General features: G+C 67.5%; 51 protein-coding genes and 2 tRNA genes (2 of these 53 running past the window's edge). 23 read left to right on the forward strand and 30 right to left on the reverse strand.

The window, feature by feature from the left end; all coding sequences use genetic code 11:
• The 14 genes from VARPA_RS24805 to sctV form a co-directional block, all read right to left on the reverse strand.
• Positions 1 to 6,322, reverse strand: the beginning of a protein-coding gene (locus tag VARPA_RS24805) for a glutamate cyclase domain-containing protein (RefSeq protein ID WP_013543337.1). 13,223 nt of this gene lie to the left of the window's left edge; only the first 6,322 of its 19,545 coding nucleotides appear in the window; it begins with the start codon at positions 6,320 to 6,322; its stop codon lies off the left edge, out of view.
• 91 nt (positions 6,323 to 6,413) lie between these two features.
• Positions 6,414 to 7,454, reverse strand: coding sequence for an EscU/YscU/HrcU family type III secretion system export apparatus switch protein (locus VARPA_RS24810; RefSeq protein ID WP_013543338.1), 1,041 nt, complete (start codon positions 7,452 to 7,454; stop codon positions 6,414 to 6,416).
• 6 nt (positions 7,455 to 7,460) lie between these two features.
• A complete protein-coding gene (gene sctT, locus VARPA_RS24815) occupies positions 7,461 to 8,243 on the reverse strand; it encodes a type III secretion system export apparatus subunit SctT (protein WP_013543339.1) in 783 nt (260 codons plus the stop codon).
• Positions 8,244 to 8,256: 13 nt separating this feature from the next.
• Positions 8,257 to 8,751 carry an HPr kinase gene (locus VARPA_RS24820; protein ID WP_013543340.1) on the reverse strand — a complete coding sequence of 165 codons (495 nt, stop codon included), beginning with the start codon at positions 8,749 to 8,751 and terminating at the stop codon, positions 8,257 to 8,259.
• Positions 8,744 to 10,117 (reverse strand): FliI/YscN family ATPase, encoded by a 1,374-nt coding sequence (locus tag VARPA_RS24825; protein ID WP_013543341.1) that lies wholly within the window; start codon positions 10,115 to 10,117, stop codon positions 8,744 to 8,746. Before VARPA_RS24825 ends, VARPA_RS24820 begins: the two co-directional genes overlap by 8 nt.
• A complete protein-coding gene (sctL, locus tag VARPA_RS24830; RefSeq protein WP_013543342.1) occupies positions 10,114 to 10,752 on the reverse strand; it encodes a type III secretion system stator protein SctL in 639 nt (212 codons plus the stop codon). The genes VARPA_RS24825 and sctL overlap by 4 nt, the downstream gene beginning before the upstream one ends.
• The gene (locus VARPA_RS24835) at positions 10,734 to 11,432 is read right to left on the reverse strand and encodes a SctK family type III secretion system sorting platform protein (RefSeq protein ID WP_013543343.1); all 699 of its coding nucleotides are present in this window, start codon (positions 11,430 to 11,432) and stop codon (positions 10,734 to 10,736) included. Before VARPA_RS24835 ends, sctL begins: the two co-directional genes overlap by 19 nt.
• Before the next feature lie 19 nt (positions 11,433 to 11,451).
• On the reverse strand, positions 11,452 to 12,255 hold the full coding sequence (gene sctJ / locus VARPA_RS24840) for a type III secretion system inner membrane ring lipoprotein SctJ (protein WP_013543344.1): 804 nt from the start codon (positions 12,253 to 12,255) through the stop codon (positions 11,452 to 11,454).
• Between the two features lie 7 nt (positions 12,256 to 12,262).
• Complete coding sequence (locus VARPA_RS24845; RefSeq protein WP_013543345.1) at positions 12,263 to 12,673, reverse strand: hypothetical protein; 411 nt, start codon at positions 12,671 to 12,673, stop codon at positions 12,263 to 12,265.
• A gap of 58 nt (positions 12,674 to 12,731) precedes the next feature.
• A complete protein-coding gene (locus VARPA_RS31220) occupies positions 12,732 to 12,932 on the reverse strand; it encodes a hypothetical protein (RefSeq protein WP_013543346.1) in 201 nt (66 codons plus the stop codon).
• Positions 12,933 to 13,068: 136 nt separating this feature from the next.
• A complete protein-coding gene (locus tag VARPA_RS24850) occupies positions 13,069 to 14,328 on the reverse strand; it encodes an FHA domain-containing protein (RefSeq protein ID WP_144299037.1) in 1,260 nt (419 codons plus the stop codon).
• Between the two features lie 2 nt (positions 14,329 to 14,330).
• On the reverse strand, positions 14,331 to 16,172 hold the full coding sequence (gene sctC / locus VARPA_RS24855; protein ID WP_013543349.1) for a type III secretion system outer membrane ring subunit SctC: 1,842 nt from the start codon (positions 16,170 to 16,172) through the stop codon (positions 14,331 to 14,333).
• Complete coding sequence (gene sctS / locus VARPA_RS24860) at positions 16,169 to 16,435, reverse strand: type III secretion system export apparatus subunit SctS (RefSeq protein WP_013543350.1); 267 nt, start codon at positions 16,433 to 16,435, stop codon at positions 16,169 to 16,171. Before sctS ends, sctC begins: the two co-directional genes overlap by 4 nt.
• A gap of 39 nt (positions 16,436 to 16,474) precedes the next feature.
• Positions 16,475 to 18,547 (reverse strand): type III secretion system export apparatus subunit SctV, encoded by a 2,073-nt coding sequence (gene sctV / locus VARPA_RS24865; RefSeq protein WP_013543351.1) that lies wholly within the window; start codon positions 18,545 to 18,547, stop codon positions 16,475 to 16,477.
• Between the two features lie 279 nt (positions 18,548 to 18,826).
• Here sctV and sctQ point away from each other — a divergent pair, with 279 nt between their 5' ends.
• Both sctQ and sctR read left to right on the forward strand, forming a co-directional pair.
• The gene (gene sctQ, locus VARPA_RS24870) at positions 18,827 to 19,966 is read left to right on the forward strand and encodes a type III secretion system cytoplasmic ring protein SctQ (RefSeq protein WP_013543352.1); all 1,140 of its coding nucleotides are present in this window, start codon (positions 18,827 to 18,829) and stop codon (positions 19,964 to 19,966) included.
• A 17-nt stretch (positions 19,967 to 19,983) separates the two neighbouring features.
• Positions 19,984 to 20,643 carry a type III secretion system export apparatus subunit SctR gene (gene sctR / locus VARPA_RS24875; protein ID WP_013543353.1) on the forward strand — a complete coding sequence of 220 codons (660 nt, stop codon included), beginning with the start codon at positions 19,984 to 19,986 and terminating at the stop codon, positions 20,641 to 20,643.
• Between the two features lie 88 nt (positions 20,644 to 20,731).
• On the opposite strand, the gene VARPA_RS24880 is transcribed toward sctR, so the two are convergent.
• The 4 genes from VARPA_RS24880 to hrcA all read right to left on the reverse strand — a co-directional run bounded on the left by VARPA_RS24880 (position 20,732) and on the right by hrcA (position 24,435).
• A complete protein-coding gene (locus tag VARPA_RS24880) occupies positions 20,732 to 21,550 on the reverse strand; it encodes a helix-turn-helix domain-containing protein (RefSeq protein WP_013543354.1) in 819 nt (272 codons plus the stop codon).
• Positions 21,551 to 21,910: 360 nt separating this feature from the next.
• Entirely contained in the window at positions 21,911 to 22,873 is a 963-nt protein-coding gene (locus VARPA_RS24885) for a helix-turn-helix transcriptional regulator (protein WP_013543355.1), read from the reverse strand.
• A gap of 446 nt (positions 22,874 to 23,319) precedes the next feature.
• Positions 23,320 to 23,396: transfer RNA gene (locus VARPA_RS24890), tRNA-Ile, on the reverse strand.
• Between the two features lie 31 nt (positions 23,397 to 23,427).
• The gene (gene hrcA / locus VARPA_RS24895; protein WP_013543356.1) at positions 23,428 to 24,435 is read right to left on the reverse strand and encodes a heat-inducible transcriptional repressor HrcA; all 1,008 of its coding nucleotides are present in this window, start codon (positions 24,433 to 24,435) and stop codon (positions 23,428 to 23,430) included.
• Positions 24,436 to 24,466: 31 nt separating this feature from the next.
• Between hrcA and VARPA_RS24900 the strand changes: the two genes are divergently transcribed.
• Genes VARPA_RS24900 through rapZ form a run of 3 tightly spaced genes read left to right on the forward strand, consistent with a single transcriptional unit; the run spans position 24,467 to position 27,937 of the window.
• Positions 24,467 to 25,378: an NAD kinase gene (locus VARPA_RS24900; RefSeq protein WP_013543357.1), complete on the forward strand. Its 912-nt coding sequence runs from the start codon at positions 24,467 to 24,469 to the stop codon at positions 25,376 to 25,378.
• A 1-nt stretch (position 25,379) separates the two neighbouring features.
• A complete protein-coding gene (gene recN, locus VARPA_RS24905) occupies positions 25,380 to 27,062 on the forward strand; it encodes a DNA repair protein RecN (RefSeq protein WP_013543358.1) in 1,683 nt (560 codons plus the stop codon).
• Positions 27,062 to 27,937 (forward strand): RNase adapter RapZ, encoded by an 876-nt coding sequence (gene rapZ, locus VARPA_RS24910; protein ID WP_041943991.1) that lies wholly within the window; start codon positions 27,062 to 27,064, stop codon positions 27,935 to 27,937. Before recN ends, rapZ begins: the two co-directional genes overlap by 1 nt.
• A 3-nt stretch (positions 27,938 to 27,940) precedes the next feature.
• Here rapZ and mutY read toward each other — a convergent pair whose 3' ends face one another.
• The 3 genes from mutY to mutM all read right to left on the reverse strand — a co-directional run bounded on the left by mutY (position 27,941) and on the right by mutM (position 31,889).
• Positions 27,941 to 29,008 carry an A/G-specific adenine glycosylase gene (mutY, locus tag VARPA_RS24915; protein WP_013543360.1) on the reverse strand — a complete coding sequence of 356 codons (1,068 nt, stop codon included), beginning with the start codon at positions 29,006 to 29,008 and terminating at the stop codon, positions 27,941 to 27,943.
• A 13-nt stretch (positions 29,009 to 29,021) separates the two neighbouring features.
• Positions 29,022 to 30,989 (reverse strand): dynamin family protein, encoded by a 1,968-nt coding sequence (locus VARPA_RS24920; protein WP_013543361.1) that lies wholly within the window; start codon positions 30,987 to 30,989, stop codon positions 29,022 to 29,024.
• A gap of 87 nt (positions 30,990 to 31,076) precedes the next feature.
• Positions 31,077 to 31,889: a bifunctional DNA-formamidopyrimidine glycosylase/DNA-(apurinic or apyrimidinic site) lyase gene (mutM, locus tag VARPA_RS24925; protein WP_013543362.1), complete on the reverse strand. Its 813-nt coding sequence runs from the start codon at positions 31,887 to 31,889 to the stop codon at positions 31,077 to 31,079.
• Positions 31,890 to 31,959: 70 nt separating this feature from the next.
• Between mutM and VARPA_RS24930 the strand changes: the two genes are divergently transcribed.
• The 8 genes from VARPA_RS24930 (at position 31,960) to VARPA_RS24965 (ending at position 38,519) form a co-directional block, all read left to right on the forward strand.
• On the forward strand, positions 31,960 to 33,807 hold the full coding sequence (locus tag VARPA_RS24930) for a tetratricopeptide repeat protein (protein ID WP_013543363.1): 1,848 nt from the start codon (positions 31,960 to 31,962) through the stop codon (positions 33,805 to 33,807).
• 140 nt (positions 33,808 to 33,947) lie between these two features.
• Positions 33,948 to 34,325, forward strand: a complete 378-nt coding sequence (locus VARPA_RS24935) for a lipoprotein insertase outer membrane protein LolB (protein WP_234974841.1) — start codon at positions 33,948 to 33,950, stop codon at positions 34,323 to 34,325.
• Positions 34,322 to 35,203, forward strand: coding sequence for a 4-(cytidine 5'-diphospho)-2-C-methyl-D-erythritol kinase (gene ispE / locus VARPA_RS24940; protein ID WP_013543365.1), 882 nt, complete (start codon positions 34,322 to 34,324; stop codon positions 35,201 to 35,203). Before VARPA_RS24935 ends, ispE begins: the two co-directional genes overlap by 4 nt.
• Positions 35,204 to 35,272: 69 nt before the next feature.
• Positions 35,273 to 35,349 (forward strand) — tRNA-Gln (locus VARPA_RS24945).
• 176 nt (positions 35,350 to 35,525) lie between these two features.
• A complete protein-coding gene (locus tag VARPA_RS24950; RefSeq protein ID WP_013543366.1) occupies positions 35,526 to 36,500 on the forward strand; it encodes a ribose-phosphate pyrophosphokinase in 975 nt (324 codons plus the stop codon).
• A gap of 91 nt (positions 36,501 to 36,591) precedes the next feature.
• Positions 36,592 to 37,263: a 50S ribosomal protein L25/general stress protein Ctc gene (locus VARPA_RS24955; RefSeq protein ID WP_013543367.1), complete on the forward strand. Its 672-nt coding sequence runs from the start codon at positions 36,592 to 36,594 to the stop codon at positions 37,261 to 37,263.
• Between the two features lie 76 nt (positions 37,264 to 37,339).
• Positions 37,340 to 37,972: an aminoacyl-tRNA hydrolase gene (pth, locus tag VARPA_RS24960; protein ID WP_041943043.1), complete on the forward strand. Its 633-nt coding sequence runs from the start codon at positions 37,340 to 37,342 to the stop codon at positions 37,970 to 37,972.
• 202 nt (positions 37,973 to 38,174) lie between these two features.
• Positions 38,175 to 38,519: a hypothetical protein gene (locus VARPA_RS24965; protein ID WP_234974843.1), complete on the forward strand. Its 345-nt coding sequence runs from the start codon at positions 38,175 to 38,177 to the stop codon at positions 38,517 to 38,519.
• Here VARPA_RS24965 and VARPA_RS24970 read toward each other — a convergent pair.
• Positions 38,505 to 38,798 carry a YfhL family 4Fe-4S dicluster ferredoxin gene (locus VARPA_RS24970; RefSeq protein ID WP_041943044.1) on the reverse strand — a complete coding sequence of 98 codons (294 nt, stop codon included), beginning with the start codon at positions 38,796 to 38,798 and terminating at the stop codon, positions 38,505 to 38,507. The two genes, VARPA_RS24965 and VARPA_RS24970, sit on opposite strands and share 15 nt — an antisense overlap.
• A gap of 104 nt (positions 38,799 to 38,902) precedes the next feature.
• Here VARPA_RS24970 and VARPA_RS24975 point away from each other — a divergent pair, with 104 nt between their 5' ends.
• The 7 genes from VARPA_RS24975 to VARPA_RS25005 all read left to right on the forward strand — a co-directional run bounded on the left by VARPA_RS24975 (position 38,903) and on the right by VARPA_RS25005 (position 47,291).
• Positions 38,903 to 39,853: an ABC transporter permease gene (locus VARPA_RS24975; protein ID WP_013543371.1), complete on the forward strand. Its 951-nt coding sequence runs from the start codon at positions 38,903 to 38,905 to the stop codon at positions 39,851 to 39,853.
• Positions 39,850 to 40,725 (forward strand): ABC transporter permease, encoded by an 876-nt coding sequence (locus VARPA_RS24980; protein ID WP_013543372.1) that lies wholly within the window; start codon positions 39,850 to 39,852, stop codon positions 40,723 to 40,725. The genes VARPA_RS24975 and VARPA_RS24980 overlap by 4 nt, the downstream gene beginning before the upstream one ends.
• 5 nt (positions 40,726 to 40,730) lie before the next feature.
• Positions 40,731 to 41,720: an ABC transporter ATP-binding protein gene (locus tag VARPA_RS24985; protein ID WP_013543373.1), complete on the forward strand. Its 990-nt coding sequence runs from the start codon at positions 40,731 to 40,733 to the stop codon at positions 41,718 to 41,720.
• Positions 41,717 to 42,547, forward strand: coding sequence for an ATP-binding cassette domain-containing protein (locus tag VARPA_RS24990; RefSeq protein ID WP_013543374.1), 831 nt, complete (start codon positions 41,717 to 41,719; stop codon positions 42,545 to 42,547). Before VARPA_RS24985 ends, VARPA_RS24990 begins: the two co-directional genes overlap by 4 nt.
• A 109-nt stretch (positions 42,548 to 42,656) precedes the next feature.
• Positions 42,657 to 44,150: an ABC transporter substrate-binding protein gene (locus VARPA_RS24995; protein WP_013543375.1), complete on the forward strand. Its 1,494-nt coding sequence runs from the start codon at positions 42,657 to 42,659 to the stop codon at positions 44,148 to 44,150.
• Positions 44,151 to 44,383: 233 nt separating this feature from the next.
• A complete protein-coding gene (locus VARPA_RS25000; protein WP_013543376.1) occupies positions 44,384 to 45,871 on the forward strand; it encodes an ABC transporter substrate-binding protein in 1,488 nt (495 codons plus the stop codon).
• A 7-nt stretch (positions 45,872 to 45,878) separates the two neighbouring features.
• Positions 45,879 to 47,291, forward strand: a complete 1,413-nt coding sequence (locus tag VARPA_RS25005; protein WP_013543377.1) for an amidase — start codon at positions 45,879 to 45,881, stop codon at positions 47,289 to 47,291.
• A 262-nt stretch (positions 47,292 to 47,553) separates the two neighbouring features.
• Here VARPA_RS25005 and VARPA_RS25010 read toward each other — a convergent pair whose 3' ends face one another.
• Both VARPA_RS25010 and VARPA_RS25015 read right to left on the reverse strand, forming a co-directional pair.
• Positions 47,554 to 48,180, reverse strand: coding sequence for a YitT family protein (locus tag VARPA_RS25010; protein WP_013543378.1), 627 nt, complete (start codon positions 48,178 to 48,180; stop codon positions 47,554 to 47,556).
• Between the two features lie 46 nt (positions 48,181 to 48,226).
• Positions 48,227 to 49,102 (reverse strand): LysR family transcriptional regulator, encoded by an 876-nt coding sequence (locus VARPA_RS25015; RefSeq protein WP_013543379.1) that lies wholly within the window; start codon positions 49,100 to 49,102, stop codon positions 48,227 to 48,229.
• Between the two features lie 111 nt (positions 49,103 to 49,213).
• On the opposite strand from VARPA_RS25015, the gene VARPA_RS25020 reads away from it, so the two are divergent.
• Positions 49,214 to 49,612: a tautomerase family protein gene (locus tag VARPA_RS25020; protein WP_013543380.1), complete on the forward strand. Its 399-nt coding sequence runs from the start codon at positions 49,214 to 49,216 to the stop codon at positions 49,610 to 49,612.
• A 31-nt stretch (positions 49,613 to 49,643) separates the two neighbouring features.
• Positions 49,644 to 51,008 (forward strand): tetratricopeptide repeat protein, encoded by a 1,365-nt coding sequence (locus tag VARPA_RS25025; protein WP_013543381.1) that lies wholly within the window; start codon positions 49,644 to 49,646, stop codon positions 51,006 to 51,008.
• Positions 51,009 to 51,020: 12 nt separating this feature from the next.
• Here the strand turns inward: VARPA_RS25025 and VARPA_RS25030 are convergent, their stop codons facing one another.
• Positions 51,021 to 51,716, reverse strand: a complete 696-nt coding sequence (locus VARPA_RS25030; RefSeq protein ID WP_013543382.1) for a histidine phosphatase family protein — start codon at positions 51,714 to 51,716, stop codon at positions 51,021 to 51,023.
• A gap of 31 nt (positions 51,717 to 51,747) precedes the next feature.
• On the reverse strand, positions 51,748 to 52,401 hold the full coding sequence (locus tag VARPA_RS25035) for a Yip1 family protein (RefSeq protein ID WP_013543383.1): 654 nt from the start codon (positions 52,399 to 52,401) through the stop codon (positions 51,748 to 51,750).
• Between the two features lie 168 nt (positions 52,402 to 52,569).
• On the opposite strand from VARPA_RS25035, the gene VARPA_RS25040 reads away from it, so the two are divergent.
• Complete coding sequence (locus VARPA_RS25040; RefSeq protein WP_200861443.1) at positions 52,570 to 53,280, forward strand: alpha/beta fold hydrolase; 711 nt, start codon at positions 52,570 to 52,572, stop codon at positions 53,278 to 53,280.
• A 6-nt stretch (positions 53,281 to 53,286) separates the two neighbouring features.
• Here the strand turns inward: VARPA_RS25040 and pcp are convergent, their stop codons facing one another.
• From pcp to pxpB, 4 genes are all read right to left on the reverse strand, one after another.
• Entirely contained in the window at positions 53,287 to 53,967 is a 681-nt protein-coding gene (gene pcp, locus VARPA_RS25045; RefSeq protein ID WP_013543385.1) for a pyroglutamyl-peptidase I, read from the reverse strand.
• 14 nt (positions 53,968 to 53,981) lie between these two features.
• Complete coding sequence (gene pxpA / locus VARPA_RS25050; RefSeq protein WP_013543386.1) at positions 53,982 to 54,722, reverse strand: 5-oxoprolinase subunit PxpA; 741 nt, start codon at positions 54,720 to 54,722, stop codon at positions 53,982 to 53,984.
• Between the two features lie 66 nt (positions 54,723 to 54,788).
• The gene (locus VARPA_RS25055; RefSeq protein WP_013543387.1) at positions 54,789 to 55,787 is read right to left on the reverse strand and encodes a biotin-dependent carboxyltransferase family protein; all 999 of its coding nucleotides are present in this window, start codon (positions 55,785 to 55,787) and stop codon (positions 54,789 to 54,791) included.
• A protein-coding gene (gene pxpB, locus VARPA_RS25060; RefSeq protein ID WP_013543388.1) for a 5-oxoprolinase subunit PxpB crosses the window boundary here: on the reverse strand, positions 55,784 to 56,426 show its 3' portion. 20 nt of this gene lie beyond the right edge of the window; 643 of the gene's 663 nt are visible here — the last part of the coding sequence; the start codon falls outside the window, past its right edge; its stop codon occupies positions 55,784 to 55,786. The genes VARPA_RS25055 and pxpB overlap by 4 nt, the downstream gene beginning before the upstream one ends.

Genomic DNA, 56,426 nt, shown 5'->3' on the forward strand with positions numbered 1-56,426 from the left:
TGGCCAGCGCCCGGCGCAGCCAGCCGGCCAGCGCGTCGGGCGGGGTGTCACCTCGCAACGCCGCATCCCCGGCATCCGCGATGCGTCCGGACTCGGCATCGTCGAAGCCCTTGCGCTCCTGCGACCGCGCGGCCACCCGTGCGGCCGTGCCCTTCACGATCGCCGCCCAGAGGGCAGGATCCTGCGCGGTGCTCTCGAGGCACGCCTGCACCTGTTCGCCATCGCCCAGTTCGCCGCGAAGCATCGCGCTCGCGTCGCGGTCGTCCATGCGCTCGTTGCCGATGCGGCGCAGCACGTCCGTCAGGCCCTTCAGGTCGTCCAGATGCCGCGCCTCGAGGTGGGCGTTGTCGATCAGACCCTGCAGCCCGCGCAGCAGCGCACCCTGGGCATCGAGCAGGCGGCGATCCAGTTGCCGGTTGCGCGCCTGGAAGAATTCCTCGCCGTCCGGGTGGCCCCGAAAGACGGGCCGGTGATCCTTTCCGATGCGCTCCACCACCTCCGACCGCTGCTGGCGCAGTTGGACCAGCAGTCCGGCCAGCTCGGACAGGAACGCGTGCGATTCCAGCGCCGCGAGGTCCAGCCTGTGGGCATCGTCGCCAGGCGCGACGCGCCGGGTCGCCGGCAGGTCGAGCTGTTCCTTCAGGTCCAGCAGGGCCAGTTGTTCGGCGTCCAGCTGCTGGGCGAGCTGCGCGCGCCGATCGACCGGAAGCGCACGCGCCTCGCCCGCCGCGCGCGCGGCGCGGTGCACGAACGCCTCGGGATCCATCGGCTGGCCGGCATCGCCGGCGCGCGCGCCGTCGTCCTTGCCCACCAGCCCCTTGAACCATCCGTCAGGCAGGAACTTGCCCCTCGCCACGTCCTGCGCGTGGCGGCCGTAGTCGCGCAGCAGCACCGGCTGTTTCAGCAGCAACGGCTGCTCGGCCGTGAGCCGGCCGTCGCGGTGGGTGACGATCACCTCCACCCGGCCACCGGCGAGCGACTTCACGTTGCGCCCCGCCACGCCGTCGATGATCTGCAGGCGGCCGCCGCGGGTCTGGAAGTTCAGCATGTGCGCGATGTGCTCGCCATCCTCGCCCAGCATGACGATGTAGCCTTGCGCGTTCTGCTTGCCGCCCTGCAGGAAGCGCTGCGCATTCTCCGCGCTCGAGAACGCGACGTGCTCGACCGCGCCGTGCAGCGCGTGCACCTCGCCCAAGGTGGTGGCCTTGGATTCGCGGACCGTGTCCAGCGTCGAGAACGGCAGCATGCCGTGCTCGCCGGTCGTGGACTGCAGGCGCCGGCCCAGCGCGAGCGCGATCGGCACGCAGGCGTCCTTCAGGCCTTGCGGGTTGAGGCCGCGCGCCAGCGGATTGATCTTGCCGTGCACCAAGTCCCAGCTGCCGGGCGTCGCCGTCGCTTTCGGCAGCGGGCGCTGGCCGATCGAGGCGCCATGCGGGCGCCTGCGCGCGCCCCTCGGCGCGCGGCGGCGGTTCGCGGGCGCCGTATCGAAGGCAGCCGATGCGTTGCTGCTCTTGCCCGTCCCGGGCTGCGTGCCGTTGTTCTGCGCGGCCGCCTTCAGCGCGGCCAGCGCGGGATGGAACAGGTTGGGAATCGCATTGGCCGCGAGCGGCCCCGGCGCCCCGCCGGAACCCGTGGACACGTTGACCTTCACCCCGGGCGGCAGCGCCGGCATCGAGGGCTTGCCCGCGCCGGCGCCCGTACCCGTGCCGCCGCTGCTGCCGCCCCTCGCGCTCGCGCCCGTCGTGGGCGGCGTGTGTCCGCCCGCCGTTCCCGGCGTGCCCGGGGTTCCCGGTGCGCCCTTGGCCGTGCCGCCAGCCGGCGGCACCACCAAGGGCTGGACCCGCGGCAGGCCGCCCGCGCCCGCACCCGGGTTCGACAGCCCTGCCATGGCCTGCTGGTGCTGCTTGTTCGCCAGCGGGTGGGTGATGAGGTCGCCGGCCGTGCCGCCCACGCTCTCGATCAGCGCGCCGATGTATTCGCCCTTGTTGGCCCAGCGCCCTTCGGTCGCGAGCGAGCTGGCGTTGGCCTCCACGATGCCCGAGGCCCCTTCGTTGGCGAACTGCATCGCCGCGCCGACAACGGGCATGCTCTTCGGCAGCGGCAGCCCACCCGAGATCGCGCCCGAGACAGGCGCCACTGCCAGCCCGACCATGGTGCCGAGCATCGAATCCTGGATTCGCTTGGTGCCCTGCTCCGTGCCCCACTGGCCGTCGAAGGCGACCTCGACCACGTCGGCGCCGAAGTTGCCGAAGCCTTCCACCGCGGCCCCGGTCTCGCCCACCACGGCGCCGATCGCCGCGCGCCGGGTCAAGGTCGATGTGCCCCAGCGCGCGCCCAGGCTGACGGCGGTGCGCGCGCCCGCCACCACGCCGCCGACGCTCGCGCCGCTGCGCAGCCAGTTGTCGACCTCGCTCTTGGCGTAGGTGCCCAGGTCGCTCCACTGCGCCTTGCCGGTCACCAGCTTCGCGCTCCAGCCGGCGAACGAGACGTTGCCGTCGGCCGCGACGTTGCGGCCGTTCATGAAGGCCCAGCCGTCATTGACGGTGTCGATGGTGCTCATCACGCCCTTGGCGGCGGCGACCGCCAGCCAGGGGTTCTTCGTGACCACGCCGACCACGACACCCGCCAGGATGCCCGCGGTCGTCTTCACCGAGGTGTCCACCGTGTCCCAGAGCTGGTCGTCGGACTCGGTCGCGCGACGGTAGCCGAGCGCCTGGCGGCCGTAGCCGCGCGAGATCTGTTCCTGCCGGTCGTAGAAGCTGTTCAGCGTGATGTCGCCGCTCGCAAGGTCGTTCTTGAGGTCCTGGGCGTCGTTTCGCTGGCTGCCGATGAAGTCGCGCTCCTTCGTCGCATCCTCGTCGCCGAACCACGTCCACGACCAGAAGTCGCGCAGCGCGCTGTGCTTCTCGATCCCGGCGTCGGCCTTCTTCAGGTCCGCGTCGATATCGTCCACCAGCTTCTGGGCGATGTCCTTGGCCTCGACCTTGGCTTTTTCCTGCGCGTCCAGCGCCGGCTTGAGGGCCTGCAGCTCGGGCAGCTTCATCAGCTCGTCCAGGCCGCTCTGGCGCGCCTCGGCGGCGCGCACGCTGGTGTTCGGGCCGTTGTGCAGCCCGATGGCGTCCAGTTGCGCCGCGAGCGCCGGATGCTCGGCGCGCCAGCGCTCGACGAAGGCGCTCGCCTCGCGGTTGCGCCGCTCGCTGCCTGCCGTCTCAAGCTGATTGATCTGCAGGCCCCGGTCGATACCCGACTGCTCGGTTTGCTTCTGGTACTTCTCGGCGGCCTCCTTGCTGTCCTCGGTGTAGTAGCGCGCCGCGCCGGGCAGCGACATGAAATGGTCGACGTACTGGATCTGCGCCCGGGCATCGAGGGTGTCGATGTCGAGCAGGTCGTTGTCGCGCTGCAGCGCCTCGAGGTCACCCTGTCCCGGGTAGAGGCCCGGGAAGGTGTCCGGGTTCTTCGCCATCCAGGCGTCCTTGTCGGCCTGCGCCCGCGCGATGGCACCGTCGTTCACCGACTTGTCGGCCGCATTGCTTTCCGTGCGCGCGTGCGCGGCCTCTCCCTGCGCCTGCAGCAGGTCGTCACGCGCGGTATTGCGGGCGGCCCAGGCGTCGCGCGCGGACTGCGAGAGATTGGGCGGCGGCGAGCCCTCGTCGGCATCGCGCTGCCAGCGCTCGAAGTCTTCCCAGGCGATCTTGTATTCCTCCTCGACGCTCGCATAGATCGGCTTGAACGGCTCGATGCCCTGCTTGCGGTCTGCTTCGATCTGCTCGGGGCTCTTGCCGCCGTAAAGGTAGGTGGTCTCCTTCCACTGGATGAACTCCCTGTAGAGCGCGGCATCGGCCTGCGTGAGCGCCTGCTGCTTGACGAGCACGTTGCTGTCGGCCTCCATCTCGCGCACGTTCGCCCCGGAGGCGTGGACCGTGCGGCTCATGTTGTCCACGTTGGCCAGCGCCCCGGGCAAGGCCGCGTTGGCCAGGCTGTGCAGCTCGCTGCCCGGCGGCGCGTGCACCGCATATCCATAGATTTCGACGGCCTGCCGATCGGACTGGTATTGCAGCTGCGAGGCCGCGACCTGGGTGGCGCGCCCCTGGTCGCCGTTGGAAAGCCCCTGCTTGAGCGCGATGAGCTGCTTGCGCTCCTGCTGCAGTTCGGCGACCGGCTCGCCCGTCCTGCGGTTGATGTCGATGGCCTGGTTCACATCGGCCAGGCGCGCATCGTAGGCCGCGCCCGCCGTCACCCCCCGTTGATCGGCCTTCTGCTGCATGTAGCCCACGCCGCCGGAGAGCGTGACGGGCCCGTCCTGTCCCGTGAGCGGATCGTGGTTCACCTCGAAAGCCTGGTCGCCGGCCACGAATTCGCGCACGGGTTCGGGGCCCTTCGATGGATCGAAGCGCTCCACGACCAGTGCGTTGCTGGACGGGTCGTAGATCGTGCGGGTGCGCACGTTGCCATTTGCGGCGCTGGGCGCCTCGTCGAACACGTTGTCGGCGCCCAGCGCCTTCAGAACCACGTCTTCGCTCACGCCAAGGCGGGCGGCTGTCTCGGGAATGCCGAGCCTGTCGGTGAAGACCGCGCCGCGCGCGGCCTGGGTCTGCGCCTCGCCCGCCGTCAGTTCGCCCTCCAGCGTGAGTTCGCGTCCGTTGGCCGTGGTGTAGACGCTCTGCCGCGTGCCGTCTTCGGCCGTGCGGGTCTGGAGCTTGGAGCCGTCTGCCAGGTATTCGGTGCGGCTCGTGCGGGTGCTGGAGACCGTCAGTTCCTGGCCCACGTGCAACTGGTCGGGATTGCTCAGGCCGTTGACTTCCACGAACTGCTGCCAGCTCATGGTGCCTTTGCTCGCGAAGATGCCGCTCGCGTTCTCCCCGGGCTTGACCACGTGGACGACGGGCTGGCCCATCTGCGTCACCGTCTCGCTCAGCAGGCGGCCGTTGCCATCCTCGACCGTCACCTTGACCGAATTGGACTGCGGTTGCTCGATGGTCGATACGACCTGCCCCGTGGCGGGATCGCGCACGGTGTTCGCGCTGGTCTTGCCGCTGCCTTCGGCCCAGGCATGGACCTGGCGGCGGCCGCCTTCGGCGGCGGGGTCGACGAACGAGCCCGTCACGGTCACCCGGCCGTGCTGGTAGTCGTGCGTGAAGGTGGCTTCCGCATCGCGCTGCTTCACCGTGATCGATTGCACGTCGCCGTTGTCCGCGGTGGGCGCGACCTCGGGCGAGATATGCACGCCCGAGCGCTCGGCCTCCCCGACCAGTTCGTCCACGCTGATGCTGCGCGACTCGGCGATCTGCTTCAGGCTCTTGCCCCCTGCAATGCCGCGCAGCGTGGCGTCCACGTTCTGCGCCTGCGTGGGCGGCTGGCCCGAGGCGTCGGCGGCACCCTGCGGCTGTGCGGTAGGCACGGGGACGTTGAGCAAGCCAGCGAGCGGGGTGGCCGACAGCGACTTGTCCTGGTCCTGGATGCCGTCGGCCACCTTCATCGCGCGCGGCGGGCTCATGCGCTTCACGTCCGCTTCGGAAGCGAGCATCTGGGGCCCGCCGAAGCCTTGCACGCCGCCGGCCTTGCCGTCGTAGTCGGAGCGGGCCTGGTCGGCCTCTGCGCGAAGGCGCGTGGCCTCGTTGCGCGCGGTGTCGATCGCGGCCCATTCCTCGCGTCCCAGCGCGTGCGACGGCAGGCCGACGGGTGGCGCCACCTCGGCGGCGTGTTCCTCGGCTTCGAGCGCCTTGACTTCCTTGTCCTCGACGCCGACGAACTCCACTGCGCGGTCGTGCCCGCGCTGCGCGGCCGCCAGACCGCTCTCGGCATCGCGCACGGCCTGGTCGGTCGCGCCGGAGGAGGTGCCGTCCGGGCTTTGCAGCTGCTCCTGCGTCTGCAGGACGCGCTTTTCCTTGAGCTCGGCGTCGCGCGCTTTCATCGCGGCGTCGGCTTCCTGCTCACGCGCATGCGCCTCGAGCTGGCGCTGCCTGCGCTCGGCCGCGTTCGCGGCCTGGATGTCTGCCGGCGCCTTCGTCTGCTCGGCCTGCTGGCGTGCCGCATCGGCCTGCTGCCGCGCCGCATCCGCTTCACGCCGCGCCTGGGCGGCGGCCTCGGCCGCGATGCGCGCCTGCTCCTGCGCCTTGCGCAGTGCTTCCAGCAGGGCCTCGAGTTGCCGCCGGAGCTCGGCGGCGCGCGCGGCCGCGGCATCGTTGTTGTTGTTGCTGCCGCCGTTCACGTTCTGGTTGCCCGAACCGCCGGTGGGCGCCGGCTGCGGTTGAGCGGCGGCAGGCTGGGGCGCGGGGACGGTTGCGCGGGGGGACCTTCCGTCCGGCATCATGATCATGGCCATCTCGTTTCCTTTCGTGTCTGCGGTGCGCGCGAGGCGGCATGCGCCGTCCGCGTTCGTGGTGTGTTGCCGTGCGGCGCGGCCAGGGGCCGGCTCAAGCGCCCGGCTCCCCGCCCTGCGCCCAGCGCAGGAGCCGGGCCACAGGGGCGTAGAGCGAGCGCGGAATCGCCTGGTCCTGGGGCACGTCCTCGTAGAGCCGCTCGGCGAGCGAGGGCTCGAATTCGGTGGGAATGAGGCCTTCGCTCGCGAAGCGCCGGATCTGGGCGCCGACCTCGCCCTCGCCGCGCGCGATGACACGCGGCAGGTCGCGCTCTCCCAGGTACTGCAGCGCCACCGCCACGCGCGCCGAGCAGATCACCGCCGAGGCGGCGCGCACGCGGTCGGCCAGGCTCGCATACACCGCCTCGAAGTGGGCCGAGCGCCGGCGCGCCTGGGTCAGGGGGTCGCCGTCGGATTCCTTGTGTTCCTGGCGGATGTCCTCGAAGGACATTCGCTGCTGCTTGATGAACTCGTGATGCTCGTGCGCATAGTCGATGGCGGCCATCAGCGCATACACGAGCAGCGCCCAGCCGAAGGCCTGCAGCACCATCCGGGCGCCTGCGGCCAGGATGCCCGCGGGCGTCGCGTAGCCGAGCTTGAGCGCGGTATCCAGGTAGCCGCGCACCACCAGGAACATCAGCGCGCCCAGCAGCACGGTCTTGAGCACCATCTTCAGCAGGTTGATGGCGCTGCGCGTGGAGAAGATGCGCTTGAATCCCTCGGCCGGGTTCATGCGGTTCATGTCGGGCACCAGGCGCCCCCAGGCAGCCATGCCGCCGACCTGGAACAGCGAACCGACGATGCCCGCGAGCGCCGCGATCCCCATGATGGGCACCGTGCCCCACAGCAATGCCTCGCCGGTGTGCAGCACCAGTTCACCGAAGCGGTCGTCCGGCCGGCTCAGCAAGGAGGTGCTGGTGGCATGAAGCCACAGTTCTCGCAGCAGGCTGTAGATGGAATGGCCGCCGAGCCAGACGGCGCAGAGAACCGCGGCAAAGCCGACGGTGGAGGCCACGTCGGCGCTGAACGCCACCTCGCCGCGCCGGCGAGCCTCGCGCAGGCGCTTGCGTGTGGGGGCCTGGTCCTTTTCCGCCATCGACCGCTAGAGCGTTGCCCGCAGGAATTCGAGCACGCCGTTCTCGGGGCGCAGGAACTGCTGCAGCGACTCGTACAGAAAAAACAGGAACAGCAGCATCATCAGGTGAGCCAGGAGGCTCTTGAGCGGCTGCGCGAAAACGAACACGTTGAGCTGCGGCGCAACACGGCCCACCAGGCCGGTGCCGAGTTCGACCAGCAGCAGCACGAAGATGATCGGCGCGGCGAGCTTGACGATCCAGAGGAAAAGCGTGTCGCCCTGGCGCACCGCGAACTGCTCGAGCACCAGCCCGGCATCCGGAAAGAACGAGCCGACCGGCCACAGCCGGTAGGAGTCGATCACCGCGCCCAGCATCGCCAGCAGGCCGCCCGCAGACACGAAGAGCGCGATCACGACCCAGCCGAGGAATTCGCCGGTGGCGCCGTTCTCATGGCCCGCCACGGGATCGAAGAACGAGGCGTTGGCCGAGCCGGTCTGGAAGTCGATCAGATCGCCCACGCTCTGGATCGCCCAGATGAAGATGCCGAAGCCCAGGCCCAGCAGCAGGCCGATGAGCGCTTCCTTGCCCGCGATGAGCATGTAGGTCATGGGGGAGGCGCCCGGGAACTCGCCGGCCAGCGGCGACATGAACGCCGCGAGGATGAGCAGCACGCCGCTGCGCACGATGCCGGTGATCATCGTGCCCGAGAAGAAAGGAACGACCGAGAAGATCGCGAACAGCCGCGGCAGCGTGAGCACCACCGCGGATACGAACTTCTCGAACTCAGCCCAGTCGGCGACATGGCCCATGCCTGGTGTCCTCCTATGCCGCGCGACGGGCCGCCCAGGCCTGCGAGCCCGCCTCGTCGGCACTGTCCTCGAGGCGCATTTCGGCGACACGCAGGCGCTCGCCTGCGGCACGCTCCTTCATCTGCGTGGCCTTCTCCAGCTTCGCGCTCGCGGTTCGCAGCGCCTGGCGGCTGCGCTCGAGCACTTCTTCCTGCTGCGCATGCGCCCTGGCGGCGGCCAGCGCCTTCGCGTGGGCCTGGGCGATCTGCGCATCGAGCGCGCCGCTCCACGCGCTGGCCGTGCGCAGTTGCGAGACGTCGCATTGCCCGGCCGCGAAGGACGCCTGCAGTGCCTGCCAGTGGCTGCTCTTGCCCTGCTGCTCGCGCTCGTGGAGTTCGCGTGCCTGCTCCAGTGCCGCCAGGCTCTCCTGCGCGGCCGCGCGCTCGCGCGTCACCACGCCGGCAGAGCGCGTCTTGTGCTGTTCGCGCACCGCCACCAGGCGCTTCCAGTCGATGCCGGCTTCATCCATTCACTTGCTCCTTCCCACTGAATTCGTGCAGGGCCGCAAGAGTTTGCGCATAGGGCACGCTCTGCCCGGGGGCCTGCGCGAGGAATTCCAGGATCGCCGGCCGCGCCCGCACCGCTGCGTCGGCCTGCGCGTCGCCACCGGGCTTGTATTCGCCGATCTGCACCAGCAATTCCATCTCCTGGTACTTGGACAACAACTCCCGCAGGTGCGCCGCGGCGGCGCGGTGGGCGGGGTCGGTCACCAGCGGCATCACGCGGCTGATGCTGGCGAGCACGTCGATGGCCGGGTACCGGTTGGCTGCGGCAAGCTTGCGCGACAGCACCACGTGGCCGTCGAGGATCGAGCGCACCTCCTCGGCGATGGGATCGTTCTCCTCGTCCCCTTCGGTGAGCACCGAGTAGATCGCCGTGATGGAGCCGCTCTCGCCCTGCCCCGCGCGCTCGAGCAGTTGCGGCAGCATCGAGAAGATCGACGGCGGATAGCTGCGCCGCGTGGGCGGCTCGCCGCTGGCCAGACCGATCTCGCGCTGCGCGCGGGCGAAGCGCGAGAGCGAATCCATCAGCAGAAGCACCTTCTTTCCCTGGTCGCGGAAATACTCGGCGATGGTCGTGGCCACATGCGCCGACTTGATGCGCTCCATGGGCGGCCGCTCGGAGGTCGAGACCACGATCACCGATTTCGCCATGCCCTCGGGCCCGAGGCTGTGCTCGATGAATTCCTTCACCTCGCGGCCGCGCTCGCCGATGAGGGCGATCACGTTGACGTCGGCGGACGAGCCGCGCGCAAGCATGCCCAGCAAGGTGCTCTTGCCCACGCCTGGCGGCGAGAACACGCCGATGCGCTGCCCCTCGCCCAACGTGAGCAGCGCGTCGATGGCGCGAATGCCCGTGGGGAGCGGCGCATCGATCATCCGGCGCGCGAGCGGGTTGACCGGCTCGCGGTGCACCGGCTGGCGCGCCGCGGCGGCGAGTCCGCCGCGCCCATCGATGGGCTGCCCCATGGCATCGAGCACCCGCCCGAGCAGTTGCGATCCCACCGGGCAGCTGTGGCCGCCGCCGGTGGGCACGACTTCCGTCAGCGCCGATATCCCGGTAATCGGCCCGAGAGGCGTGAGCACCGCCGTATTGCCGCGGAATCCCACCACTTCGGCAAGCAGCGGCGGCTCGCCCGGCGTGACCAGCTCGACCAGTTCGCCGACATGCGCCTGGATCCCGGTGGCGTCGATGAGCGTGCCGACGGCCTTGCTCACCCGCCCGCGCATGCCCACCGGCGTGACGTGGGCGAATGCGCGTTCCAGGTCCGCGGCGATGCCGAGCGCAGCGTCGGACACTGCGGCGCTGCGCGCGCCGAAGGGGCGCGCCGTCATCGCGCGCCTCCGAACGGCGGAGCGACGCCGCCGGTCTCCACGGCGCGCCGAAACGCTTCGAGCTGGGCGTCCACGCCGATCTCGAGCACGCCGGTGGAGGTCTGCACCGTGCAGGCGCCGGCGGCGAGGTCGGCATCGGGAATGATGCTGACGTTGGTGGTCCACTTGGAATCGGTGCGCAGGCGATGCAGCGTCTCGCGCATCTTGGCTTCCTGCGCCGGCGCAACGCGCACGGTGATGAACGACTCGGCCCGCAGCAGCGTCTCCACACGCATCAGCGCCGAGCGGAACAGCGTGGCCGGATCGGACTCCACCAGGAACTGGCCGACGGCCTTGACGACGATTTGCGCCATGGAGGTGCGCAGTGCGTGCAATTGCCGCTCCACCGCCATCGCGTCGGAGAGCATTTGCTTCGTGTACTCCGCCTTGGCCTGCCTGAGCCCTTCGTCGTAGCCTTCGCGCCGGCTGGCCTCGGCGGTGAGTTCGGCCTGCTCGACCATGCGGCCGGCCTCGGCCCGCGCGGTCTCCACCACTTCGGAGGCCTCCAGCAAGGCGGCGTATTCATTCTCCTTGAGCACCTTGCGTTCGCTCAGGAGCTGCAGGTTGTCGGTGGTGATCAGAAAAGCCAGTCCCATTGCGGCAGTCTTTCGGGAACGATGCACGACAGCATCAGTTCGTTGAGTTGGCGCGCCTGGCGCGGCTCGAGCGCCGGCACCCCCAGGAGCGAGATGCGGTGAGGCAGCTTGTGGCGCAGACGTTCGAGCACGAGCTCGCCCTCTGCGGCGGCGGCGCCCAGCAGCAGCCGGTAGCCCCGATCGACGACCACGCGGCCGGTGGCGATGGGGCGTTGCTGCAGGTTGCTCGTGTCCATGCGCAGTTCGCTCGGCTGCGGCACGCGGTCGAGCACGAAGTCCACGGCATCCGCGTCGAAGCGGCGCGCTTGCCGGCGGATCTGGTAGCCGGCGCCGCCGCGCACCTTGAAGAGAGGCAGGTGCGCGCAGAAGCCGACGTAGGCGGCAAGCCGGCGCAGGGAATCGCCGTCCAGGAGCGCCAGGCGCTTGAGGCGCGAATCGAAGTCGTAGTCGGGCACCGCGCCGAGCACCTGCTCGCGGCGCAGCAGCCCGCACAGGACGGCGCGACCCGCCGGGCCGAGCCGGCGCGGCGAACGAACCCGCGCGGGCCACTGCGCAGGCAACCAGCTCGGATGCAGGTCGATCTCGGGATGGGCGTTGAAGCGCACGACCAGCCGCACCAGGTCCATCGGCCCGTGCGCCGTGTTCGACGTGTTCGCCGGGCCGGCGGTGGTCTCGGGCATCGAGCGTCCCATCCGTGCCCTAGCGCCGCAGCACCTGACGGCGCATCCAGCTCCATCCGTCCAGGCCGCGCTTGCGCAGCAGCCCCGGAAGCACCGCAACGCACAGCGCCGCGAGCAGCAGCAGGCCCAGCAACACCATGGCGGCCTGGGTCGAGAAGAGCCCCAGCACCAGCGGAGAGCCGGCCCGCGCCGCCGACGGCGCGGCGGCGCGGCGCGCTTCGAAAAGCGAAAGCGACACCTGCTCGTGCGACAGGCCCTCTATGCTGTGGGCCACCATATCCTTCAACGCGGACGACAGCAGGCGGATGTCCACGTCGGGCCGGTGCTTGATGAACACCGCCGCCGACGAAGGTCGCAGCTTGTCGCTCAGCGGATCGTTGGCCGGAATGACGACGTGCACGCGCGCGGCGACCACGCCGTCCACCGTGCGCAGCGTCTGCGCGAGTTCCTGGGACACCGCGTAGATGTAGCGCATGCGTTCTTCCGAGGGCGTGGAGACCAGGCCCTGCTTCTGGAACACGTCGCCCATGCTCGCGTAGCGTTCGGCTGGCAAGCCCTGCGCGCGCAGGATCTCGAGCGCGGTGCCCATGCGGCTTTCCTCGACATCGACCTGCCAGTTCGTGCCCTCCAGGCGGGTCTTGGAGGCGTCGATGCCTTCGGCCGCGAGAGCCACCACGATCTCGTTCGCCTCGACCTCGTTGAGATTGGAAAAGATCGCGACCTTGCAGCCGCCGAGCGCGAGCACCAGGAGGAGCGCTGCCACCCAGCGAAAGACGGCGGTCGCGGGCAGCGTCATGCGGCGTCGGGCGGCGGTGCGGTTCACTGCGGCCTCACTGCTGGTTCTTCAGCAAGGTGCCGAAGACATTGGTGGCGGCGCTCGCCATGCTGGAGGAGAAATGTATCTTCGTGAAGAACATCTGCATCTCCATCTGATGGTCGGTCATGGCAAACATGGTGCCGATCGGATCGTTGAAATCGACCGACGCCAACAGGCTCTTTTGCATGTCCTCGAAGGAACGGTTGTTGCCCGACATCTGCGCAGCCATGGCCTTTGCCGCATCGCCGAGCGCGCTGGGCGACGACACGGCGGCCGCGCCCTGGGGGCCCGCCTGCATCATGTTGGCGAAGGTGCGCGTCTCCGCCGGGTCGAAGCGGGCGGGGTTCGCAGCCTGCTGAGCGGCAGGCCCTGTCATCTCTGGGGGCGCCGCGCCTGCGGCGGCCGCCACGGTGGGATCGGTCATGGTTCACCTCCTCTCTAAAAAAACCGCGTGGCGCCGGGGCCGGCGCCACGCGTATCGATCAGGCCGGCTTGGTCGAGGCGCGCTCCATGTGGCTCGCGACCGCCTTGCCGACGTCGCCCGTTGCCGTCGTGCCGGCGTTCATCGTGTGGGCGGTGGTGGCGGCGATCTGGGTCATCGAGTTGATCTCGATGCCGACGCCCATCACGCGGACCTGCTCTGCGGCCGCGGCGCGCATCTGGACTGTGGGATCTTCTGGCATGCGTTACTCCTGGTGAGGTGGTTGAGGTTTCAGGCAAATGCGGCGCCGCCTCGGCGGGCGGCGCCATTCCACGCGGCCGGCACGAGGCCGCCGCATGAAACCGGGGGCGTGACGAAGCGGGCGATGCGCGCGTGCTTCATCTGGGCGTCTTCTTGCTGGGCACGCCGCCGCTCAGGACCAGCCCGTCGGCGTCGATGCGCTTGAGTTCGGCGCCCGACTGCAGCACCGAACCTTCGTAATAGCGGGAGCCGTTGGACAGCTGGATATGGCGCAGGCCGTCGGCGTCTTCGGTGATGCTCACCATGCGCGACGGCAGCACGCTCTGCCAGCCCTCCCAGCGCGCGCGCAGGTCGTCATCCTTGTTTTCCGGCTTGGGCTTCTCGCGGTAGCTCACCTTGTCATAGACGAGCACCGACGGATGCAGGTCTTCGCTCAGGCGGCGAATCTTCTGGCGCACGGCGGAGTCTTCCACGGTGCCGCTCAGCACCAGGCGGCCCTGCCCCGTGTAGGTCACGGCGACGCCCGGGTCGCCCACGTAGCGCCGCGCCTGCTCGACCATGTCCTCGGCCGTGTGCGCATGCACGCTGACGTTGCGCCCGAACGGCGCCATGGCCTGCTCGAGCTTCTGGCGACGCTCCCGCGACTCGACGTAGCCCTTCACGCTGAACTGTCCGCCGCCGGTCGCAAGGACCTCCACCTCGGGAAAGGGCGCAAGCGCCTTCTCGACCGCCGAGAGGTTCACGCTGCGGGAGCCGTCGCCGATCGACCAGCGACCGGCACCGGCCAGCACCACCGCGATGCCGAGCACCGCCGCAAGTACCAGCACGCCCGCCACCCAGAAGCCCAGGCGACCGGCCGGCGCGGACTCGCCAAGGGCGCCGGAGTCGCTCTGCTGCGTACCCCGTTGCGGCGGCGCGAACATGCGGTCCTCGCGCGGGTCGGGCGCATAGCTGCGGTCGAGCTGGAAATCGATCTGCCCGATGCTCACGATGTCCCCCGCCACGACGCTTCTGCGCGGCGCCAGCATGGGGGCGCCGTTCAGCCGCGAAGAGGCGGTGCCCAGGCGCTGCAGGGTCACGACGAGTTCACCGACGGAGAACACCAGGTGCCGGGGCAGCACATCGCCGCCGGGCAGCATCACCTCGCATTCGGGTGCGGAGCCCAGCACGTTCATCCCTGGGCGCAGCGCGATGGTGCGGCCCTTGACGGCGCCGCTCAGAAAGCGAAGGCACCAGCCCGTCGCGAGCGCGTTCGCGGCAGCCGCCTCGACGTCCCCGCCACCCTTGGTTTGCTCGCCGGGCTTGCCGTCCAGCAACGCAGCAGGCGCATCCGACACGTCGTCCGCGATCGCGCCCGCCGGCTCCAGGCGATCGCCGGGAAGCGTTTCCTTGGCCATGCTCATCCCCCTGCCCCCGCCGTCGCGCCGGCCGCGCCCGTTCCCATCAGCGGGAGGGTCGGCAGCGCGGTGCTCGATCCCGGCGACACAAGGCGCGGCGTGAGCAGGTAGAAGCGCTCCATGTTGACCTGCTTCTTGTCGCTGTACTTGAAGAGGTTGCCCACCCCCGGCAGGTCCTTGAGCAGCGGCACGCCCGTCACGGCGTTGGCGCGCTCCTCCGAGGAATACCCCGCGATCAGCAGGCTGGCGCCCTCGTCGACAAGCGCCTGCGTGTTGACCGAGCGACGCCGCACGATGGGAATGCGGTCCACCGCCTGCGTGCTGACGTCGCCATCGACGATGTCGATGGACATCATCACGCCGCGGCCGGTCTTCTCGTCGATGATGAGCGGCGTGACGCGCACTGCCGTGCCGGCCGTGACGCTGAAGAGGCCCGCGTCCTGGAAACCGTCGACGCGCACGTAGAACTCGCTCATGTTCTCCAGCACCGCCTCGGTGTTGTCCAGCGTCATCACCTTGGGCCGGGCGACGAAGTTGGCCTCGCCGTTGCTGGCGAGCGCGGTCACGCGGGCCAGCAGGTAGTTGCGCGCGCTGTTGCCGATGGCGGCGGTGAACATCGCGCCAAGCGGCGTGACCGGGTTGCCGTTGCTGTTGACGCCGCCGATCTGGCCCGCCTCGTTGCCGCTGCCGTCCCAGGTGAGCGGCCCCCGGTCGCCACGGCCGGTCTGGAAGTCGTAGTGGCGCCCGTGCAGCCGCCAGTCCACGCCCAGGCTGCTGAGCGTGTCGCTGCTGATGTCCATGATCGTGACCTCGATCTCGATCAGCCGCGGGCGCACGTCCATCGATGCGATCAGACGTTCGTATTGCGCCATGCGCGCCGGTGTGTCGCGCACCAGCACGGCGTTCATCCGCGTGTCGGCCTGGAACTGCGGCAGCTCCCCGCCGATGCCCGAGACGCCGCCCAGGGTCGCGCCCCCGTCGCCCATGCTGCCGACGCCGGAGAGCTCCATCTTCGGCGCATTGATCGACTCGCCCGAGCGAAGCTTGATCTGGCGATTCGGGCCGATCGACAGGCTCGAGCCGTTCACGCGTCCACCGCCCGAGACGGCGCTGCCGGTGGCGCCGTTGTGGCGTCCGTAGAGGCTGCGCAGCACGTTCGCGACGCCCGGGATCACGGTTTCCTTGCCGGCGCGGTTGATGCGGAAATCCGATGCCCATGCGTACTTGAGCGGAAAGACGCGAATCTCCGCGCCGTCCACCATGGCGGTCTTCTGGTCGGCCAGGCGCACCGCCTGGCGCACCATCTCGACATAGCGGCGCGGGCCCGTCACGTACACGCTCGCGTCGTTCTCGCTGATGCTCAGCGGATAGCGCTCGTCGGAGATGCGAAGGCGCACCAGCGTCTCGGCGATGCGCCCGGCGTTGTCGGCGGCGATCGGCAGCACCTCGCTCTTGGCATCGGCCGCGAGGTCGATGAACAGGAAGGCGCCGTCGAAGTACCAGGTGAGGCCGTTCACCGCGCAGACGCTGTTGAGGATGTTGCGCGCAGGCTCGGAGAACTTGCCGCTGATGACCCCCGCGACCTTGGGATCGATTACCGCGGTGATGCCCTGCGACGACGCCAGCTCACGCAGGAAGTCGGGCAGCGGCTTCTCGTTGGCGACGATCTGGAAGGGGCGGTTGTTCCAGCGCAGGTCGGCCGCGGCCGCACGCTGCGCGCCAAGAAGCATCCACAGGCCGGCGAGCATCAGCAGCAGGATGCTCCCGCCCGCGCGAACCCAGGCGCGCCGGCTGGCAGGAAAGAGGTGCGGTCCGCGCGCCATCGGCATTGCGACGCGGGTCATGAGAGGCTCGTGAGCACCTGGAAGGCGCGCTCCGCAAAGCGGATCATGTCGCGGCCGAGCCAGCCCGCAGTCACGATGATGGCCACCATCACGGCGATCATCCGGATCGATTGCCCGATGTTCTGGTCCTGCACCTGCGTGACGGCCTGCAGGACCGCGACCACGAGCGAGGTCAACGTGGCCACCGCCACCACCGGCAGCGAGATCCAGAGCACGAGCAGCAAGCCCTCGCGTGTGATGTCGAGAATGTTCTGAGGTGTCATGGCGCGCGATGGCTTTTGCGAGGGGCGGCGTTGCATTCATCAATGGGCTTGCGGATTGGTGACCCAGCCCACCGGCTGCAGGGCCACGTCGTCGTCGATTTCCTGGTAAGAAAGCACCGTGAGCTGCGGAGCGACCGGCTCCAGCAGCGTCTTCACGTAGCGCCGCACGTCGGCCGAGGCGATGGCGACCACGCGGTTGGCCGTGGAGCCGAGGATGCGGCGCACCTGCTCGCGAATGTCCTGCGCGACCGCGGGGCTCAGGAGCAACAGGTTGCCGTGGGGCGTGCGGTCCACCGCCTTGAAGAGGCGCTCCAGCAGGCTCGACTCGAACAGGATCGCCTCGAGCTGGCGGTTGGGTCCGACATAGCGGCTGGTGATGTAGCGCCCCAGGTGGGCGCGCACCTGCTCGGTGAGCGCGATGCCGTCCTGCTCCTTCGGCGCCCAGATGGTGAGCGCCTCGAAGATGGCGTGCAGATTGCGGATCGGAATGCCCTCCTGCAGCAGGCGCCGGAGCACCTCGGCGATGCGCTGCGTGGAGGCGGTGCGCGCCACCTCCGCGGCGAGTTCGGGCGCCTCGCGCTGCACCGCGTGCAGCAAGCGCTGCACCTCCTGCAAGCCGATGAGTTCCTTCACGCTGCAGCGCACCGCGTGATCGAGGTGAAGCGCAACGATCTCCTCGCCGCGCCAGGCGGCCAAGCCCGGCTCCGGGTTGCGCACCCACACGACACGGGCGAACGGCCCGAAGGCCTCGCCGACCTCCGCTCCCGCCGGCATGTGCATGCCTGCCGCGGGGTCCAGCAGCAGCCAGCCGGGCCTGAGCGTGCCGCGCGCCACCGCCACGTCGTGCACCAGCACCTGGTAGTCGTGCTCGGGCAGCGCATCGGAATGGCTCAGTTGCAGGCGCGGAAAGATCGGGCCGAGATCGCTCTCGACCGACCGCTTGACCTCGGCGAGGCGGTCGTTGAGGAGGTGGCGGTCGAAGTCCCTGCGCAACCCCTGCGAAAAACGCAGAGAAAGCGGCGCCGCGATGGCGTTGTCGCCCTCCTGCGCTTCGGCGAACAGGCTGTCGTCGCTGGAGATCCAATCGGGCGTTCCGCCGTGGCTGCGCAGCCGCCGCACGGCGAAGCCGCCGCCAAGCAGCACGGCGCCGAGCAGGCCGAACACCCACTTCGGAAAACCCGGCACCAGCGCGAAGCTTGCGATCGCGATGCCTGCGATCATGAGCGCGCGCGGGTGCGCCGTGAGTTGTTCGCCGATCTGGCGCGCGAGCTGGGAGTCGCGCTTGTCGCTCGTGCTCACGCGCGTGATCACGATGCCCGCGGCGATGGAGACCAGCAGCGACGGGATCTGCGACACCATGCCGTCGCCGACCGTGAGGATGGCGTAGCGCTGCAGCGCGGCGCCCAGGCTCATGTCGCGCATCAGGGTGCCGATGGTCAGCCCCGCCAGGATGTTGATGAGCGCGATCACGATGCTTGCGATCGCGTCGCCCTTCACGAACTTCATCGCGCCGTCCATCGCGCCATGCAGCTGCGACTCCTGCTCCAGGAGCTGGCGTCGCTTTTGCGCCTGCGCCGAGGACAAGGCGCCCGCACGCACGTCTGCATCGATGCTCATCTGCTTGCCGGGCATCGCGTCAAGCGCGAACCGCGCGGCAACTTCGGCGACCCGCTCCGACCCCTTGGCGATGACGATGAACTGGACGATGGCGATGATGAGGAACACCACGCCTCCGACCACCACGTTGTTGCCCACGATGAGCTTGCCGAAGGTGTCGATGATGTTGCCCGCATGCGCGTGCAGCAGGATCAGCTTGGTCGATGCGATGTTCAGCGCCAGGCGAAAGAGCGTGGTGAAAAGCAGCAGCGACGGAAAGGTCGACAGCGACAGCGCCGAAGGCACGTACATCGCCACGATCAGGAGCACCAGGCTGATTGCAAGGTTGGCCGCGATCAGCAGGTCGAGCAGCGCCGTGGGCAGCGGCAGCACGAACAGCGCCACCACCACCACGAGCAGTCCGGCGAGCAGCAAGTCGTTGTAGCGGCCCGCGTTGCTGGCGAGCTCGCGCCATCGGCTGCCGCCTTGTCGATCGGGTCGCGGATTCCTTGCCATGCCGTGTGCTTCGTACTTTCAGAAGTTCGTTGTGTGCCGGTGAAAACGCTGCGAACTTCGCACTTAAGCGGCGATGCGAAACACAGCGTTGGGCGACGGACTCTAAGTGGCGATCTCAGGCTGGGGCAACCACGAGTTTTCGTAGGAAAGGTGTGCCTTGGGTGTTTTCCTCACTACGTGTTTGCGTACTTTTCCGAGCAGGTTTCGCTCGCTAAGCTGGCCGCCCGATAAGACGTAGATGCACGGCTTCGATCCGGTTGCAGCGAAAGGTATTCATCTGTGAACGCAAGCGTGCATGCGTCCTCGAACGTCGAGGCCATCACCGACCTCGGAGACGCGCCCGCGTTGCCCCGGTCGGATGCCGGCTCGGTCCGCGCCATCAACAGGCTCTACGCGAGCCTGCACGCGCGTGAGTTCGCGATCGCGGGTGCCACCTACAGGCTGCACTGGCTGCACCAGCCCGTCCTCTCGCACGCCATGCGTGACAGCTATCGCTTCCGGCTGGGCACGCAGATCGGTCACCTCGGACTCGAGCGGCAGGCGGTGCAGTTGCTGCTGGCCGAGCACCGCATCGAAAGCCTGCCTGCGGGGCTGCGCTACATCCTTCTTGCGGATGCGCTGCATCCGTTGATCGACCGCCTGGAGAAGACGCTTCGACTGCACTTCGAGTGGCAACCGATGGACGCGGAGGCTGCCGCGCTGCGCCATGCGAACAAGTTCGTCTGCGATGCCGAGCGCGCGGCGTTTTTCTCGGCGGTACCCGCGGCCGGCGGAACTTCCCTGGATGGCTTCGTGCAATTCGAGGACGCCGAAGGATTCGAACTGCTCGCCGCTCAGAGTGCCGGACCGAGCGACGCGCCGAAGGCCGCAACCCTCGATGCGGCGACGGCCGCCGCGCGCTTCGACGCGCTGCGCGTTCCGCTCGACTTCCGCATCGGCAGCACGCCGATCCAGCTGCGCGAACTGCGCACCATCCGTCCTGGCGACATCGTCGGCATCGAGCAGTGGACACCGCTGGATGCCGCGATCGTGGTGAGCGCGCAGATCGGCCGCCGCGCCGGCTTTCGTCTCTTCGCCTTCGCGGAAGGCTCCCGAATCACCATTCAGCAATCCCTGCACAGCGCCATGAAACAAGACCCCGCCGCGCCCATTGCCGCCGCCGAATCCGGCGCCAGCCTTCCGATCGACCGGCTTGACGCCCTGGAGGTGATGCTGCGCTTCGAAGTGGGAGACATCGAACTCTCGCTCGGCGAGCTAAAGGCCCTGCGCCCGGGCCATGTCTTTGACCTGGGGCAGCCGCTCAACCGCAGCCCGATCCGCATCCTTGCGCACGGCAATGTGCTTGGAAAGGGCTACCTGGTGGCCGTGGGCGATCGACTCGGGGTGCGCGTGTCGGAGTTCGCGCCCGGCGAGGTCTGAGCCCCAAGGGCACGCATATGCAAGGAGCCATTCCCGAACCGATCACCATCGTCGCGCTGATCCTGGCCCTCGGGGTCACATCGTTCGCGGCACTGATGGTGACAAGCTACACCAAGCTCATCATCGTCTTCGGCCTGCTGCGCACGGCGCTCGGGCTGCAGCAGACGCCACCGAACATGGTGCTCAACGGCATCGCGATCATCCTGTCGGTCTACATCATGGCGCCCGTGGGCATGGAGGTGGGCGACGCTCTGCGCAACCGCACGCTCGGCCAGAAGGGCGAGGGGTTGAACGACATCGTGGCGGTGATCGACGCGGCCAAGGTGCCGTTGAAGGAGTTCCTGCAGAAGCACACGCGCGAGCGCGAGCGCCAGTTCTTCCTGAAGTCCGCATCGAGCATGTGGCCGCAGGCCCGCGCCGCCCAATTGCAGCCCGACGACTTCATGGTGCTGGTGCCGAGCTTCACGCTCAGCGAGCTCACGCGCGCGTTCCAGATCGGCTTCGTCATCTACCTGGTGTTCGTCGTCGTGGACCTGATCGTGGCGACCGTGCTGCTCGCGCTGGGCATGTCGATGATCGCGCCCACGACCATCTCGCTGCCCTTCAAGCTGCTGCTGTTCGTGATGCTGGACGGATGGACCCGGCTGGTTCACGGGCTGGTGCTGTCGTACCGGTGACGAGCTTGTCGGCGAGCCGGGTGCACGCGGCTTCGGCACTGAACCTGTGGACGTGCGCGTCCATTCCCGAAAAGCCTGGGATCGAAAGTCAGTCGAGGCTCTGAACGACGGCACGGCCCCGGTTCATCACGTGGCGCGTGCGGTCGTCGGAGGGGAACCAGAGTTCGATGCGCAGCGACGATGAATTGATGTCATGAGGCATGCCGAACGCGCTTTGGAAGGTCGAGAAGTTCAGCTCTCCGTGAGGCGTATCGAAGCACATCTCGGCGCTCGGCGCCGCGATACCCAAGACCCCCGACGGAACGGGCAGCTTGCCGTAGCGCCTCTGCAACGACTCAGCCAGCCGCTCGACGCGTGGGCACAGGGCGGGCCGTATCCAGCTCTCGGTCTGCAACTGCAGCAACAGCGCCGCGCCGACCTGCGTTGCGTTGCGGGCCCGGGACAGCAGGCCGTCCTCGTGGGAGAGGCAGTGGATCATGTCCATGCCCTCGAAGACGTTGTCGATGACTTCGCAGTACGCGGGCATCACCATCGAACAGAGCCACTTGCCGCTGCGGTTCACAGCCAGCGCACGCCAGTCGGGATCGAACACGATGCCCGGCAGGGGGTTATGCAGTTGAATCATCCGCTGCAGGGCGGGCTCGGTCGCGTCGGGTCCGGCGGTCCATGCGGACGCGGTCTCCGCGGCAACGGTGGTGAAACCGGCCATCGTCAGCGCGGCGTTGCGAATCGATGCAGGTGCATCGACTGCCTCCATCCAGGCCAACAGCATTTCCCGGCTCGCCGCTGCACGGCCCGTTTCCACGAAGCTCACATGGCGCTGCGAGACTTCAAGGCGCAGCGCAAGTTCGAGTTGAGACATTTTCGAACTCGTCCGGGTATGGCGCAGCAGCAGCGGCAGAGTCATGGCTTCGGGTCCGTAAAGAGCGAACCGGAGATTGAACACGAACCGCGCACGACCTGCTTGCCTTGCGAGAAACGATGGGCAGTAATCCGGGTAACAGATGGCTTCCACAGCGTAGCGCACCCGTTGCGGCAGACTGCGCTACGAAAATTCGTAGTTGCCGCCGCGCCACCATGCATGAAATGCGATGTACTGAAAAAAGTGCGGCAGGGGTTTGCATCAAAGCGCGAGAGAGAGGCCGGCGCAGCGCCCGCTGGCCCGGCACCTTGGTCCGTTCACGCGTCAGCGCCGCATGCCGGCCATTTGCCTCGAAGCATCATCCATGGCGCCATCCAGTGCACGCACTCGCCAGTTCTTATGAACCTAGGCGCATCCAGCATCGGCCGCCTGCCATCCCGCATCCTGAACCGCATTGGCCAGTTGCAGACGATTGCGGACGGCAAAGCGTCGGCGGAGTTGCCGCATGTGATAGTCGACGGCATGCGCCGAAACACTCAAACGCTGCGCAATTTCCTTGTCGCTCAAGCCGTGCAGCAAATGGGCCAGGATGCGTTGCTGCATAGGCGACAAGTGCGCGCCCTCTGGGGGGCGGGCGGCATGCTGAAGACTTGAGAGGCTTGCTTGCGCATCGACTTCACTGGGAGTGAGTTCATGACGAGCGAGGAACTCATGGACACTGAATCCGAGCATCAGTGCCTGGCCCGCGATTTCACTCGATATCCAGTCGCGCCCGCTGCGCTGCGACTGCACGCCGATCACCGCATGCTCATTGGAATTCTTGAGCGATGCAACGCGGAACAGCATGCCGCTGTGCATTCCGCATGCGCGCATGTCGTCCAGAAAAACCTGCTGCTGCGCACACGCAGTGCCGGCCGCGGCGATTGCCTCGATTTGTTCAAGGTCCCAGGTGAGCGGCAAGCTCGACAGGGGCGTCTCTTGATGCCTGGGATCCACCTGCATATGGTTGCTTGCGAAATACCGCTGCACCCATTCGGCATTCGCGTAGGCCGTGAAGAAGCTTTGCGTGCGCACACGACCCCCCACGAGCGAGACAGTGCCGTAGCTCAGCCAGTCGAAGCCCATCGAGCCAAGCATGCCGCGGACCATTCGCTGCCGCGCTTCGGGTGCGCGCGCGCGCAGGAGTTCGCCGACGAGGCCGCTCGCCTCGGCACCGAACGGCTGCGGGTCGAGCGGACGAAGCGCGGACTCGTCATAGAGCCGTGGCGGCGCACCGACTGCTTCGGGCTCGCACATAGCGTGCCGTTCTTGAGCGATCGCCTGGGACAGCGACGCGCGCACGGCGTAGTGAAGAAGAGCTGACAGCATGACAATGAAACCCGAAGCACGCTCTGCGTGAAGTGAATTCGCCTCATGTGGAAAACATGTGGCCGAAGCTCGACGGTTTGTGCCGATGATTTTGCAGAGCCGTGACTGCAATCGGTCCATCTTGCCGACGGCTGCCGGCCCCGTCGATTACCTGACTGGTAAAGCCCAGGCTTCCGCTTTCAGCCTCTTTGCGAACTTGCGTGCTACGCGGCCGTGGGCCTGCGCAATTTGATCCGGACAGTCGACGGCGACGCCTAGTCCATCGCTCACGCGGATCGTGCTGCCCGCCATCGCTGGGCAAGCTGGCTGTCGCGGATCGGAGAAGCGAAGCTCATCCGTTCGATGTTGCGCTCTTGAACCGGCACCGGCCCTGGCACCGGCGTGTTGTGCACCAGTGATGCGCTATGACTAACATAGCAAATCACTCAATGCTGGCGTGGAATTATTGGTAGGCCGTGATGGGCTTGAACCATCGACCAACGGATTATGAGTCCGCTGCTCTAACCAACTGAGCTAACGGCCCACTGGGCCACGATTCTATTCGCCGCCGCGGCCTACTTGCGGTGGCTCAGCGCATTGCTCACCAGCCGCGACGTGATGTCGACGATCTGGATCATCCGCTCGTAGGGCATGCGCGTCGGTCCGATCACGCCCAGCGTGCCCACCACCTGCCCGTCGACCTCATAGTTGGCGCTGACGATGGAGAGCTCCTCGAACGGCACTACCTGGCTTTCACCACCGATGAAGATGCGCACGCCCTCGGCCTTGCTCGACACATCGAGCAGGCGCATCAACTGCGCCTTCTGCTCGAAGAGTTCGAAGGCCCGGCGCAGTTGGCCCATGTCGCTGGAGAAGTCGGTCACCGCCAGCAGGTTGCGCTCACCGGAGATCACGACGTCGTCTTCCTGCGCCTCGGTCAGCACTTCGGAACTCACCTGGACCGCTGCCTGCATCAGCGCTGCAATTTCGCCGCGCAGCTTCTCGACCTCGGACTGCAGGCGATCGCGCACCTGTTCGATCGTGAGACCCGCGTAGTGCGCGTTGATGTAGTTGGAGGCCTCGACCAACTGCGACTGCGAATAGTCGGCCTCTGGAAAGATCACCCGGTTCTGCACATCGCCATCGGGCGAGACGATGATCACGAGCAGCCGGTTCTCGGACAACCGCAGGAATTCGATCTGCTTGAACACCGAGGCGCGGCGGGGCGCCATCACGACGCCGACGAACTGCGACAGGTTCGACAGGATGTTCGCCGCGTTGGCGATCACCTTCTGCGGCTGGTCGGGCGCGAGGCTCGGCGTGCTCATCTGCTCGCGCTGCGCGGTCAGCATGGTGTCCACGAACAGGCGGTAGCCGCGATGGGTCGGGATACGGCCGGCCGAGGTGTGCGGGCTGGCAATGAGCCCCAGCGCCTCGAGGTCGGACATGACGTTGCGGATGGTTGCGGGCGACAGATCCAGCCCCGAAGAACGCGACAACGTGCGTGACCCGACGGGTTGCCCGTCGGCGATGTAGCGCTCGACGAGCGTCTTGAGCAGCAACTTGGCACGGTCGTCCAGCATTGCAAGATTTTAGTGTTGTAATTTGTGAGATATGACCTCTCGCTTCCGTCACGTCGCCCTGATCGGCAAATACCAGGCTTCCGGCGCCAGAGCGCAGGCGGATGCGCGCGACGGCGTCATGGAGACCATCGGCACCTTCCTGGAATCGCAGGGTTGCAAGGTCTTCGTCGAACGTTCGACCTGCGATGAGGTGGACGCCGACGCCCCCGCCCATCCACGCTACGAAGCCCTGTCGGTCGAAGAAATCGGCCAGCGCTGCGACCTCGGCCTCGTGGTCGGCGGCGACGGCACCATGCTGGGCATCGGAAGGCAGCTCGCCAGCTACGGCATCCCGCTGATCGGCATCAACCGTGGGCGGCTCGGCTTCATCACCGACATTCCGCTCGACAACTTCCAGGCCACCCTCATTCCGATGCTGGCCGGCGAATACGAGGAAGACCACCGCAGCCTGATGCACGCGCAGGTCATGCGCGACGGCGTCTCGGTGTTCGACGCGCTCGCCATGAACGACGTGGTGGTCAATCGCGGCGCGACCTCGGGCATGGTCGAACTGCGCGTGTCGGTGGGCAGCCATTTCGTGGCCAACCAGCGCGCCGACGGCCTGATCATCGCGACGCCCACCGGATCGACCGCCTATGCGCTGTCGGCCGGCGGGCCCCTGCTTCATCCGGCGGTGCCCGGATGGGTGCTGGTGCCGATCGCGCCGCACACGCTCTCGAACCGCCCGGTGCTGTTGCCCGACGCCGACGAGATCGTGATCGAGCTGGTCGGCGGGCGCGACGCCAGTGCCAATTTCGACATGCAGTCATTGGCCTCGCTCGCGATCGGCGACCGCGTGGTGGTGCGCCGCTCCGACTTTCGGGTGCGCTTCCTGCACCCGCGGGGCTGGAGCTATTTCGACACGTTGCGCAAAAAACTTCATTGGAACGAAGGGGGCTCCTGACATGGCGCTGCGACGCATCGCACTGCGCGACTTCGTGATCGTGCGATCACTCGAACTCGACCTGTCCGGCGGCTTCACGGTGTTGACCGGTGAAACCGGCGCGGGCAAATCCATATTGATAGACGCGCTGCAACTGGCGCTGGGCAACCGGGCCGATGCCGGCGCTGTTCGCGAAGGCGCCGAGCGCCTCGACGTGAGCGCCGAATTCGACGCCGACCCGACACTGGACAGTTGGCTCGACGAAGGCGGCTTCGAAGCCGGCGACGCGCTGCTGCTGCGCCGCACCGTCGACCTGCAGGGACGCAGCCGCGGCTGGATCAACGGCAGTCCGGCCACCGCCACGCAACTGCGCGAACTGGGCGACCGCTTGCTCGACATCCACGGCCAGCACGCCTGGCAGAGCCTCACGCGCCCCGAGGCCGTGCGCGGCCTGCTCGATGCCTACGCGGGCGTCCGTACCGATGCGCTCGACGCCGCGTGGCAAGGCTGGCGCCAGGCCCTCTCCGCCCTCGAACACGCGCGCTCGGCGCAAGACTCGTTGCAGCGCGAACGCGAGCGGCTGCAGTGGCAGATCTCCGAAGTCGCCAAGCTCGCGCCCGGCACCGATGAGTGGGAAGAGCTGTCGACCAACCATTCGCGCATCTCCAATGCCCAGGCGCTGATCGACGCGGCGCAGGGCGCGAGCCAGGCGCTCGAAGACGACGACAACGGCGCCCTCGCCGCGCTCTCGCGCGCGGCCACGCTGCTGCAGAACTGCGAGCACATCGAGCCCGAATTTCGCGCGCTGGGCGAGGTGCTGGCCTCCTGCGTGGCGCAGGCTTCGGACGCCGCCCACACGCTGCACGGCTATCTGCGCGACGCCGAGGCCGATCCGCAAAGCCTGGCCGAACTCGACGAACGCATGGGCCTCTGGATGTCGCTCGCGCGCCGCTACAAGCGCACGCCCGGCGACCTGCCTGCACTGCTGGCCGGCTGGCAAGCCGAGCTGCAGGCGCTCGATGCGCAAAGCGATCTCGACGGCCTGGAACGCACCGAGCAGAACGCGCAGCAGGCCTACCTGAAAGAAGCCAAGGCACTCGGCAAAGCCCGCAAACAGGCCGCACCGCGCCTGGCCCAGGCGGTCACGCAAGCCATGCAGGGCCTCGGCATGCAAGGCGGGCGTTTCGAGGTCGAGCTGCAGCCGCTGGCGCAACCCAGCCGCGCGGGCCTCGAAGACATCGCCTTCCTCGTGGCCGGCCACACCGGCAGCACCCCGCGCGCGATCGGCAAGGTGGCCTCGGGCGGCGAGCTCTCGCGCATCGCGCTGGCCATCGCCGTGACGACCAGCCAGCTCGGCGCCGCACAGACACTGATCTTCGACGAGGTCGATGCCGGCGTTGGCGGTGCAGTTGCCGAAACCGTCGGCCGCCTCATGAAGCAACTCGGCCGCGACCGCCAGGTGCTGGCCGTGACCCACCTGCCGCAGGTGGCCGCCTGCGCCGACCATCACCTCGTCGTGGCCAAGCGCCAGACGGCGGGCGCCGGCAAGGACGGCCCGCGCACCGAGAGCGGCGTGTCGCGGCTCGACGACGACACCCGCGCCAACGAAATCGCCCGCATGCTGGGCGGTGAAAAGGTCTCGCAGACCTCGCTCGCTCATGCCCGCGAGATGCTTGGCCACAAGACCTCGGCAGCCACGCCATGATGAACCTCGACCTGGTGCTCATCACCGGCATGTCGGGCTCGGGCAAGTCCGTGGCGCTGCATGCGCTGGAAGACGCCGGTTACTACTGCGTCGACAACCTGCCGCCCGAACTCCTCACCTCGTTCATCGCGCTGCAGCATGAGCAACAGGCCACGCGCGTGGCCATCGCGATGGACGTGCGCAGCGGCGTGTCGCTGCCGATCGTTCCGCAGCAACTCGAAGCGCTGCGCCGCGACGGCGTGTCGCTGCGCTCGCTGTTCCTCGACGCCACCACTGACGCGCTGCTGCGCCGCTATTCGGAAACCCGTCGGCGCCACCCGCTCTCGCGCCAGGAAAGCCGCACCGACGTGCCCGAGCAGCATCGCGTGCTCGTGCAGGCCATCGAACTCGAACGCGAGCTGCTGGCCGACCTGCGCGACGGTGCCGACGTGATCGACACCAGCCTCATTCGCCCCGCGCAACTGCAGAGCTACATCAAGGCGCTGATCTCCGCGCCGCAGAACGCGCTCACGCTGGTGTTCGAGTCGTTCGCCTTCAAGCGCGGCGTGCCGCTCGATGCGGATTACGTGTTCGACGTGCGCATGCTGCCCAACCCGCACTACGTGCCGGCGCTGCGCCAGCTCACGGGCCGCGACACGCCTGTGATCGAGTGGTTGCGCGAGCATGACGACGTGGCGCGCATGTACGACGACATCGAGCAATTTCTTTCGCACTGGATCGATGCGCTGGCGCGCGACCATCGCAGCTACGTCACGGTGGCCATCGGCTGCACGGGCGGGCAGCACCGCTCGGTGTTTCTTGTCGAGCAGTTGGCACACACCTTCGGCACCCGCTGGGGTGCGCTCAAGCGGCACCGCGAACTCGACGCGAACTAAGCCCTAGACCGCGCTGACGCTCTCCAGCAGCTTGCGCACCGGCGCGGGCAGTCCCAGCCGGACCCATTCGTCCGCTTCGACCCAACGCGCAATATCGCTCTGCGGTTGCACGCCTTCCAGCAGTACCGGGTGCAGGTGCAGGTCCTTGTGGGTCAGCACGTGGACGAACGGCGGAAGGTCTTGCGCGCCGCGCTGTGCGGCCGATGGCAGCACAGCGAGCAGGTCGTCGCGGCTGTCGAACACAGGCAGGCAATGCAGTCCCGCCCAGATGCCTTTCGCCGGCCGCTTTTCCAGCCAGACGCGCCCCTCTGCATCGCGCGCCAGCAACACCCAGAGCGACTGCGCGCTGCGCTTGAGCTTGCGGGTCTTGACGGGATAGCGCTCCGGCGCGCCTTCACGCAGGCCCACGCAAATCTTGTTGACCGGGCAGATCATGCAACTGGGCTTGCGCGGCAGGCAGACGGTGGCGCCGAGGTCCATCACCCCCTGGGTATAGCTCGCGATCGCCTCGCGCTCTTCGGCGGGCGGAAGGAGCTGCGTTGCCACGTCCCACAGCGCACGCTCCTGCGCGGACGAAGACATGTCGCCGCCGAAACCGAGCACCCGCGTCAGCACGCGCTTCACGTTGCCATCGAGGATCGCCACGCGCTCGCCGAAGCAGAACGCCGCGATCGCCGCCGAGGTGGAGCGACCGATGCCGGGCAAGGTCACGAGCTCCGCTGCGGTATGGGGGAACTCACCGCCGAATCGCTCGACGACTTCCTGCGCGCAGCGGTGCATGTTGCGCGCGCGGCTGTAGTAACCGAGGCCGCTCCAGCGCCCGAACACCTCGTCTTCGGTGCCCGCAGCCAGGGCCTTCACATCGGGAAAGCGTTCGAGAAAACGCGCGAAGTAGCCCAGCACCGTCGTGACCTGCGTCTGCTGCAGCATCACCTCCGACAGCCAGACCCGATAGGGATCGCGCGTGTTTTGCCACGGCAACTCGCTGCGTCCGTGGCTGCGCTGCCAGCTGACGACCTGTGCGGCGAAATCCGGCGGCACTTGCGAACCGGGCGAACCGGCTGCCGCCACGGAGGCGGAACGCTCAGGCCGCACGCAACTCGCTGAAGGGCGTTGCTGCAGCAGCCTGCGGCTTGCCTTGCTGCGTGATCAGCGACGTGAATTCACGCAGACGGGCGTGCAGTTCGGCCAAATTGGTTTCCTGCGCAGCCAGTTCGAGCAGCCGCTCGTCGAGGTTGCCGGCGGCATTCTGGATGCGCTCGATCGCCTCGATGCGCTTGCTGAAATTGCGGCGGCGCTCCTTGAGCTGTGCATCGATCTGCGCGCTCGCGCCCTTGCTCCAGCGCTCCACCTCGGTCATCGCGGCCTCGTTGACCAGTCGCAGGCGGCTTGCCAACGCACGGACCAACTTGTCGCAGAAATCGGCCTGCGCGAGCTTCAGCAGGTTGCCCACGCCCAGGTAATGGATGTGGCTGCGTTCGATCTGACTGAGCTCCTGCTCGAAGCCGGTGAGATCGGGTTCGGCCGGCGCCTGCAGGGTGAAGCCCTGTTCGGCATTGAGCTGGCGGAAGGTAGCGTGCAGCATCGACTGGATCTCGGCTGTCGTCGCCTGCACTTCGCGCAGGTTGTTGCGCAGCGAATCGAAGGTCTCGCCGTACACCTTGCGTACGTTGAGCTTGATGCCGGGGCGCTTGAGCGCGGCCGACAGCCGCACCATGTCGGCCTTGAGCGCGGTACGGCCGAGCACGGCATACACCTCGCGCAGCAGCTTGCCCTGCACCGAGCGCAAAGCCAGGATGCGGGTATTGCTGCCCTCGAATTCGGCGTGTTCCTGGTCGATGCGCGAGCGCATGTGACGGATCACCGAGACGTTCTTGCCGCGAAGGCCCTGCAACTCGAGCGCCTGCTCCGACAGGTCGCGCTGGCGCACCTTCAGGATGCGTTCGGCCTCGGTGCGCAGCGCGGTCATGCCGGCATCGACCGCCAGGCGCAGCATGGTCTCGCGCTTGCCGAGCACGCCTTCGCCCAGCAGGGCTTCGAGCGCCGGCAGGCGACTGGCTTCGAGCAGGCGGGGGTCGCGCTGGATCTTGGCCTGCAGGCCCTTTTGCGCGGACACCGGCAGCACCTGCGCGAGCGGCACTTCGAGCAGCCGGGCCGCGCTGTCGCGCTGGCGCTCGATCTGCAATTCGATCTGCGCGTGGGTGCTCAGCGAGTCCCACATCGTGTCGATCTTGTTGAGCACCACGAAGCGCGTGTCGCCGCCTTCGTCCTCGGTGATGAGGTGCTCGCGCCAGATCGACAGGTCGGAGCGCGTCACGCCGGTTTCGGCGCCCAGGATGAAGACCACAGCGTGCGCCTGCGGGATCAGGCTCACCGTCAGTTCAGGCTCGGCGCCGATCGCGTTCAGGCCGGGGGTGTCGAGAATGACCAGCCCCTGCTCCAGCAAGGGGTGCGGCATGTTCAGCACGGCGTGGCGCCAGCGCGGGATTTCGACCCGGCCTTCGGCGTCCTGCACGGGGTTGTCGTCGGGCGTCTCGGGGTTCCAGAAGCCCAGTGCGCGGGCCTCGTCCTTGCTCACCCAGCGGACTTCGGCCACCTTGCCCATGGCCTGCGCCAGTTGCTCGGCATTGCCTACTTCGATCGGGATCTCGGTCCAACGGGTCGACTTTTCGCGCCAGTGGGTCAGCGAATGCGGCTCCAGGCGGGTTTCGATCGGCAGCAGCCGCAGCTTGGGCGCGATCGCCGGGTCGTAGCCCAGCTCGGTCGGACACATCGTGGTCCGCCCCGCGCTCGCGGGCATGATGCGGCGCCCGTAGTCGGCAAAGAAGATCGCATTGATCAGCTCCGACTTGCCACGTGAGAACTCGGCCACGAACGCGACCATCACCTTGCTGGTGCGGATCTGCTGTTCGAGGCCCCGCAGGCGCTCGGCCACGGCCTGGTCGAGCAGCTCGTTCTCGGTCAGCCAGCGGGACAGCCACTGCAGCCGATGGGCGAAATTGCTCCGCCACGCACCGTGCTGATCGAGTTGTTGGTTGAAAGAGCGGCTCAAGGGAAATATGTAAGAAAGAGCTTACAAATATAGCATCGCAAACCGGGCAGCGCCTGTTTATGGGAATTCAATCGCAGGCGCGACGCGCTACTTTTGACAATTAGGACAAAAATAAGTGGAGCGCTGCCCCTGGCGGAGCTGCCGGATCGGCGTTGCGCAGACCCGACATGGCTCGCCGGCGCGGCCATAAACGGTGGCTTCGAGCTGGAAATAACCGTTCTGGCCGTCCACGTTGGAGAAGTCGCGCAGCGTGCTGCCGCCCTTTTCCACCGCCCTGGCCAGGATTTCGCGCACCGCCGCGTGAAGCTTGGCCGCCCGCGGCCGGCTGATGCGCGCAGCCGACAGCGTCGGGCGGATGCCGGCCTGGAACAGCGCCTCGGACGCATAAATATTGCCGACCCCCACCACCACGTCGCCCGCCAGCAGCACCTGCTTGACCGTCGTCTTGCGCTTGCGCAGGCCCGCATGGAAGGCATCGAGGTCGAAGGCATCGCCCAGCGGCTCCATGCCCAGCCCGCCTAGCAGCTTGATGGCCCAAGGCGCGGCCTCGTCGTCGACGTAGACCACGGCGCCGAAGCGACGCGGATCGTTGAGGCGCAAAGTGCCGCGGTCGGTAACGAGATCGAAGTGATCGTGCGTGCCGGGAGGCGGCAACGCGGTATCGAAGCGCAGGCTGCCCGACATGCCCAGGTGCAACAGCAGCAGGCCCTGGTCCAGGTCGATCAGCAGGTACTTGCCGCGCCGCCGCACCTCGCGCACATGCCGGCCGACCAGCGCCTCGGGCACCACCATCAAGGCCCATCTCAACGGTTTTCCGATGCGCACGGATTCGATGCGCGCGCCCGCGATGCGATCGGCAAAACCGCGGCGGGTGACTTCGACTTCGGGTAGCTCAGGCATGAAAGTAAAACTCCGGCGAAGACGAAGCCCCACGCGACGCTCGTTCAAAAGCCTCGATTATCATGATTCGATGATTCCATCGCCCCGCCGACACCGCCTTGCGGCGGCCGCATCTCTCGTGTTGTTGGCTTGCGCGGTGCATGCGCAAACCTCCGATCCCGCCGCCCCAAACAGCCCGGCGCCCATCATCGAGCGCAACGCGCCGCCGAGGCCGGCGGTCCGGCCCCGGGTCACAGCCCCGAAGCCGGCCAGCGAACCTGCCGCGCAACCCTCTGCGCTGACCGCCGACCTCTTCTACGAAATCCTGATGGGCGAGATGACCGCCCGCTCCGGCGACCCCGGCTCCGGCTACGCGCTGGTGCTCGACGCGGCACGCCGGCTGCGCGACGGCAAGCTGTTCCAGCGAGCGGTCGAGATCGCGCTGCAATCGCGTTCGGGCGATGCCGCCCTCGCCGCAGCCCGCGCCTGGCAAGAAGCGCTGCCCACGTCGCGCGATGCACGGCGCATCGAATTGCAGATCCTGATTGCGCTGAATCGCATCGGTGAAACGGTCGAGCCCCTGCGCGCCGAAGTGGCGGCCACCTCGCAAATCGAGCGCCCGCTCCTGATGGCGGTGATCGCGCGCAATTACTCGCGCGCCTCCGACAAGAAGCTGGCGGCCTCGGTGGTCGAGCGGGCACTGGTCGACGAGCTCAAGAGCCCGACCACCGGCGGCCTGGCCTGGGCCACCGTGGGCCGGCTGCGCCTCAATGCCGGAGACAACTCCGGCGCCCTGGAAGCCGCGCGCAAGGGCCAGGAGGTCGATCCGGCCTCCGACGCCCCGCCCGCGCTGGCGCTCGAGCTGATCGATCCTAGCCAGCCGCTGGCCGAACCGATCGTGACGCGCTATCTCGCAAGCAACACCAAGGCCACGCCCGACCTGCGCATCGCCTATGCGCGCGTGCTGGTCGAGAACCGCCGCTACAACGACGCCCAGACGCAGTTGCAGGCGCTCACCACGGCGCGTCCCGAACTGGCGGAGCCCTGGTTGCTGCTCGGCAGCCTGCAGATGCAGGCCAAGCAGGACGGCGCGGCGGAGACATCCCTCAAGCGCTACATCGACCTCTCCTCGAGCCAGAGCAACAAGGACGCCGATGCGGCCGATCGCAAACGCGGCGTGACGCAGGCCTACCTCGCCCTGTCGCAGCTGGCGGAACGGCGCAAGGACCTCACGGGTGCGGAGCGCTGGCTTTCGCGCATCGACAGCACCGAGGACCTGACCATCGCCCAGACCCGCCGCGCGGGCCTGTTGGCGCGCCAGGGCAAGCTGCCACAGGCACGCGAAATCATCCGCGCTCTGCCCGAGCGCACGGCCGACGACAAGAAGCAGAAATTCCTTGCCGAAGTGCAGTTGCTGCGCGACGCCAAGCAATACCAGGCCGCCTACGACATGCTCGCCCAGGCTTCCGCGGCGGCACCCGACGACGGTGACCTGGTCTACGACCAGGCCATGGTGGCCGAGAAGCTGAACCGGCTGGACGACATGGAGCGGCTGCTTCGGCGGCTGATCCAGCTCAAGCCCGAAAGCCAGAACGCCTACAACGCCCTCGGCTACTCGTTCGCCGATCGCAAGATCCGGCTCGACGAGGCCCGCACGCTGATCCAGAAGGCGGTGCAACTGGCGCCGGAAGACCCATTCATCGCCGACAGCCTGGGCTGGGTCGAATTCCGGCTCGGCAACACGGCCGAGGCGATCCGCATCCTCGAGGCTGCCTACAAGACCCGGCCCGATCCCGAGATCGGTGCGCACTTCGGCGAAGTGCTGTGGAGCATCGGCCAGAAGGATCGCGCAGTGACGATCTGGAAAGAGGCGCTGCTGAGCGATGCCGAAAATGAAACCCTGCAGGAAACGCTGAAGCGCCTGCGCGTCAAGCCGTGACCATGCTCGCCCCCGGGCTGCAGGCCGGTCGCCGCGGTTTTCTGGCGGCGGGCGGGGCCACTCTCCTATTGATAGCAGGCTGCGCCCAGTTGACAGGCGGCTCCTCGGCGCCGCGAGGCTCGGACAGCTGGAGCGGCCGGATGTCGCTGCGCATCGACAGCGAACCGGTCCAGACCTTTTCCGCACTCTTCGAACTGCGCGGCTCGGCCGATGCCGGCGAACTCACGCTGACAACGCCGATCGGCAACACGCTGGCCCAGTTGCACTGGTCTCCCGGCGAGGCCCTGCTGAAGAACGGCAGCGACACCCGCCGCTATGAATCCGTCGATGCGCTGATCGAAGCCGCCACTGGCGCGGCGATCCCGGTCGGCGCGCTGTTCGGCTGGCTGGCCGGACGTAATGAAAGCGTGCCCGGCTGGCGTCCGGACCTGGGTCAGCTCGCGAATGGGCGCCTGCAGGCGACGCGCGAATCCCCGAGCCCCCGGGCAGACCTGCGCATCGTGTTCGAGCGGTCATGAAGGCCCTCTACGACCTTCCCGCACCGGCCAAGCTCAACCTGTTCCTGCACATCACCGGCCGGCGCGACGACGGCTACCACCTGTTGCAGTCGGTCTTCATGCTGATCGACTGGTGCGACACGCTGCACGTCGAGCGGCGGCGCGACGGCCAGTTGACCCGCGAAGACCTCACGACCGAACTGCCCGCCGACGACCTGATCCTGCGCGCCGCCCGGGCGCTGCAGACGCACGCCGCGCCCGGCCAGGGCGCGCACATCGGCGTCGAGAAGCATGTCCCGGCTCAGGCGGGAATGGGCGGCGGGTCTTCGGATGCCGCCACCTGCCTCCTGGCGCTCAACCGTCTCTGGAACCTGAACCTGCCCTTGTCACAGCTCGCACAGATCGGGCTGAAACTGGGCGCCGACGTGCCCTTCTTCCTCGGCGGACACCACGCATGGGTCGAGGGAATCGGCGAGGAAATCACGCCCGTCACCCTGCCGCCGGCACGCTTCGCCGTGGTCAAGCCCACCGAAGGATTGGATACCCGCTTAATTTTTTCTGCGGATGACCTTGAACGCTCAACTCCTGTTGCTATAATCTCGGGCTTTGCTGCAGATAGCGAACAGCTTGAAGCCAAGAACCTAGGCAACCAGGTTTTCGACTTCGGCCACAACGACCTGCAGCCGGTTGCCCAGCGACTTTGCCCCGCGGTCACCGATGCCATCGAATGGCTCGGCGCCCAAGGATTGAAGGCCCGGATGACCGGCTCCGGAAGTTCGGTGTTCGCAAAATTGCCGCAAGGGCCGCATGAAGCGGAACTGGTCGAAGCCCCCGCGGGCTGGCAGGTTCGTCAATGCAGCAATCTGGCTGTTCATCCTCTGGTAGGTTGGGCAACCTGAAATGGTCGAATCGCTTTTGCGGTCCGACGCGACATATATCGGTTGATGGTGCAAACCATCGACCCGTGTAGGGGAGTCGCCAAGCTGGTTAAGGCACTGGATTTTGATTCCAGCATGCAAAGGTTCGAATCCTTTCTCCCCTGCCAAATCTATTGAAACTGCGGTCTAACCCGCCGCAGTGCTTTTTGAAAACTGCGGCCTGATGGCCGCAGTGTTTCTTCTGCAGCACACCCACTGCAATAATCGGCAGCCCACGGGCCGCCACGACTCAAAACCTTTGGCGGCTTCCTCCAAGCCAATTTCGCACTGCCGGGACGCGCTCATGCAGGCTAATCACCCTGATTTCATGGTTTTCACCGGCAATGCCAATCCTGGCCTCGCCGCAGAAATCGCGCACAACCTCGGCACCTCGCTGGGCGCCGCACGCGTCGGTCGCTTCTCCGATGGCGAAGTCACCGTCGAGATCAACCAGAACGTCCGCGCACGCGACGTGTTCGTGGTGCAGTCCACCTGCGCACCGACCAACGAAAACCTGATGGAACTGCTGATCATGGTCGACGCGCTCAAGCGCGCATCGGCCGAGCGGATCAGCGCCGTGATTCCCTATTTCGGCTATGCCCGCCAGGACCGCCGTCCGCGTTCGAGCCGCGTGCCGATCTCGGCCAAGGTCGTGGCCAACCTGCTGGAGACCGTCGGCGTCGAGCGCGTGCTCACGATGGACCTGCACGCAGACCAGATCCAGGGTTTCTTCGACATCCCGGTCGACAACATCTACGCCTCGCCGGTTCTGCTGGGCGACCTGCGCGCCAAGAACTACGAAGACCTGATCGTGGTCTCTCCGGACGTCGGCGGCGTGGTTCGCGCCCGTGCGCTGGCCAAGCAACTGAACTGCGACCTCGCCATCATCGACAAGCGCCGTCCGAAGGCCAACGTCAGCGAAGTCATGAACGTGATCGGCGAGATCGACGGCCGCAACTGCGTGATCATGGACGACATGATCGACACGGCCGGCACGCTGGTCAAAGCGGCCGAAGTGCTGAAAGAGCGCGGCGCCAAGAGCGTCTACGCCTACTGCACGCACCCGATCTTCTCGGGCCCGGCCATCGAGCGCATCACCAAGGGCACGGCCCTGGATGAAGTAGTCGTGACCAACACCATTCCCCTTTCCGATGCGGCCCTCGCATGCGGAAAGATCCGCCAGCTCTCCGTGGCACCGCTGATCGCCGAGACGATCCAGCGCATTGCCAAGGGCGAGTCGGTGATGAGTTTGTTCTCGGACCAGGACAACCTGTTCTGACCTGAGGACCAAAGAGCGGGCTTCTTTTTTCGAAGAAGCCTTTTTGAATCGGAGTCGCACTGGTCGCGGTGGACTCTCACAGGAGCTAGTTATGAAATTCGTCGCTTTTGAGCGCGCCAAGCAGGGTACGGGTGCGAGCCGCCGTCTCCGCATTTCGGGCAAGACGCCCGGTATCGTCTATGGTGGTGAAGGCCTGCAGCCGCAACTGATCGAAATCGATCACAACGCGCTGTGGCATGCCCTGAAGAAGGAAGCCTTCCACTCGTCGATCCTGGAAATGGAACTCGGCGGCGCCACCAGCAAAGTGCTGCTGCGCGACGTGCAGTACCACCCGTTCCGCCAACTGGTGCAACACATCGACTTCCAGCGCGTGGATGCCAAGACCCGCCTGCACATGAAGGTGCCGCTCCACTTCAAGGGTGAAGAAGAGTCCGAAGCCGTCAAGACCGCGCACAACCTGGTGAACCACGTGATCACCGAGCTGGAAATCAGCTGCCTGCCGTCCGACCTGCCCGAGTTCATCGAAGTGGACCTCTCCGGTCTCACGAAGAACGCCACGCTGCACGTCAACGACATCAAGCTGCCCAAGGGCGTGAAGTATGTGAGCCACGGCAAGCAGAACCCCGTCATCGTGTCGGCTGTGCCGCCGCTGGTCGCCGAAGAGCCGGCACCTGCCGCCGAAGGCGCCACTGCTGAAGGCGCCGCACCGGCTGCCGGTGGCAAGGCTGCCGCCAAGACGGCCAAGCCCGCCGCGAAGAAGTAAGTAATCTTCCCGTCTCCTGCAAAAGGCCCGCCTCGTGCGGGCCTTTTGCTTTGGGGGCGGCGAGATAATTCCCGCCATGATCAAGCTGTTCGTCGGCCTCGGAAACCCGGGCCCTGAGTACGAAGCCACGCGCCACAACGCGGGCTTCTGGTGGATCGACGCCCTCGCGCGCGACTGGAAACTCAACCTCGTGCCCGAGCGCGGCTATCACGGCCTCGCGGCGCGCGCCAACATCGGCGGCCAGAGCATCTGGCTGCTGGAGCCCCAGACCTTCATGAACCTCTCGGGCAAGTCGGTGGCTGCGCTCGCACGGTTCTTCAAGATCGCGCCGGAAGAAATCCTCGTCGTGCACGACGAACTCGACGTGGTGCCCGGCCAGGCCAAGCTCAAGTTCGGCGGCAGCCACGCCGGCCACAACGGCCTGCGCGACATCCACGCGCAACTGGGCACCGGCGACTACTGGCGGCTGCGCCTGGGCATCGGGCATCCCGGCGTGAAGTCCGAGGTCGTCAACTGGGTGCTCAAGAAGCCACTGAAGGAACAACGTGAGCTGATCGACGACACCATCGTCCGCACGCTGCATGCCGCGCCCGCGCTCGTGGCCGGCGAGATGGAGAAAGCGACCATGCTCATCCACACGAGCAAACCGCCCCGGCCCAAACCGCCGCGGCGGGAGCCCGGCGACGGGGGCACGCCTGCCGCCACCTAGCCGGCAACCGGAGCGCAGGAGGGAGAGAGAAATAAAAATGAAGACGAGAAAAAGAAGAGAAAAGAGGGCGGGGAAATTCGGGTTGGCTGTATTTTTAATAGCAGCCTGCACCTGGTCCACCGGCGTAACCGCCCAGGGTCCCGCAAAGACTTGGCGATGCGGCAGCACCTACTCGGACCGCCCATGCGAAGGCGGAAAGACGGTGAAGGTCGACGATCCCCGCAGCGATGCGGACCGCCGGGCCGCCGAAGCCGGCGCGAAAAGCAACGGCGCACAGGCCGACAAGCTGGAGCGTTCCCGCCTGTCTCTGGAGAAAGCGGCCTACGACCGCGATCGCCAAGCGGCGCGAGAGGCCCGAAGCGCCGCCATGGCCGAACGGCGCATGGCCCTGTCCGAGCAGCAAGCCCGCGAGCGCGCCACCAAGGCGGCGGGCGACCCGCGCAAATCGACCATGAGTTTCAGCAGCGGCGGATCGGGTGGCAAGTCGGCCGGCGACGCTCCGGCGAAGAAAAAGAAGCGGAAGTCCCGCGACTCAGACGCCGGTTGATGAAGCAGGCGGTGAAGTAACCGCCGTCACCTTGATCGCCGTGAGGCGCTGGTACTTCTGCATCAGCGTCTCGCGGCTTTCCACATGCTCGGGGTTCAGGGGAATGCACGCCACCGGGCAAATCTGCACGCACTGCGGCTCATCGAAGTGGCCAACGCATTCGGTGCACTTGTGCGGATCGATCTCGTAGTACTCCGCGCCCATGTAGATCGCATCGTTCGGGCACTCGGGCTCGCAGACATCGCAGTTGATGCATTCGTCGGTGATCATGAGGGCCATCCCCCGATTATCGGCGGACCGGCAGGGGCACCCGCCGGTGAATGACAAAGGCCACATTCACGGCACATTTGTTGCAGCACTCAGGTTATGCTGCGCCCCGCCCCATGAGCCTGTTTCTATTCAAGCGCCTCGCCACGTTGATCGGCACGTTGATCGGCGCTTCGGTCATCGTCTTCCTCGTTCTGGAGATCCTGCCCGGCAACGCCGCGCAGATGCTCATGGGTCCCGACGCGTCGCCCGACGCCGTGGCCGCGCTGGCCACCAAGCTGGGCCTCGACCAGCCCGCGTGGACCCGCTACTGGCACTGGATCGGCGGCCTCCTCACCGGCAACCTGGGCGACAGCTACGCCTACAGCTCGCCAGTGCTCGACCTCATCCTCGAACGCCTCGCCCTCACCGTGCCGCTCGCGCTGCTGGCCATGGCGTTCACCGTGGTCATCGCGCTGCTGGTGGGCGTGACCGCCGCGGCGCGCCACAACAAGCTCGGCGACGTGGGCCTGATGGGCATGGCGCAGGTCGGTATCGCGATCCCGAATTTCTGGTTCGCGATCATGCTGATCCTGGTGTTCTCGGTGCAGTTGCAGTGGTTCTCGGCCGGTGGCTTCGAGGGCTGGGGCGAAGGCATCTTCGCGGGCCTCAAGTCGCTGCTGCTGCCCGCGCTGTCGCTGGCGGTGGTGCAGGCGGCGATCCTCGCGCGCATCACGCGCTCGGCCGTGCTCGAGGTGATGCGCGAAGACTTCGTTCGAACCGCGCGCGCCAAGGGCGTCTCGCAGCGCATGGTGCTGTGGACCCATGTGCTGCGCAACGCGATGATCCCGGTCATCACGGTGATGGGCATGCAGTTTTCCGAGCTGCTCGCCGGCACCATCGTGGTGGAGAACGTGTTCTACCTGCCGGGCCTCGGCCGCCTGATCTTCCAGGCCATCAGCAACCGCGACCTGATCGTGGTGCGCAACTGCGTGATGCTGCTCGCGGCCCTGGTGGTCATCGTGAATTTCGTGGTCGACGTGCTCTATGCCGTGATCGATCCGCGCATCAAGGCGAGCGATATATGAGCAGCGTCGTCGCTCCCAGCGCCGCCGCGCTCAAGGTGCCCGGCTTCTGGCACCGTGCGCTGCATCACCGCAGCTTCGTCATCGGCGGCGTGCTCACGCTGCTGCTCCTGCTGGCCGCCGCCCTCTCGCTCGTCTGGACGCCTTGGTCGCCCTACGAGATGGATATGGCCAACAAGCTCAAGCCCCCGACCGGCTCGCACTGGCTGGGCACCGACACCTATGGCCGCGACGTGGCCTCGCTGCTGCTGGTGGGCGCGCGGGCGTCGATCCTCGTGGGCGTGATCGCGGTCGGCATCGGCCTGGTGGTCGGCACGGCGCTCGGCCTGCTCGCGGCAGCGAAGCGCGGCTGGGTCGAGGAAGCCATCATGCGGCTTACCGACTTCTCGCTCGCGTTCCCAGCGATCCTCTCGGCGATCATGATGACGGCCGTGTTCGGCGCCGGCATCGTCAACGCCATCGTCGCGATCGGCATCTACAACATCCCGACCTTTGCGCGCATCACGCGCGCCTCGGCCAATGCGATCTGGTCGCGCGAGTACATTGCCGCTGCGCGCGCCTGCGGCAAGGGTTCGTTCTCGATCACGATGCAGCACGTGCTGCCGAACATCTCGGCTGTGTTGATCGTGCAGATCACCATCCGCTTCGCCATCGCGATCCTTGCCGAAGCAGCGCTCTCGTACCTCGGCCTCGGCACGCAGCCGCCGCAGCCGTCGTGGGGCCGCATGCTCAGCGAAGCTCAGACAATGATGTTCCAGTCGCCGCTGCTGGCCGTGTTCCCCGGCATGGCCATCGCGATGGCGGTGTTGGGCCTCAACCTGCTCGGCGACGGCCTGCGCGATCTGTTGGACCCTCGCCTGGCGAGAGCAAGGTAAGCGACATGCCCCTCCTCCAAGTCAAGGACCTGCACATCGAACTGCAGACGCAGCGCGGCCCGGCCGAGGCCGTGCGCGGCATCGACTTCACGCTGGAGCGCGGCGAAACGCTGGGCATCGTGGGCGAATCGGGCTGCGGCAAGTCGATCACCGTGATGTCGCTCATGGGCCTTTTGCCATCGAACGCGAAGGTCACCGGCAGCATCCGCTTCGACGACACCGAGCTCGTCGGCCGCGACGAGAAGGACATGTGCCAGATCCGCGGCAACCGCATCGGCATGATCTTCCAGGAGCCGATGACGGCGCTCAACCCGGTGCACACCATCGTGCGCCAGGTCGGCGAACCGCTCAGGCTTCACCGCGGCCTCTCGAAGGCCGAGGCGCGCAAGGAAGTGCTGGCGCTGCTGGAGCGCGTGGGCATTCCGGATGCGGCCTCTCGGCTCGATGCGTATCCGCACCAGTTCTCGGGCGGGCAGCGGCAACGCATCGGCATCGCGATGGCGCTCGCCTGCGGCCCCGACCTGCTGATCGCCGACGAGCCCACCACCGCGCTCGACGTCACGATCCAGAAGCAGATCCTCGAACTCATCCAGAGCCTGGTGCAAGAGCGCGGCATGGCGCTGATCCTGATCTCGCACGACCTGGGCGTGATCGCGCAGACCGTCTCGAAGATGCTGGTGATGTATGGCGGCAGCGTGGTCGAGAGCGGTCCGACCGAGGCCGTGTTCGCGCGTCGTGCGCACCCTTACACGCAGGGCCTTTTCGCCGCACGACCCGCGCTCGGTGCGCCGCGCGGCGTGCGTCTGGCCACCATCCGCGGCAGCGTGCCCGAGTTGGTCGACCTGCCGAAGGGCTGCCCGTTCGCGGGCCGCTGCAGCTACACGATCGACGCCTGCCAGACGACGCGTCCACCGGCAACGATGCTGCCGCAGGACCATGCGGTGCGCTGCATCCGGCTCGAAGAAATCGCGACGAAGGTCGCCGTTGCCTCATGAGTGAATCCGCTCTCGCCTCGCCGCTGCTGGAAGTGACTGACCTCGTGCGCCACTACGACCTGCCGCGCGAAAAACTCTTCGGACCGCCTCCCACCGTCAAGGCACTCAACGGCGTGAGCTTCAAGGTCGAGGCGGGCCGCAGCGTCGGCATCGTCGGTGAATCGGGTTCGGGAAAGTCGACCATCGCGCGCCTCGTGATGGCGCTCGACACGCCGACCTCTGGCAGCGTGAAGCTGCTCGGGCGCGACCTGCACGCGCTGCCCAGAAGCGAACTGCGCACCGCACGACGCGATTTCCAGATGGTGTTCCAGGACCCCTATGGCTCTCTTGATCCGCGCCAGACCGTCGCGCGCATCGTCGCCGAGCCGCTCGAAGCATTGGCAGAAGCATCGCGCAAGGAACAACGCGAACGTGCCGCCGAATCGCTCGCCGCCGTCGGCCTGCGCACCACCGACATGGACAAGTACCCGCACGAGTTCTCGGGCGGCCAGCGCCAGCGCATCGCGATCGCACGCGCGCTCATCACCCGCCCCAAGCTCATCGTTGCCGACGAGCCCGTGAGCGCGCTCGACGTGTCGGTGCAGGCCCAGGTGCTCAACCTCATGCAGGACCTGCAGCAGCAGTTCGGCGTGAGCTACCTGCTCATCAGCCACGACCTCGCGGTGGTCAACCACCTGTGCGACGACGTGTGCGTGGTGTGGAAGGGCCTGATCGTCGAACAGGGCCCGCCGGGCGAGCTGTTCCGCAACGCGCAGCATCCATACACCCGCACGCTGCTCGATGCGGTGCCGCGCACGCCCACCGGCGGCACATTGCTTGCGGCCTGACACCGAAGCGTCGCCGACGCTTCGTAGGATGAATGGGTCATAAGCATCTGGTTGCGCAGAGGCACCCGTCTCGCGGATGATGCTTGCCCCTTCTCGAGGACACCGCTTCATGCTCCAACGACGCACCCTGCTCGCCACCGGCGCCGCTGCCGCGACATCACTGGCGTTGCCGCTCACCGCTTTCGCGCAAAAGAAAAAAGATACGCTGGTGATCGGCCTCACGCTCGAGCCCACGGGCCTCGACCCCACCGCCAAGGCTGGCGCCGAGATTTCCGAAGTGGTGCTCTACAACGTCTTCGAGACGCTCACCAAGATCAACTCCGACGGCAGCGTCACGCCGCTGCTCGCCGAGAGATGGGAAGTCTCGCCCGACCTCAAGACCTACACCTTCAAGCTCAAGCGCGGCGTGAAGTTCCAGAACGGCGAGCCCTTCAATGCGCAGAGCGTGAAGTTCTCGTTCGATCGCGCGGCCGCGGCCAACAGCACCAACAAGGACAAGCGCACCTTCGCCAACATTGCGACGCAGGTGCTCGACGAGCACACCGTGGTGCTGATCAACAAGGAGATCGAGCCCGACCTGCTGTTCCTGCTCGGCCAAGCCTCAGCCATCGTGGTGGAGCCCAAGACGGTGGAAACCAACGCCACCAAGCCCATCGGCACCGGCCCCTATCGGCTCGACAACTGGGCCAAGGGCTCGGCCATCGTGCTCGCCAAGTGGGACGGCTGGCGCCTCGCCGATGCCGTGCAGATCCGAAAGGTGAGCTTCCGCTTCATCTCCGAGCCGGCCGCGCAGACCACCGCGCTGCTCTCGGGCGACGTCGACCTGTTCCCGCATGCCTCGGTGTCGCGCAGCCTTCCGCAGTTCCAGAACGACAAGCGCTTCCAGGTGGTGTTCAACGCCTCGCGCGGAAAAGCCATCCTGGCCATCAACAACAAGCGCAAGCCGCTGGACGACGTGCGGGTGCGCCGCGCCATCTCCGCGGCCATCGACCGCAAGGCGGTGATCGAGGCTGCGATGGACGGGCGCGGCATTCCCATCGGCAGCCACTACGTGCCGGGCGCGCCGGGCTACATCGACACCACGGGCATCAACCCCTACAACGTCGAGAAGGCGAAGCAACTGCTGGCCGAGGCGGGCGTGAAGACGCCGCTCGAACTCGACCTCGTGCTGCCGCCTCCGCCCTATGCGCGGCAGGGCGGCGAGCTCATCGCCGCGCAGCTGGCCAAGGTGGGCATCGTCGCGAAGATCCAGAACGTCGAGTGGGCACAGTGGATGAGCGGCACCTACGGCAACAAGAACTACGACCTCTCGCTGATCCTGCACGTCGAGCCCTTCGACCTCGTGAACTACACCAAGCCCGAGTACTACTGGGGCTACCAGTCGGCGAAGTTCAACGAGGCATTCGACAAGGCGCGCAATGCACCGCGCGCAGCCGACCGGGCGCGCTACCTCGGCGATGCGCAGCGCGTGCTGGCCGAGGACGCGGCCAACGTGTTCCTGTTCCAGCCGCAGTTCATCACCGTGGCGGGGCGCAACCTGCGCGGTCTCTGGAAGGATGCGCCGATCTTCGTGAACGACATCGCCGCGCTGTACTGGGCCTAGCGAGACGGTTGGGTGAAGGGCCTGCGCGAGGCCCCGGCATCCGGGTACGTCCCGAGGAAAAACCGCTCCGGGAGCAAGGCACCGGGCCACCTGCTGCGAGAGAATGATCCGCTGCGCACGTGGCATCTTTCGTGCTGCGTGCCTTGTCTTTCGTGGCGCCGCGCCTCCCTTCGGGGCACGGTCGGCGCCGAAGCAGTCATTCGACCCTGGCCGTTTTCCGGAGATACCCACCTATGTTGAACCGTCGCACCCTCCTCACCACCGCTGGCGCCACCGTCGCGCTGGCCACCCCGCTGGCCGGCATGGCCCAAGGGCGGAAGGACGCCATCGTGATCGGCATGGCGCTCGAACCGCCGGGCCTCGATCCGACCGCCGGCGCCGCCGCCGCGATCGCCGAGATCGTGCAGTACAACATCCTGGAGACGCTCACCAAGATCAACGCCGACGGCAGCGTCACGCCATTGCTCGCCGAGAGCTGGGAAATCTCGCCTGATCTCAAGACCTACACCTTCAAGCTCAAGCGCGGCGTGAAGTTCCAGAACGGCGAGCCTTTCAACGCCGCCACCGTCAAGTTCTCGTTCGACCGCGCCGGTGGCGAGAAGAGCACCAACAAGGACAAGCGCACTTTCGCCAACCTCGCGACGCAGGTGGTGGACGACTACACCGTGGTGGTCATCAACAAGGAAATCGATCCCGACCTGCCCTTCGTGCTGGGCCAGGCCACGGCCGTGATCGTCGAGCCCAAGAGCGCCGACGCCAACGCCACCAAGCCCGTGGGCACCGGCCCCTACAAGCTGGATGCGTGGGCCAAGGGCTCGTCGCTCACGCTGAGCAAGTGGGAGGGCTTCCGCAGCCCCGCCACCGCCAAGATCAACAAGGTGACCTTCCGCTTCATCGCCGACACCGCCGCGCAGGCGGCCGCGCTGATGGCGGGCGACGTCGACGTGTTCACCCGCATCGGCACGCGCGTGGTGCCGCAGTTCAAGATGAACCCGCAGTTCCAGGTGATCCTGGCCGGTTCGCGCGCCAAGACCATCCTGTCGATCAACAACCAGAAGAAGCCACTGGACGACGTGCGCGTGCGCCGCGCCATCCTCGCGGCGATCGACCGCAAGGCCGTGATCGAAGGCGCGGCCGATGGCCTGGGCGTGCCGATCGGCAGCCATTACGTGCCGGGCGCGGCAGGCTTCGTCGACACCACGGGCGTCAATCCCTTCGACATCGAGAAGGCCAAGAAGCTGCTCGCCGAGGCCGGCGTGAAGACGCCGCTCGAACTCAAGATGACGCTGCCGCCGCCGCCCTATGCGCGCCAGGGCGGCGAGGTGATCGTGGCCCAGCTCGCCAAGATCGGCATCGTGGTGAAGGTGCAGAACGTCGAGTGGGCGCAGTGGCTCAGCGGCACCTACGGCAACAAGGACTACGACCTGTCGATCATTTCGCACGTCGAGCCCTTCGACCTGGGCAACTACGCCAAGTCGGACTACTACTGGGGCTACCAGTCGAAGGCCTTCAACACGCTGTTCGACAAGATCAAGTCCACCCCCAACGCCGCCGAGCGCAACAAGCTCCTGGGCGACGCGCAGAAGATGCTGGCTGCCGATGCGGCCAACGGCTTCCTGTACCAGCCGCAGTTCCCGACCATCGCCAAGAAGAACGTGAAGGGTCTTTGGAAAGAAAATCCGATCTTCGTGAACGACCTGTCGGCGCTTTCCTGGGGCTAAGAAAGACGTGTCTTCCTCCGCTCCTTTGAACGAACTCTCCGCGCAGGAACTCTCGGCCGCCTACCGCGACAAGCGCCTGTCGCCGGTCGAGGTGACGCAGGCCGTGATCGCGCACATCGAGCGCTGGGAGCCGCATCTGCAGGCCACCTGGCTCTTTCGCCCCGAGGCCGCGCTCGAACAGGCGCGCGCGTCGGAAGCGCGCTGGCAGCGCGGCGACGCGCTCGGTCCGCTCGACGGCGTGCCAGCCACCATCAAGGAAAACATCGCCACGCGCGGCGACCCGATGCCCGCCGGCACGGCTGCCGTCGACCTGAAGCCCGCCACTTCCGACGCACCGCCGGCCGCGCGCCTGAAGGAAGCCGGCGCGGTGATCGTGAGCAAGACGACCATGCCGGACTACGGCATGTTGTCCTCGGGCCTCTCGAGCTTCCACAAGCTGGCGCGCAACCCGTGGGACCTCGGCAAGACGCCCGGCGGCTCCAGCGCCGGTGCTGGAGCCGCCACTGCGGCCGGTTACGGCCCGCTGCATCTGGGCACCGACATCGGTGGGTCGCTGCGCCTGCCCGCGAGTTGGTGCGGCATCTTCACGCTCAAGCCGAGCCTGGGCCGCATTCCGATCGACCCGCCCTACATGGGCCGTGCCGCGGGACCGATGACCCGCACCGTCGGCGATGCCGCGCTGATGATGCAGGCGCTCTCCAGGCCCGACGCGCGCGACAGCATGAGCCTGCCGGCGCAGGACATCGACTGGGCCGCCTTCGACGTGTCGCCCGACCATCTGCGGGGCCTGCGCATCGGGCTGCTGCTCGACGCGGGCTGCGGCCTCGCGGTCGAGCCCGAGATCCAGACGGCGGTCGAACACGCCGCGCGCCTGTTCGAGAAGGCCGGTGCGGTCGTCGAGCCGATGCAGCCCTTCATGTCGCAGGCCATGCTCGACGGCATGGACCACCTGTGGCGCATGCGCTCGCTGGTGGACATGAAGGCCCTGCGCGCCGACCAGCGCGCCAAGGTGCTGCCCTACATCCGCGAATGGGCCGAGAGCGCGGCCGAGTTCAGCGGCGAGCATGTGTTTCGCAGCTTCAGCCAGTTCCATGCGACGCGCGTGGCGGCGGTGCAGGCCTGCGCGCGCTTCGACTACGTGATCTCGCCCGTGTCGCCGAACATGCCTGCGGCGGCCGAGGCGCCTTCGCCGACCAACGATCCGCTGCGTCCGCTGGAGCACATCGGCTTCACGGTGCCGTTCAACATGTCCGAGCAGCCGGCGTCGTCGGTGAACTGCGGGTATGCGGCGAGCGGATTGCCGATCGGGCTGCAGATCGCGGGGCACCGGTTCGATGATCTCGGCGTGCTGCGCGTGTCGCGCGCGTTCGAGCAGATTCGCGAGGCGCAGCGGCCTTGGCCTGTGGTGCCTGGGAACTGACACCCCTGTTCAGGGCGGCGAGCACGCCGACGGGGTACCTTGCTCCGCGAATGTCCCCCGCTTCGCTCCTCCTTTATTTCGCTGCGCAAGGCACCCCATCGGCGTGCTCGCTTTCAGAGCAGTCGTTGATCAGCGAAACACCCGCAGCGTGCCCAAGTGCGCAGGGCATCGGGTGCTCCACGCAGCGAAATAAAGGAGGAGCCGAAGGCGGGGGACATTCGCGGAGGGGAGTACCCGGTGGCCTGCGCACGCTCCCCCGAACTCAAGTCGCCGCGTAGCGCCCCGGCTTGTGGTTGATCCACAAGAAGAGCCCCATCACGACCGCAGCCAGCACCGACCATCCCACGCGCTGCGGCGGAATCACGAAGAGAGCGAGCAGCACCACCGTGCAGTCGATGCCGATCTGCACCTTGCCGGCCGGCCAGCCGCGCTTTTCCTGCAGGTACAGCGTGAGCACCGTCGCGCCGCCGAGGCTGGCGCGATGGCGTGCGAGGAACAGGCAGCCCGTGCCCAGCAGCAGGCCGCCGAGCACCGCGGCAAACGCCGGGTGCAGCGAATCGATCGACAGATAGCGCGGCGCCCAGTCGGTCATCACCGAGAGCAGCACGATCGCCGAGAAGGTCTTGAGGGTGAAGGCGCGGCCCATGTGGCGCCAGGCGAACCAGTAGAACGGCAGGTTCACCAGGAAGAACAGCTTGCCGAAGCTCACACCGGTGGCGTAGTGCAGCAAGAAGGCGACGCCCGCGGTGCCGCCCGTGAGCAGGCCCGCCTGGCCGAACAGCATCATCGCGATCGCGACGAACAAGGTGCCCGAAAAGATCGCTTGCGCGTCATCGAAACGGGAATGGCGCAGCAGATCCGGCAAGTTGGTGGGTTGTGGCGCGTCCATGGCGGGAGCGACGCAAATCCCGCGCCACCTCCGTTTGGCTCTGGCTTCACACCAGATGGGTGGCCAGCATCTCGCGGGCGCGGGTCACGAACGCGGTCTCGCCCCGGCGCCCGGGCAGGAGTTGGAACGCGACCTTGGGCAAGGCGGGCAGGCCGTGAGGCGGCGCCAACCGGGTCACGCCCTCGCACACCGCCGATTCGTTCAGGCACGCGACGCCCAGCCCCGCGGCCAGCGCCGACTGCAGCCCGGCCACGCCGGACGCCACATGCGCGAGCACATACGGCACGCGCCGCCGCCGGAGCAGCGCCACGGTGAACTGGTGCAGCGAGCAGGTGTCCGGCAGCGCCAGCAGCCGCACCGGTTCGCCTCGCGTCACCCGCAGGCCGGTGGCGCCCAGCCATGCGAGCGATTCGCGGCGGATCAGGGAACCCTTCGCGGCCTGCGCTGAAGCTGATGACGACGACGCACCCGCGATGTCCATCGCCAAGCCCACATCGAAGTCGCCGTGTGCATAGGCGGCCCGCAGCGCATCGCTCTTCAGGATGCTCACGTTCAGCCGCACCTGCGGATAGCTTTCGCCCAGGCGGCCGAGCAACTGCGTGAGATCGCCGGGACGGAAGTAGTCGGTCACCGCCAATCGCAGCTCGCCCTGCAGCGTTTCGCCGTGCAGGTCGCGGAACGCCTCGTCGCTGAGCGCGAGGATGCGCCGCGCGTACGCCAAGAGCCGCGTGCCCGCCTCGGTGGGCGCGACCCCGGCCTTGCTGCGTGTGAGCAGCGACTGCCCCGCCCGCTCCTCGAGCTTGCGCATCTGCTCGCTCACGGACGACTGCGAGAGGAACACGCGGGGTGCGGCGGCCGTGAGGCTGCCCGCGTCGATCACCGCCGCGAGGGTGCGAAGTTGTTCGAGGTCGAAGGACTGCATGGCCTTATCCATCCGTTTATCCGATGGATTCCATCATATCTTCCTGCTTTTCCGATGACCATCGGAATCCCACAATCACCCCATCGATCATTCATTCCACAGGAGTCCACCATGCCCCACATCGTTGTCCACCTCTCCGGCGAACCCGACGCCGCCCTCACCCGCAAGACCGTCGACGCCGTCGCCGAGCTCACGCAAAGCGTGCTCGGCAAGCAACTGCCGGTGATTGCCATCACGGTGCAGTACATCGCCACCGACACCTGGTTCATCGGCGGCCAGACGCTGGCGTCGCTCGGCAAGTCGGCCTTTCACCTGGACATCAGCGTCACCGACGAGACCAACACCAAGGCCGAAAAGGCGCGCTACCTGCGCGAGGTGCATGCGGCCATGGCGAAGATCCGGCCGGACCTGCACGAGGTCTCGTACATCCACGTGATCGATGCGCGCGGCGCGGCCTACGGCTACGGCGGAAAGACCCAGGAGTACCGCCACCAGCAGGCCGGGGTTTGAACCATCCGCGGGGGCGTGGCACCATGCCGCCATGCCCTCCGGAAACCCGCATGCCGCCGACAGCCTCGGCAATCCGCTCACCCTCCATGACCCCGCCAGCCTCGCACTGGTCGACGACTTCATCATGGGTTTCATCTCGACCGAGTCGCGCGCCGTCAACCTCATCGCGCTGGCCGACACCGATGCGAGCCCTATCGTGCAGGCGTACTGCGCAACGCTGCACCTCTTTGCCGAATCGCGCGATGCCGTGGCGAATGCGAGGCCATATCTCGCGAAGGCCGGGGCCGGCGCCGCGCGCGCCACGCCGCGCGAGCAGCGCTACATCGCGGCCGTCGAGGCGTGGGCCGATGGCGACATCGCCCGCGCCATCGCACTGCACGCGGAGCAGGCGCACGAACATCCGCGCGACCTCGTGTCGGTCAAGCTGGGCCAGTACCACTGTTTCAACACCGGCGACTGCCCCGGCATGCTGCGGCTCGCGCTCGCGGTGCTGCCTTTCGCAGCCGACGTGCCTTATGTGCACGGCATGGCGGCTTTCGGCTACGAGCAATGCCACCTGATGCGCGAGGCCGAGGCCAGCGCACGCCTGGCCATCGCCATGTGCCGCAAGGAGCCGTGGGCGCACCACGCGCTCGCGCATGTGATGCTCACCGAAGGCCGGCTCGCCGAAGGGCTCGCGTTCATGGAAAGCGTGTGCGATACCTGGATCGGGCTCAATTCCTTCATGGTCACGCACAACTGGTGGCACGTGGCGCTGTTCCTCATCGACCTGGGCCGCGACGCCGAAGCGCTCGCGGTGTACGACGAGCATGCCTGGGGCGTAGTCAAGGACTACTCGCAGGACCAGATCGGCGCGGTGTCGCTGCTCGCGCGCCTCGAACTCGCGGGCATCGACGTAGGTGCACGCTGGAACGACGTGGCCGGCTACCTGCTGCAGCGGCAGGCTGACCATGTGCTGCCTTTTCTCGACCTGCAATACCTCTACGGACTCGCACGCGCTGGACGCCCCGAGGCCGATGCGCTGCTGCACAACATCGAGGCCTTCGCGCCCGACGCGCCGCCTTCGACGCGCGCCGCATGGCAACGCGTGTGCGTGCCGGCCGCGCACGGGCTCGTGGCCCATGCGCGTGGCGATTTCTCAGGCGCCATCGAAGGACTCGGCGTCGCGCTACCACGCATGATCGAGATCGGCGGCAGCCACGCACAGCGCGACCTCTTCGAGCAGGTGTACCTCGATGCGCTGGTGCGCACGGGCAGCGAATCGACGCTCGCTGCGGCGCAAGGCATCCTGCAGCAGCAGCTCAACGGCCAACCCGAATCACTGCGGCTGCGGCGGCAGGCGGGGGCCGTCTATGTGCGCCTCGGCTTAGGACAACTCGCCGCAGGAGTTGCCTGAGCGCGCGGGCGCTCAGTCCTTGTTCTTCAGGTGCCGCGTCTGGTCGTAGGTCGGCTGCGGCGGCAGGTCGGCGAGATGGCGCGTGTCGGCCCACTCGACGATCTCGATTGCATCTGGCGCGGCCGGGTCCGCGATGCGGATGCGGTTGAAGCCCGCATTGGGAATGTCGCTCCGGCGCGGCCCGCTGAGGCTCAGCCCCTTGGCGGTGCGCCACACCATGTCGAGCACGCCGCCGTGGGTGACGACGACCAGGTGCTGCCCCTTGTGGGCGGTGGCGATGGTGCCGAGCGCCGCGACGATGCGCGCATGGAACTCGCGCGCCGTCTCGCCCTCGGGCATCGCGTGGTCCTCGCGGAACTCCAGCCACTCTTCCCACGCGCGCGGGTGCAGGCTCTGGATCTCGTCGGAGCGCATGCCCTCGACGATGCCGAAGTACTGCTCCCGCAATCCCGCCGAAGTGACCACCGGCAGCGACAGCTGCAGCGCCGCCGGGGCCGCCGTCTGCTGGGCGCGCATCAGGTCGCTGCTGATCAGGTGCTGCGCCGTCTCGCCCGCAAGCCTCAGGCCGATGCGCCTGGCCTGTTCATGGCCGATGTCGTTGAGCGGCACATCCGCATGCCCCTGGAAGCGCAGCTCGCGGTTCCAGGCGGTTTCGCCGTGACGGATCAGGATGATGTCGGTGGTGGTGTCGGGTTTGGGCGTTGGCATTGCCGCCCATTTTCCACCGGGCGCGTGACGCTCAGGCCTTTGCGGTGGCGAGCTGTTGCACGGCCGCCACCGCCTCGCCCACCAAACCCATGCCCGTGCCCATGCCGACGCGCGCGGGCGACGGCGTGAGCAAGGCCAGCACCCACGCGATGACGAAGCCGCCGACGATGGCGCAGATCACCACCACCGCGGTGTACGCGATGGCCTTGTCGGGCGGGCACTTCATCAGCACCGGCAGGCCGAGGTAGATCAGGTAGATGCCGTAGAGCGCCGCCACCGCGCCCAGCACCGACAGCGAAGGCAGCAGGCTGAAGATGCCGCCGATGAAGCCGGCCGTGCTTGCATAGGCCGACAGCTTGAGCGCGCTGATCTGGCTCTTGGTGCCTTCGAAGGTCGGTGCCATCGCATCGATGATGAGCGCGAGCACGAACACCATCACCAGCGACAGCACGTAGCCCACGACCATGTTGGCGAGCCCCGCGACGATCGGCACGCGGAAGTTGACGCCGAACATGCCGAGACCGATCACCGAGAGGCCGATGAAGCTCGCCACCGCCGGGATCAGCGCGAGGATCATCACGTAGTTCTTGTAGAGCGAAGCGGCATCGGCCGGCTCCGCATCGATCACGGGCCAGGTGGCCTTGGGCTTGAGCAGGATGTCCTGCACGCGTTGAACCAGGTTCATTTGTTGTCCTCGACTTGAAGCGCGAATGCGCGCGCGGGGTGCGTCACGCAGCGCCGCAAAGTATGTCGATCAAGACCCGCAATGGCTGCTGGCCATGAAGCCTATGCCATGTCCTATGCCGTGACCTATGCCGTTACGCCGCTTGCCGCGATCGCGCAGAATCCTTCCATGCCCCACCTCGTTCTACTGCCCGGCCTCGCCTGCGACGAGCGCCTCTGGGAGGCCCAGCGGCCTGCCCTTTCCCCCGCCTTCGATGCCCGCGTGAGCAACGTCCAGACACGCAACGACACCATCGAAGCCATGGCCGCCGCCGTGCTGCGCGAGCACGCGGGGCCGCTGGTGCTCTGTGGTGCCTCGATGGGCGGCATGGTCGCGATGGAAGCGGCCCGCCAGGCGCCCGAACGCATCGCCGGGCTCGCGCTGCTCGGCACGAGCGCGCGGCCCGAGACGCCCGAGATGTTCACGCTGCGCGAAGGCGCCATCGAACTCTTCGAACGCGGCGAGGCGCGCGACGTAATCGAGGCAAATGTCTATTTCGCCTTCCACCCGACGCAAGCAAATGACCCGGTGCTGGTGCAGCGTTATCTCGACATCGTGCTGGATGCCGGCACGGCCCAGCTCATCACCCAGAACCGCGCAGTGATGCGGCGCCCCGATGCACGCCTGCACCTGGCCTCGCTGCGCGCTCCGGTGCTGCTGATGTGCGGAGACGACGACAAGCTCGCGCCGCCCGAGCACACCCGTGAAATGGCGGCGCTGCTGCCGCAGGCCGAGGTGGTGTGGGTGCCGCAGTGCGGCCACATGCTGACGATGGAGAAGCCTGACTTCGTCAATGCGGCGTTGAACGCCTGGCTCGCGAAGACCTTCCCGTCGGCCTGAGGAGGCTCAGTGCAGTTGGCCGCCGGTCTCGGCCACGTCCTGCTTCACCGCGAGCGCGGTGGCGACCGCGATGCGCAGCGCCTCGGTCATCGTGGCGAGCGACATGCTGGGCGCACCCGGAAAGCGCGCCGCCTGCTCGGGCAGGTACGGAATGTGGATGAAGCCACCGCGCACGCCCGGCAAACCGGATACCGGATGCGTCGCGATGCGGTGCATCAGCCCGTAGAAGATGTGGTTGCAGACGAAGGTGCCCGCGCTGTTCGACACCGACGACGGAATGCCGGCCGCGCGCAGGTCGCGCACGATGGCCTTGATCGGCAGCGTCGAGAAATACGCAGCCGGCGCGCCCGGCACCACCGGCAGATCGATGGGCTGGTGACCCGCGTTGTCGGCGATGCGCCCGTCGTCGATGTTGATCGCGATGCGCTCGGGCGTGATTTCGGAGCGTCCGCCGGCTTGGCCTACGCAGAGCACCAGTTGCGGCTTCAATTCGTCCATGGCATTCGCCAGCGCTTCAAGGGCATCACCGAAGACGCACGGCATCTGGCGGGCATGCACCGTGGCGCGGCCGATCTTCGCGCCGTCGAGTGCGCGCACGGCCTCCCACGACGGGTTGATCGCTTCGCGGTCGAACGGGTCGAAGCCGGTCAGCAGGACGCTCGTGCGTTTCGCTTCGGTCTTGCTCATGCCGTGCACACCGTTCAGGCCATCGCGCGAACCGCGATGCCCTCGGCCTGCAGTCGCTCGCGGATGCGCCGCGCGAAGGCCAGCGCGTGCGCGCCATCGCCGTGCAGGCACACGGTCTGTGCATTGACCGCCACGGTGCTGCCGTCGATGGCGGTCACCTGGTGGTCGCGCACGAACGCGAGGGTCTGCGCGATCGACTGCTCCTCGCTCTCGATCAGCGCGCCGGGCTGGCTGCGCGGCACGAGGCTGCCGTCTGGCATGTAGCCGCGGTCGGCGAACACTTCCTCGACAGGCGTGAGGCCGGCGCGACGCGCGGCGTCGATCATGTTGCTGCCGGCGAGGCCGAAAAACTTGAGCGTGGGGTCGAAGCGGCGCACCGCCTCGCAGAGCGCATCGGCGAGCTCGGGCTCCTTCACCGCCTGGTTATAGAGCTGGCCGTGCGCCTTCACATGCGCGAGCTGGCCGCCCTCAGCCTTGACGATCGCGGCGAGCGCGCCGACTTGGTAGAGCACGTTGGAGACGATCTCGTCGGGCGGCAGATGCATGGTGCTGCGGCCGAAGTTCTCGCGGTCCGGAAAGCTCGGATGCGCGCCGATGGCCACGCCATGTTCGATGGCCCAGCGCACGCACTGGCGCATGGTCTTGGCGTCGCCCGCGTGCCAGCCGCAGGCGATGTTGGCGGAGCTCACGAGGCCCAGCAGCGCTTCGTCGCTGCCAGCGCCTTCGCCGAGGTCGGCATTGAGGTCGATGTGCATGGGGAAGGTTCCTTCTTCTTCAGCGGGCCGGCACCGGCGCGGCCCGCTGGCGGGTGCTCGCACAGTCTATGCCGTGCCCGGCCAGCCTGCCACGGCAAGCCCTTGTGCCACCTGCGCGAGGTAGCGCTGCTGGCCGGCCCAGGCGGCGAGCGATTGCGCCATGTCGACCTGCACCAAGCGCAGCTTGCCGTTGAGCGGCGCCTGTGCGAGCTTCCAGAGGTCGGCGCGGATCACCACGCCGATGCGGGGATAGCCGCCCGTCGTCTGCGCATCGCCCATGAGGATGATCGGCTGGCCCGAGGGCGGCACCTGGATCGTGCCGGGGATCACGCCCGACGAAAGCATGTCGCCCGCGCGCTTGCGCTTGAGTTCGGTGCCGGCGAGCCGGCTGCCCATGCGATTGCTCTGCGAGGTGATGCGCCAGCGCTCACCCCAGAGCACATCGCGTGCTGCAAGCGTGAACAGCTCGAACTCAGGGCCGGGCAGCACGCGCAGGGCGATGGCGCCATCGGCTTCTTCGGGGCCCCAGTCGGGCCCCCGCAGGCCGAAGAGCTTGCGCGCGCGCTGTGCAGCATTAAGGCGCGACGGACCCAGCGGCAGCTTGTCGCCCTTGCGGAGGGCTCGGCCTTCGTGGCCGCCGAAGCCGGCCTTGAGGTCGGTGCTGCGCGAGCCGAGCACAGGCGCCACATCGATGCCGCCCGCGACGGCGAGCCAGCTGCGCAGCCCCGCCTTCTTCGCGCCGGCTGCATTGGCACCCGAGAGCTTGAGCACCTGGCCCGCGGCCACCGGCACGCTCCAGCAGGGCCAGAGCGGCACGCCGTCGAGTTGCGCGCCGAAGTCGTCGCCGGCCAGCGCGATGCGCGTGTCGGTCTCGAAGCGCACTTCGCAGCCGCCCATCGTGAGTTCGAGCCCCGCGGCGCCGTCCACATTGCCGACCAGCCGGTTCGCGAGCGTGAGCGCCAGCACGTCGAGCGCGCCGCCGGGGCAGATGCCCAGTTGGCGATGGCCGTGCCGCCCGAGGTCTTGCACCGAGGCCAGCAGGCCGGGTTTCTGGACGACGATCATGTCTCTACGCTCTCGACGACGAAGCGCACGCGGTCGCCCGGGCGCAGCAGGGTGGGCGACTCGGCGGCCGGGTCGAACATCTCGAGCGAGGTGCGGCCGATGAGCTGCCAGCCGCCCGGCGACACCAGCGGGTAGATGCCGGTCTGCTCGCCGCCGATGCCGACCGAACGCGCGGGCACCGCGGTGCGCGGCTCCGCGCGGCGGGGCGTGGCGAGTTCAGGGGCAAGGCCGCCCATGAAAGCGAAGCCGGGCAAGAAGCCAAGCAGGTAGACCACGTACTCGCCCGCGCTGTGGCGCCGCACGACTTCCGCCGGCGTGAAGCCGGTGTGGGCCGCGACGTCGCCGAGATCGGGGCCGTGCTCGCCGCCATAGGCAACGGGAATCTCGACCAACCGGCCTTCGACGGCCTTGGCAGAAAGCTTCGGCCAGGCTTCGAGCACCTGCGCGGTGAGCGCATCGAGCTCGATCGCGGTCGGGTCGAAGGTCAGCGTGAGGTTGTTCATGCCCGGCAGCACTTCGCCGACACCGGACCATTCGCGGGCCTCGGCGGCCAGCGCCCAGATTCGCTGCTGCTGCACCAGCGTGGCCGGCGCCGGCAACTCGCACAGGAGCGCTGCATCCCCGAGCAGATGCAGGCGG

This window comes from Variovorax paradoxus EPS, from assembly GCF_000184745.1.
Lineage (GTDB): Bacteria > Pseudomonadota > Gammaproteobacteria > Burkholderiales > Burkholderiaceae_C > Variovorax > Variovorax paradoxus_C.

Coding starts and splice junctions, on each gene's coding strand:
- VARPA_RS24885 (WP_013543355.1), bottom strand. CDS start 22,873: ATGCTGTCAGCTCTTCTTCACTACGCCGTGCGCGCGTCGCTGTCCCAG.
- VARPA_RS24950 (WP_013543366.1), top strand. CDS start 35,526: ATGCAGGCTAATCACCCTGATTTCATGGTTTTCACCGGCAATGCCAAT.
- VARPA_RS24990 (WP_013543374.1), top strand. CDS start 41,717: ATGAGTGAATCCGCTCTCGCCTCGCCGCTGCTGGAAGTGACTGACCTC.
- VARPA_RS25015 (WP_013543379.1), bottom strand. CDS start 49,102: ATGCAGTCCTTCGACCTCGAACAACTTCGCACCCTCGCGGCGGTGATC.
- VARPA_RS24980 (WP_013543372.1), top strand. CDS start 39,850: ATGAGCAGCGTCGTCGCTCCCAGCGCCGCCGCGCTCAAGGTGCCCGGC.
- VARPA_RS24975 (WP_013543371.1), top strand. CDS start 38,903: ATGAGCCTGTTTCTATTCAAGCGCCTCGCCACGTTGATCGGCACGTTG.
- mutM (WP_013543362.1), bottom strand. CDS start 31,889: ATGCCTGAGCTACCCGAAGTCGAAGTCACCCGCCGCGGTTTTGCCGAT.
- VARPA_RS25035 (WP_013543383.1), bottom strand. CDS start 52,401: ATGAACCTGGTTCAACGCGTGCAGGACATCCTGCTCAAGCCCAAGGCC.
- VARPA_RS25025 (WP_013543381.1), top strand. CDS start 49,644: ATGCCCTCCGGAAACCCGCATGCCGCCGACAGCCTCGGCAATCCGCTC.
- VARPA_RS24845 (WP_013543345.1), bottom strand. CDS start 12,673: ATGACCGATCCCACCGTGGCGGCCGCCGCAGGCGCGGCGCCCCCAGAG.
- VARPA_RS25010 (WP_013543378.1), bottom strand. CDS start 48,180: ATGGACGCGCCACAACCCACCAACTTGCCGGATCTGCTGCGCCATTCC.
- VARPA_RS24810 (WP_013543338.1), bottom strand. CDS start 7,454: ATGGCGGAAAAGGACCAGGCCCCCACACGCAAGCGCCTGCGCGAGGCT.
- VARPA_RS24820 (WP_013543340.1), bottom strand. CDS start 8,751: ATGGATGAAGCCGGCATCGACTGGAAGCGCCTGGTGGCGGTGCGCGAA.
- rapZ (WP_041943991.1), top strand. CDS start 27,062: ATGAACCTCGACCTGGTGCTCATCACCGGCATGTCGGGCTCGGGCAAG.
- pxpA (WP_013543386.1), bottom strand. CDS start 54,722: ATGCACATCGACCTCAATGCCGACCTCGGCGAAGGCGCTGGCAGCGAC.
- VARPA_RS24970 (WP_041943044.1), bottom strand. CDS start 38,798: ATGGCCCTCATGATCACCGACGAATGCATCAACTGCGATGTCTGCGAG.
- pth (WP_041943043.1), top strand. CDS start 37,340: ATGATCAAGCTGTTCGTCGGCCTCGGAAACCCGGGCCCTGAGTACGAA.
- VARPA_RS24880 (WP_013543354.1), bottom strand. CDS start 21,550: ATGACTCTGCCGCTGCTGCTGCGCCATACCCGGACGAGTTCGAAAATG.
- VARPA_RS24850 (WP_144299037.1), bottom strand. CDS start 14,328: ATGGCCAAGGAAACGCTTCCCGGCGATCGCCTGGAGCCGGCGGGCGCG.
- pcp (WP_013543385.1), bottom strand. CDS start 53,967: ATGAGCAAGACCGAAGCGAAACGCACGAGCGTCCTGCTGACCGGCTTC.
- sctR (WP_013543353.1), top strand. CDS start 19,984: ATGCAAGGAGCCATTCCCGAACCGATCACCATCGTCGCGCTGATCCTG.
- VARPA_RS25030 (WP_013543382.1), bottom strand. CDS start 51,716: ATGCCAACGCCCAAACCCGACACCACCACCGACATCATCCTGATCCGT.
- sctS (WP_013543350.1), bottom strand. CDS start 16,435: ATGACACCTCAGAACATTCTCGACATCACACGCGAGGGCTTGCTGCTC.
- hrcA (WP_013543356.1), bottom strand. CDS start 24,435: ATGCTGGACGACCGTGCCAAGTTGCTGCTCAAGACGCTCGTCGAGCGC.
- VARPA_RS25040 (WP_200861443.1), top strand. CDS start 52,570: ATGCCCCACCTCGTTCTACTGCCCGGCCTCGCCTGCGACGAGCGCCTC.
- VARPA_RS24825 (WP_013543341.1), bottom strand. CDS start 10,117: ATGACGGCGCGCCCCTTCGGCGCGCGCAGCGCCGCAGTGTCCGACGCT.
- VARPA_RS24900 (WP_013543357.1), top strand. CDS start 24,467: ATGACCTCTCGCTTCCGTCACGTCGCCCTGATCGGCAAATACCAGGCT.
- VARPA_RS31220 (WP_013543346.1), bottom strand. CDS start 12,932: ATGCCAGAAGATCCCACAGTCCAGATGCGCGCCGCGGCCGCAGAGCAG.
- VARPA_RS25000 (WP_013543376.1), top strand. CDS start 44,384: ATGTTGAACCGTCGCACCCTCCTCACCACCGCTGGCGCCACCGTCGCG.
- VARPA_RS24835 (WP_013543343.1), bottom strand. CDS start 11,432: ATGCCCGAGACCACCGCCGGCCCGGCGAACACGTCGAACACGGCGCAC.
- VARPA_RS25055 (WP_013543387.1), bottom strand. CDS start 55,787: ATGATCGTCGTCCAGAAACCCGGCCTGCTGGCCTCGGTGCAAGACCTC.
- ispE (WP_013543365.1), top strand. CDS start 34,322: ATGAAGGCCCTCTACGACCTTCCCGCACCGGCCAAGCTCAACCTGTTC.
- recN (WP_013543358.1), top strand. CDS start 25,380: ATGGCGCTGCGACGCATCGCACTGCGCGACTTCGTGATCGTGCGATCA.
- VARPA_RS24930 (WP_013543363.1), top strand. CDS start 31,960: ATGATTCCATCGCCCCGCCGACACCGCCTTGCGGCGGCCGCATCTCTC.
- sctT (WP_013543339.1), bottom strand. CDS start 8,243: ATGGGCCATGTCGCCGACTGGGCTGAGTTCGAGAAGTTCGTATCCGCG.
- VARPA_RS24995 (WP_013543375.1), top strand. CDS start 42,657: ATGCTCCAACGACGCACCCTGCTCGCCACCGGCGCCGCTGCCGCGACA.
- VARPA_RS24935 (WP_234974841.1), top strand. CDS start 33,948: ATGTCGCTGCGCATCGACAGCGAACCGGTCCAGACCTTTTCCGCACTC.
- sctL (WP_013543342.1), bottom strand. CDS start 10,752: ATGGGACTGGCTTTTCTGATCACCACCGACAACCTGCAGCTCCTGAGC.
- sctC (WP_013543349.1), bottom strand. CDS start 16,172: ATGACCCGCGTCGCAATGCCGATGGCGCGCGGACCGCACCTCTTTCCT.
- VARPA_RS25020 (WP_013543380.1), top strand. CDS start 49,214: ATGCCCCACATCGTTGTCCACCTCTCCGGCGAACCCGACGCCGCCCTC.
- sctV (WP_013543351.1), bottom strand. CDS start 18,547: ATGGCAAGGAATCCGCGACCCGATCGACAAGGCGGCAGCCGATGGCGC.
- VARPA_RS24985 (WP_013543373.1), top strand. CDS start 40,731: ATGCCCCTCCTCCAAGTCAAGGACCTGCACATCGAACTGCAGACGCAG.
- VARPA_RS24955 (WP_013543367.1), top strand. CDS start 36,592: ATGAAATTCGTCGCTTTTGAGCGCGCCAAGCAGGGTACGGGTGCGAGC.